Below are 57,173 nucleotides of genomic sequence, written 5' to 3'. Positions count from 1 at the left end.
GCCTGCGGATCGTCCATGCACGGCACCTTCCCTCCGTACGCGCGGGTAGGGTCGATGTTCGCATGCGGCATCCGTGCCGGACCACCGCGCCGATGCCCCGGTCCGCGGCACCCGGCGAGGGCGGGGGCACCGGTGCCCCGGGGTGCGCGGGCCGGGCGGGGTCAGGCCCGGCGCAGCGCGTCGAGGCGCCGCCGCGCCGGGGCCAGCGACCGGCCCCTGAGGGCTTCACGCCACGGGTTGTCCTTGACGAGCGCGCCGGCGTCGCGCACCGTCCAGCGCCGCGCGGTCAGCCCCGGGGTGTCGACGTCGTCCCAGGACAGCGGGGCGGCGACCGGGGCGCCCGGCAGCGGGCGGACCGCGTAGGGCGCGACGGCGGTCTGCCCGTAGGCGTTGCGCTGGACGTCCAGGTACAGCCGGTCGCCGCGGGCCGCCTTGCGTGCCTCCGTGGTGAGCGTGTCGGGGCTGCGCCCGGCGAGGACCTCGGCGACGGCGCGGGCGAAGGCGCGGGACTCCTCGAAGCCGGCCCGGCCGTCGAGCGGCACGATGACGTGCAGGCCCCGCGAGCCCGTCGTCATGACCGTGGACGGCAGGGCGAGTTCGTCCAGCAGTTCACGGAGCAGCTGGGCGGCGCCGCGGACCTCGGCGAAGTCGTCGCCCGCCGGGTCCAGGTCGAAGACCATCCGGTCCGGGTGCTCGGGGTCGTCCGCCTTGGACAGGAGCCGGTGCAGGGTCACGGTGGCCTGGTCGGCGAGGTAGACGAGGGTCGCGGTGTCGGAGCACAGCGGATAGCCGACTGTGCCGCCCTGCTGCTTGGGCAGCCGGGCGCGGGCGATCCACGCGGGGAAGTAGTCGGGCGTGTCCTTCTGCATGAACCCGGGTTCCTCCGTCCCGTCGGGGAACCGCTGCAGCGTCAGGGGGCGCCCGCGCAGGTGCGGCAGCATCCTGCGGGCCACCGTGCGGTAGTAGCCGGCCAGATCGGCCTTGGTGAGGCCGTCGGCCGGGAACAGCACCTTGTCGGGCCGGTTGATCCGCACCGCGTGGCCGCCCGCCCGGATGGCCGTGCCGTCCGTGGTCATCGCATCCGCCCTTCCTTCCGTACGCGCGTCGGCCGCCTCCTGAGGCGCCGGGCCGCCTGCTCGGGCGCGGGGCCGCCTGCTCGGGCGCGGGGCCGCATCCGCACCCTCCGGGGCGCACCCACCGGGGCGGCTCCTCACGCTCGGGCTCCGCCCACGGACCTCGCCTACCCGCTCCCGGCCGGCCCACCGGATGGCCCCGCCGCACGTCACCCGGGTGGGTCTGCTCGCCGGGCGGCCGCGGCGCGGCGTGCGGTAATCACGAAGAGGACCCCTTTCCCTGGCGTCAGTCGCCGCCCACCCCCAGGAGGCATCCATGCCGGATGCGAGCACCGCCGCAAGCGAGGATGCCCCGCCCCTGCCGGACGCGACCCCGGACGACGACCCGCCGATCCACATCCTCTGGATCAACGCCGGACTCAGCTGCGACGGCGACTCGGTCTCGCTGACCGCCGCCACCCAGCCGAGCATCGAGGAGATCGTGCTGCGCGGCCTGCCGGGCCTGCCGAAGATCGCCGTGCACTGGCCGCTGATCGACTTCGAGTGCGGCCCGGTGCAGGGCGCGGACGCTTTCATCGAGTGGTTCTTCAAGGCCGAGCGCGGCGAGATCGAACCGTTCGTGCTGGTCGTCGAGGGGTCGATCCCCAACGAGTCGATCAAGCCCGAGGGCTACTGGTGCGGATTCGGCGACGACCCGCTGACCGGGCAGCCGATCACCACCAGCGAGTGGATCGACCGGCTGGCGCCCAAGGCCCTGGCGGTGGTCGCCATCGGCACCTGCGCCACCTACGGCGGCATCCACGCCATGGAGGGCAACCCCACCGGGGCGATGGGCGTGCCCGACTACCTGGGCTGGGACTGGAAGTCCCAGGCCGGCATCCCGATCGTGTGCGTGCCGGGCTGCCCGATCCAGCCGGACAACTTCGCCGAGACGCTGACGTACCTGCTCTACCAGGCGGCCGGCTCGGCGCCGATGATCCCGCTGGACGACAAGCTCCGCCCCACCTGGCTCTTCGGCGCCACCGTCCACGAGGGCTGCGACCGCGCCGGGTACTACGAGCAGGGCCAGTTCGCCACCACCTACGACTCGCCCAAGTGCCTGGTGAAGCTGGGCTGCTGGGGACCGGTGGTGAAGTGCAACGTGCCCAAGCGCGGCTGGATGGACGGCATCGGCGGCTGCCCCAACGTCGGCGGCATCTGCATCGCCTGCACCATGCCCGGCTTCCCGGACAAGTTCATGCCGTTCATGGACGAGCCGCCCGGCGGCAAGGTCTCCAGCACCGCCAGCGGCATCTACGGCGCGGCGATCCGCCGGCTGCGCGGCATCACCATGAAGACCCTCGACCAGGAGCCCCAGTGGCGCCACCGCGGCAGCCATCTGACCACCGGCTACCGCCGCCCCTGGTGACCTCCGCGGTCGCCCGGCTCCCCGCCAGGTCCCCGTAATCCAGCACCCCCCCGCACCCCCCGCACCGAGCGACGACGAAGGGCCCGGAACAGACGATGGCAACGTCCACGACCGCAGGAGACCCCAGCGGTCTGACCGAGATGTCCTGGGATCCGATCACCCGGATCGTCGGCAGCCTCGGCATCCACACCAAGATCGACTTCAAGCAGAAGCGCGTGGCCGAGTGCTACAGCACCTCGTCGGTCTTCCGTGGCTACAGCGTCTTCATGCGCGGCAAGGACCCGCGCGACGCCCACTTCATCACCAGCCGGATCTGCGGCATCTGCGGCGACAACCACGCCACCTGCTCGGTGTACGCGCAGAACATGGCGTACGGCGTGAAGCCGCCGCACCTCGGCGAGTGGCTGATCAACCTCGGCGAGGCCGCGGAGTACATGTTCGACCACAACATCTTCCAGGAGAACCTGGTCGGGGTCGACTACTGCGAGAAGATGGTCCGGGAGACCAACCCCGGCGTGCTGGAGCTGGCCGAGCGCACCGAGGCGCCGCACGCGGGCGACCACGGCTTCCGCACCATCGCCGACATCATGCGCTCGCTCAACCCGCTGGAAGGCGAGTTCTACCGCGAGGCGCTGCAGGTCAGCCGCTACACGCGGGAGATGTTCTGCCTGATGGAGGGGCGCCATGTGCACCCCTCCACGCTCTACCCCGGCGGCACCGGCACCATCGCCTCGGTGCAGCTGCTCACCGACTACCTGAGCCGGCTGATGCGCTACGTGGAGTTCATGAAGCGCGTGGTGCCGCTGCACGACGACCTCTTCGACTTCTTCTACGAGGCGCTGCCCGGCTACGAGGAGGTCGGCAGGCGCCGCGTCCTGCTCGGCTGCTGGGGCGCGCTGAACGACCCCGCGCACTGCGACTTCACCTACGCGAACATGTCCGACTGGGGCCGGAAGATGTTCGTCACCCCCGGCGTCATCGTCGACGGCAAGCTGGTCACCAACGACCTGACCGAGATCAACCTCGGCATCCGCATCCTGCTGGGCAGCTCCTACTACCAGGACTGGCAGGGGCAGGAGCAGTTCGTCACGCACGACCCGCTCGGCAACCCGGTCGATCCGCGGCACCCGTGGAACCAGCACACCATCCCGGCGCCGCAGAAGCGGGACTTCGACGACAAGTACAGCTGGGTGATGTCGCCGCGCTGGTTCGACGGGAAGGACCACCTCGCGCTCGACACCGGCGGCGGCCCGATCGCCCGGCTGTGGTCGACCGCGCTGTCCGGGCTGGTCGACATCGGCTACATCAAGTCCACCGGGCACAGCGTGGTGATCAACCTGCCGCGGTCGCTGACCAAGCCCGAGACCACCTTCGAGTGGAAGATCCCCCGGTGGAGCAACGCCCTGGAGCGCAACCGGGCGCGCACCTACTTCCAGGCGTACGCCGCCGCCGCGGCCCTGCACTTCGCCGAGCAGGCGCTCGCCGAGGTCCGCGCCGGCCGCACCCAGACCTGGGAGAAGTTCGAGGTCCCCGACGAGAGCATCGGCTGCGGCTTCACCGAGGCCGTCCGCGGGGTGCTCTCGCACCACATGGTCATCCGCGACGGCAAGATCGCCAACTACCACCCGTACCCGCCCACTCCGTGGAACGCCAGCGTGCGCGACACCTACGGAACCCCGGGACCGTACGAGGACGCGGTGCAGAACACCCCGATCTTCGAGGAGAACCCGCCGGAGGACTTCAAGGGCATCGACATCATGCGGGCCGTCCGCAGCTTCGACCCGTGCCTGCCCTGCGGCGTGCACATGTACGTCGGCGGCGGCAGGACCGTCGAGAAGATGCACGTGCCGACCGGCCTCAGCGGGCTCGCCGGATGACCGCCCGCCAGGCGGAACGGGCGACGACACCGGAGGCCGCGGCCCAGCGGGTCGAGGCACTCCTCGACGCGCTGGCCGGCGCCGGCGGCCCCGCCGTCGCCGAGACCGGCGAGGAACTCGTCCGCGCCCTCATGGACTTCTACGGCGCGGGCCTGGCCCGCGTCGTGGCCCTGCTCTCCGGCCGCAGCGGCAACCCGCTCGGCGCCCTGCTGGACGACGAGACGGCCGCGGGACTGCTCGTCCTGCACGGCCTGCACCCCGACGACCTCCAGGTCCGGGTCGAGCGCGCGCTGCGCGCCGCCGACGCCGGCACGCTCGACGACGCCGGATTCGACCCCGCCACCGGGACGCTGCGGGTGCGCCGGCAGGCCGAGGGCGGAGGCTGCGGGTGCGGCGGCTCCAGCGGAGCGGTACGCGAGCGGGTCGAGGCCGCGCTGGCCTGCTTCGCCCCCGAGGTCACCGCGCTGGAGCTGGAGGAACAGCCGGCCGTCGCGGAACCGGTGCTGCTGCAGATCGGCGTCCGGCCGCCCGACGCCGCGCCGCGGGCGGGAGCCCGGTGACCGCCGCGGCATCGCCCGCGGTCGGGCGCGCCGGGCTGCGGCGCTTCCTCGACGACCGGCCGCCCGCCGTGGAGCGCTGCGAGCTGTGCTCGGTGCCGCTGGGCGGCGGCCACCGGCACCTGGTCGACATCGACCAGCGGGTGCTGGCCTGCGCCTGCATGGCCTGCGCGATGCTCTTCGACCGTGAGGGCACCGCGCGCGGCCGCTTCCGCACCATCCCCGACCGCTACCTGTCCGACCCGCGGTGGCAGGGCTCCGAGGTCGGCTGGCAGGCCCTCGGCGTGCCGGTCGGGGTCGCGTTCTTCTTCCGCAACTCCGCCCTGGACCGCGTCGTCGCCTTCTACCCGAGCCCGGCCGGAGCCACCGAGAGCGAGGTCGAACCGCAGGCGTGGGACGCCGCCTTCGGCGACTGCGCGCTGGCCGACGCCCTCGCCCCCGACGTCGAGGCCCTCCTGGTGCGCAGGACCGACCAGGCGTCCTCCTGCCACCTGATCCCGGTGGACGCCGCGTACGAACTCGTCGGCCGGCTGCGGCTGCACTGGCAGGGGTTCGACGGCGGCGACCGGGCGCGAGCCGAACTCGACGCCTTCTTCGACGAGTTGGAGCGCAAGGCCCGGCCTGTGCCGGACGGCGCGGACGGAGGCCGCCGGTGAGCGGCCTCGGCTTCAGCTGCCTCGGGGTGCGCGCGGACCCGTACGCGGCAGGGCCCACCCTGGTCTTCCGGCTCGGCGTCACCGCCGGCGAGGGCGAGCGGGTGCACGCGCTCGCACTGCGCTGCCAGATCCGTATCGAACCCGCCCGGCGCGGCTACGGCGACGCCGAGGCGGAGCGGCTCGACGGCCTGTTCGGGGAGCGCTCGCGCTGGAGCAGGAGCATGCAGCCGCTGCAGTTCGCGCACGCCTCCGTGGTCGTCCCCGGCTTCACCGGCGCCACCGAGGTCGACCTTCCGGTGCCGTGCACCTACGACATGGACATCGCCGCGAGCCGGTACTTCAGCGCGCTGGAGGACGGCGACGCGCCGCTGACCCTGCTGTTCTCCGGCACCGCCTTCCGCGGCCCGCGCGGATTCCAGGTCGAGCCCGTCCCCTGGGACCGCGAGGCGCCCTGCCGGCTGCCCGCCCGCGTCTGGCGGGAGATGCTCGACCAGCACTTCCCCGGCTGCGGATGGCTCAGGCTGCCGCGCACCACCATGGACGCGCTGCTCGCGTATCGCGCCCGGCGGGCGCTGCCGTCCTGGCAGGAGACCGTCGAGGCGCTGCTGAGCGCCGCCGACGCCCGCGCCGCCGACGGGGAGGCGCTGCCGGTCGCGGCGGGCGTCCCGGGGCCGGGGCCGGAGGTGACACCGTGACCGCCGCGCAGAGCACGGCGGGGCGCGGCGCCGTGTCCGGTGAGACGACCGGTGGCGCGCCTGACACCGCGGACCGGCTCTTCTGCACCGCCCGCGCGGTGGCCGACGCGATGCTCTTCGAGGGCTACGTGCTCTACCCCTACCGGGCGTCCGCCGCCAAGAACCGGATGCGCTGGCAGTTCGGCGTCCTCGTGCCGCCGTCCTGGGACGGCCACCGCGGCGAGCACAGCGCGCAGCGCACCGAGTGCCTGATGGAGCCCAGGTCCGGCGCGGCACTGCACGCCCGGCTGCGCTTCCTGCGCGCCCAGCGCCGCACCGTGCAGCGGCTGCGCGAGGACGGCGGCCACGAGGACGCCGAGGCGCTGGAGCTGCCCGACCGCGTGCTGGTGCCCTGGGACGAGGGCGTGGAGGAGCAGGCCGACCTCACCGCCACCATCGGGGACCTGACCCGCGAGGGCGGTGTGACGCTGCCGCTCCGGCTGGACGCCGGCGAGGACGTCGAGGACGTGCGGGACGCCTCCGGCGCCGTGGTCGGGCGGCTGGTGCGCCGCAGGGCGCGGGTCGAGGCGCGGATGCGGCTGACCGCCACCGAACTCCCCGGTCCCTTCCGGGTGCTGCGGCTGACGGCGGTCGTGGAGAACACCGGGCCGTGGACCGCGGCCGACGCGCCGGGCACCACCCGCGACGACGTCCTGCCGCACGCCCTGGTCTCCGCGCACCTGATGCTGGGGCTGACCGCGGGCTCCTTCGTGTCGATGACCGACCCGCCGCAGTGGGCGGCCGAGGCGGTGGCGCGGTGCCGCAACGACCACACCTGGCCCGTGCTGGCCGGCGCCGACGGCCGCTCCGACGCCGTGCTCTCCTCGCCGATCATCCTGGAGGACCACCCGCAGATCGCGCCGGAGAGCCCGGGAGCGCTCTACGACGCCACCGAGATCGACGAGATCCTCGCGCTGCGCACAGCCGCCCTCACCGACCAGGAGAAACGCGAGGCGCGCGGCACCGACGAGCGCGCCGGAGCGGTGATCGACCTGGCCGACTCCATGCCGCCCGAGGTGCTGGAGCGCCTGCACGGCGCGGTGCGCTCGCTGCGGGCGCTCACCGGGCACCGCCCCGGCGAGGGGCCGCCGACCTTCACCACGCCCGGACCCGCCACGCCGGTGTCCGTCGCGCCGGACGGGCCGGGGGCCGGCGAGGCCCCCGCGTGGCAGGACCCGGCGGACGCCCTGATGCGGCCGGACGCTCCCTGGTGGGACCCCGCCGCCGACCGCAGCGTCGACCCCGGGCGCGACCGGGTACCGGTCGGCGGCCGTACGGTGGGTGCGGGCGACCGTGTGACGCTGCGTCCGGGGCTGCGCAGGACCGACGCCCAGGACATGTTCCTGGACGGGCGCGCCGCGCTGGTCGAGGCGGTGCTGCACGACGTCGACGGCAGCGTCCACCTGGCGGTGACCGTCGAGGGCGACCCGGGCGCCGAACTCCAGCGCGCCCAGGGCCGGTTCCGCTACTTCCAGCCCGACGAGGTGGCGCTGCCCGAGGACGAGGCGTGAGCGCCGCGCCGGGCCGCACGCCGGGCGGCCGGGTCCTCGTCGCGGGCCTGGGCAACATCTTCCTCGGCGACGACGGCTTCGGCGTCGAGGCGGTCGCCCGGCTCGCTCGGCGCGACCTGCCCCCCGGCGTGGAGACCGCCGACATCGGCGTGCGCGGAGTGCACCTCGCCTACCAACTGCTCGACGGCTACGACACGGTGGTCCTGCTGGACGCCACCGCCCGTGGCGGCGCGCCCGGCACGGTCTACCTCATCGACGAGGCGGCCGCCGTGCCCGGTGACGGCGCGCAGGCCCTCATCGACGGCCACCGGATGACCCCGGACGCGGTGCTCGCGCTCCTCGACACCCTCAGCGCCGGGACCGGCGGCGAACGCCCCCGCCGGATCGCGGTCGTGGGCTGCGAGCCCGCCTGCCTCGACGAGGGCATCGGGCTCAGCGACCCCGTCGCCGCCTCCGTCGACGAGGCGGTGGACGCCGTGCTGCGGCTGCTGTCCGGCGGCGCCGACCACCGCCAGGACCCGGCGCCCGTACGGGTGCCGGCACCGGAAGGACAGCAGTACCGAGACAAGGAGACACGGCCATGACCAAGATCCTGCTGGGTGCGGCGGCGGGCTGCGTGGCGGCCGTCGTCGCCGTCAACCTGCCGGACATCAGGCGCTACTTGAAGATCCGCGCGATGTGAGCGAACGCGTGGCGCCGCGGTGGCGCCACGCGACCACCGCTGCTCCGGCCCGGCGCCGGGACCCTGACCCGCGCGCGGTCGGCCGGGACGCCCCCGCCTGCCGGCGACCTGCCGCCGCACGGGAGCCCAGGGGCGCCGCCCGGCTGCGCGTCCGCCGTCGGGCCGGCTGCCGACCGGGGGCGGGACCGCCGGCGTTCCACCGTGGAGTCGAGGGCGTCGGCCCGCCCAACCGGCCCGGCACGCAGAGAACTTGTCGCTCCGCGACCCGTCGCCCTGGGTCGCTTCGGACCGCTGACGGTCCGCCGTCGGGTCGAGGGCCGCGGGCCGCCCCGCCTGCCGGCGGCCTGCCGTCGCGCCGGCGCCGCCTGGTCGCGCCCGCCCGGCGTCGCGCCGGGCTGGCCTGCCCGCCCCGCTGGCGGCATCCGGTCTGATGTCGCCGACCGGGGGCGGGCCCGCCGGAGGTCCGCTGCCGGGTCGAGGGCGTCAGGCGGTCGAGGGCGTCGGGCGCGCCCAACTGGCCCCGCGTGGATGGACGGGTCGCTCGGCGGCCCATCGCGTTCCGCCGTCGGCACGAGGGCGTCGGGCTGCCCGCCCACGTCGGGGCCGACGGCGTGGTCAGGCCGTCGCGCCGGAACCGCCTGGTCGCGCCCGCCCGGCGTCGCGCCCGCCGTCGGACCGTGTCGCCCGGCGCGGGGGCGCGGCCGGCGCGGCCCGAGCCAGGGGTCGGGCCGGGGCGGCGACGCGTCGGCAGGGCCGCGCGCATCGCGGCATCGCCGCCATCCGGATGAGGGCGGTGGCGATGGGCGGCGTGGCGGCGGGTGCGGGGGCGTGGTCGCCCCTGTACTGGTCACGCCCGGCGGACCGCGGGGCGCCTGCCGGGGAGTGACGATGCATGAGATGTCGATCGCGCTGGCCGTGATCGGCCAGATCGAGGATGTGGCGCGCGCCGAGGGCCGGTCGGGAGTCGAGACGGTCACCCTGCAGGTCGGTGAACTCGCCGGCGTCGTGCCCGACGCACTGGGCTTCTGCTTCCGACTCGCCTGCGACGGCACGCTCCTCGCCGGGGCGCGGCTGGTCACGCGGCCGGTGCCGGGACGCGCGCGGTGCGAGCCGTGCGCGCGGGAGTGGCCCACCGGGATGCCGCCCGACCTGTGCTGTTCCGGCTGCGGCGCGGCCGCGGCAGGACTGCTCTCCGGGCGCGAACTCCAGATCGCCGCCGTGCGCTGGGCGCCGGGCGGGGTGCCCGCCGCCGCCCGGGAGCCGCAGCAGCGGACTCGTCCGACACCCACCGTCCCCGAGGAGTCCTGAGACCATGTGCCGTGCCACCGACCTGCGCACCGCCGTGCTCGCCAAGAACGACCGCGGCGCCCAGCGGCTGCGGGCCGAACTCGCGGCCCGCGGGACCGTGTTGGTGAACCTGATGTCCAGCCCCGGCAGCGGCAAGACCGCGCTGCTCGAAGCCGAACTCGTCGCGGCCCGCCGGGACGGCGTGCCGGTGGCGGCGCTCACCGCGGACCTGGCGACGGAGAACGACGCGACACGGTTGGCGCGTTCGGGCGCGCCGGTGCGGCAGGTGCTCACCGACGGGCTCTGCCATCTGGAGACCGGCATGCTGCGCGGCCACCTCGACGGCTGGCTGCCGCCCGACACCCGGCTGCTGTTCGTGGAGAACGTCGGCAACCTCGTCTGCCCCGCCTCCTACGACCTCGGGGAGACGCTGCGGGTGGTGCTGGCCTCCGTCACCGAGGGCGAGGACAAGCCGCTGAAGTACCCGACGGCCTTCGGGCTCGCGCACCTGGTGGTCGTCACCAAGCACGACCTCGCGGAGGCGGCGGAGTTCGACCAGGACGCCTTCCTCGCGGCCGTCCGGCAGGTCAACCCCGGCGTGGAGGTCGTCTTCACCTCCGCGCGCCGGGGCAGGGGCGTCGGCCTGCTGCTGGAGCGCGCCCTCGCCGTCGCCGCGGGCGCGCGGGTGCACCGCCCGGTGATGGGCACCCCCCTGCACGGCCACCACCACGGCGCTGACGGGCACCAGGACCACGACGGCCCGGACCACGTCCACGACGGCCGGGAGCCGGGCGCGACGCACTCCCACCCGCACGCCTCCGCGCACTGACGCCCGCCGCCCATGAGCGTCGAGCCGGGCCCGGTACGGACCACGCCTCTCGTACGGCGCCGTGTCACGGTCCGCGGTGTCGTGCAGGGCGTCGGGTTCCGGCCGTACGTCTACGGCCTGGCCCGCGCACTGCGGCTGTCGGGTGAGGTGACGAACACCGGCGAGGGCGTCGTCGCCGAGGTCGAGGGCGCGGTGGCGGACGTCGCGGCCTTCTGCGAGCGGATCGGCGCGCAGGTCCCGCCGCTGGCCGTCGTCCAGTCCGTGCGCCACGAACCGCTCGCGCCGCGCGGCGGCGAGGGGTTCACCATCGCGCCGTCGCGGCCCGGCGGCCCGCGCCGCACCCTCGTCGCCCCCGACACCGCCACCTGCGCGGACTGCCTGGCCGAGATGTGCGATCCGGCGGACCGGCGGTACCGGCACGCCTTCATCACCTGCACCCACTGCGGGCCGCGCTTCACCATCGTCACCGGCCTGCCGTACGACCGCGCCAACACCACCATGGCCGGCTTCCCGATGTGCGCGGCCTGCGCCCGCGAGTACGCCGACCCCGGCGACCGGCGCTTCCACGCCCAGCCGGTGGCGTGCCACGACTGCGGGCCGCGGCTGCGGCTGGACACACCGCGCGGCGAGGGGACCGCGGCCGACCCGGTGGCCGCGGCCCGGGCGCTGCTGGCCGCCGGGGCGATCGTCGCCGTGAAGGGCCTCGGCGGCTACCACCTGGCGTGCGACGCGGCGAACCCGGCCGCCGTCGAGGCGCTGCGCCGGCGCAAGGCGCGCGGCGACAAGCCGTTCGCCGTGATGGCGGCGGACCCGGCCGACGTCGAGCCGCTGGTGCACCTGGACGCCGCCGAGCGCGCGCTGCTCACCGGGCGCCGGCGGCCGATCGTGCTGCTGCGCCGCCGCCGTGGGACCCTCGGCGGCGCGCTGCCCGGCGCGGTCGCCCCCGGCGGCGCCGACCTCGGCGTGATGCTGCCGTACACCCCGCTGCACCACCTGCTGCTCGGGCTGCCCGGCGACCCGCGGGGGCCGCGGCTGCTGGTGATGACCAGCGGCAACCGCGGCGGCGAGCCGATCGTGACCGACGACCGGGAGGCGCGTGAGCGGCTCGCCGGGCTCGCCGACGCCTGGCTGGGCCACGACCGGCCGATCCACGTGCCCTGCGACGACTCGGTGGTGCGGATCTGCGCCGGCGAGGAGCTGCCGGTGCGGCGCTCCCGGGGCTACGCGCCGTTCCCGCTGCCGCTGCCCTGCCCGGTGCCCCCCGCGCTCGCGGTCGGCGCCGACTTGAAGAACACGTTCTGCCTGGGCGAGGACCGCACGGCCTGGCTGTCCGCGCACGTCGGCGACATGGACGACCTGGCCACCCTCACCGCTTTCACGCGCGCCGAGCGGCAGTTGGAGGCGATCACCGGGGTCGCGCCGCGGCTGCTGGCGGCCGACCTGCACCCCGGCTACCGGTCCGTCCGGTGGGCGCGGCAGCACGCGCGGGGACGCCCGCTGCGGCAGGTGCAGCACCACCACGCGCACGTCGCCGCCGTCATGGCCGAGCACGGACTGGACGGCACACGCCCGGTGATCGGTGTCGCCTTCGACGGCACCGGCTACGGCGACGACGGGGCGGTGTGGGGCGGCGAGTTCCTGGTCGCCGACTACGACGGCTACCGGCGCGCCGCGCACCTGGCGTATGTGCCGCTGCCCGGGGGTGACGCCGCGGTGCGCCGCCCCTACCGGATGGCGCTGGCCCACCTGTGGGCCGCGGGGCTGCCCTGGCTGCCGGAGCTGCCGCCCGCCGCCGCCTGCCCTGACGACGAACGCCTCGCCCTGGCACGCCAGTTGGAGCGCGGGCTGAACTGCGTCCCCACCTCCGGCATGGGCCGGCTCTTCGACGCGATGGCGTCGCTCGCCGGGGTGTGCCAGCAGGCCGGGTACGAGGCGCAGGCCGCCGTCGAACTGGAGGCCGCCGCGTGGCGGGCCGGCGAGCCGGACGGCGCGTACACGTTCCTGCTGCGCGCCGCGGACGAGGAGCCGGGCCCCGCGGCGCCCGGCGCGGCACCTCGCACCGCCCGCGGCGACGGCCCGCTGCTGCTCGACCCGGCCCCGGTGCTCTCCGCCGCCCTCGCCGACGTGCGCGCCGGCGCCGGCGCGGAGGCCGTCGCGGCGCGCTTCCACGCCGGCCTGGCCCTGGCGGTGCGCCGCACGTGCGCCGCGCTGCGCGAGCGCACCGGGCTCGGCACCGTGGCGCTCAGCGGCGGCGTGTTCGCCAACGCGGTGCTGACGTCCGCGTGTTGCGAGGGACTGCGCGCGGACGGGTTCACCGTGCTGCGGCACCGGATGGTCCCGCCGAACGACGGCGGGCTGGCCCTCGGGCAGCTCGTGATCGCGGCCCGCGCCGCCGCTGCCGGCTCCGGCCGGGCGGCCCGGACCGACACCTAGCAACAGCGAGGAGAGCGGCATGTGCCTGGCAGTGCCCGGCAGAGTCCTGGAGATCGAGGAACGCGACGGTACCCGCATGGCGACCGTCGACTTCGGCGGCGTGGTGAAGGAGGTGTGCCTGGAGTACCTGCCGGACCTGCGGGTCGGCGAGTACACCATCGTGCACGTCGGGTTCGCGCTGCAGCGGCTCGACGAGGAGTCGGCGATGCGGACGCTGGCCCTGTTCGAGGAACTCGGCCTGCTTCAGGAGGAGTTCGGCGACCCGTGGGAGACGGCGCAGCGGGAGGCGCAGCGATGAGATACCTGGAGGAGTTCCAGGACCCCCGGCTGGCCCGGCGGCTGCTGGACGAGATCCGTGCGATCGTCACCCGGCCCTGGACGCTGATGGAGGTGTGCGGCGGCCAGACCCACTCGATCATCCGGCACGGCATCGACCAGCTGCTGCCGCAGGAGATCGAGCTGATCCACGGCCCCGGCTGCCCGGTGTGCGTGACGCCCCTCGAAGTCATCGACAAGGCCCTGGAGATCGCCTCCCGGCCCGGCGTCGTCTTCTGCTCCTTCGGCGACATGCTGCGGGTCCCCGGCACCGGCCGCGACCTGTTCCGGGTCAGGGCCGAGGGCGGCGACGTGCGGGTGGTGTACTCACCGCTCGACGCACTGCGGATCGCCCGGCAGAACCCGGACAGGGAGGTCGTCTTCTTCGGCATCGGCTTCGAGACCACCGCGCCGCCCAACGCCATGACGGTCCATCAGGCCCGCAGACTGGGCATCCGCAACTTCAGCCTGCTGGTCTCCCATGTGCGGGTGCCTCCGGCCATCGAGGCGATCATGACGTCGCCGCAGGCACGGGTGCAGGCGTTCCTCGCCGCCGGTCACGTGTGCAGCGTGATGGGCACCGGCGAGTACCCCGAGCTGGCCGAGCGCTTCGGGGTGCCGATCGTCGTCACCGGCTTCGAGCCGCTCGACATCCTGGAGGGCGTACGGCGCGCCGTGCACCAGCTGGAGAACGGCCGGCACACCGTGGAGAACGCCTACGCCAGGGCGGTCCGCGACGAGGGCAACCCCGCCGCGCGCGCCATGCTCGCCGACGTCTTCGAGACCACCGACCGGGCCTGGCGGGGCATCGGCACCATCCCCGGCAGCGGCTGGCGACTGGCCGAGCGCTACCGGGAGTTCGACGCCGAGCACCGCTTCTCCGTCACCGGCATCACCACCTGCGAGCCCGCCGGGTGCCGCAGCGGCGAGGTGCTGCAGGGGCTGCTCAAGCCGCACCAGTGCGAGGCGTTCGGCACCCTCTGCACGCCCCGCAACCCGCTCGGCGCGACCATGGTCTCCAGCGAGGGCGCCTGCGCCGCGTACTACCTCTACCGCCGGCTCGGCGGCACTCCCACAACCGCGCCGACCGTGGAGGCGAGCCCCGTTGGCTGACACCACCGACCTGAGCATGCCCCGCGCGGGGACCCCCGAGGACCGTGCGCCGCACCATCGCGTGCCGCAGGACCACACCCCCGACGGCGGCTCCGCCGTGCAGGCGCCGGACTTCTCAGGCTGGACCTGCCCGGCGCCGCTGCGCGACCATCCGCACATCGTGATGGGCCACGGCGGCGGCGGCGCGCTCTCCGCGGAGCTGGTCGAGCACATCTTCGCGCCGGCCTTCGGCAGCCCCTCCGGGGTGCTCGCCGAGCTGGGGGACTCGGCCGTGGTCACGCTGGGCGGCGCCCGGCTGGCCTTCTCCACCGACTCCTACGTGGTGCGGCCGCTGTTCTTCCCCGGCGGTTCCATCGGGGACCTCGCGGTCAACGGCACCGTCAACGACCTTGCCATGAGCGGCGCCCGGGCCGCCTACCTGTCCTGCGGGTTCATCCTGGAGGAGGGAGTCGCGACGGACGGCGTCGCCAGGGTCGCGCAGGCCATGGGCGACGCGGCCCGCCGCGCCGGGGTCGAGGTGGCCACCGGCGACACCAAGGTGGTGGAGTCGGGCCACGGCGACGGCGTGTACATCAACACCGCGGGGATCGGCCTGGTGCCCGCGGGCGTCGACATCCGGCCGCAACGGGCCGTCCCCGGCGACGTGGTGATCGTCAGCGGGCCGGTCGGCGCGCACGGCGTCGCCATCATGAGCGTGCGCGAGGGCCTGGAGTTCGGCAGCGCGGTGGAGAGCGACAGCGCGCCGCTGGGCGGCCTGGTCGAGGCGATGCTCGCGCAGACCCGGGACGTGCACGTGCTGCGCGACCCGACCCGCGGCGGGCTGGCCGCGTCGCTGAACGAGATCGCCGCGGCCGCCGGTGTGGGCGTGGTGGTCCAGGAGCGCAGCGTGCCGGTGCTGCCGGAGGTCGCCAACGCCTGCGCGATCCTCGGCCTGGACCCCTGGTACGTGGCCAACGAGGGCAAGCTCGTCGCCTTCGTGCCCCGCGAGCACGCCGACGCGGTGCTGGCGGCGATGCGCGCGCACCCGTACGGCGCCGAGGCCGTGGTCATCGGGGAGTGCGTGGCCGACCACCCGGGGATGGTCGTGGCGAGGACCGGGCTCGGCGGCACCCGCGTGGTGGACCTGCCGATGGGTGAGCAGCTGCCCCGGATCTGCTGACCCCGCACCCGGCACCCCGCACGGGGCGCGCGGTGCCCGCGCGGAGCCCCCCGGGTGTGTCCCGGAGCGGGCCCCGCGCGGGCTCGGCGTCAGCGTGCCCTGCGGGCCACCGTGAAGTGGTCGATGCGCTTGCCGGTCTCGGCGATCGCGGACACCGTCAGCGTCGACTCCCGCCCGCTGCGCGCCGGTTCGACGTCCACCGAGATGAACGAGTAACCGGTGTAGCGCACCCGCGACCAGTTCACCGTGTCGGTGACCTTGCCGCCGCCCTTGGCGGAGTGCCAGGTGGTGACGGTGTCCACCGGGTTCTCGCTGCCCTCGAAGGTGTCGGGGGCGGGGAAGTTGTAGAGGCTGCGGCCGGCGCCGCCGGCCGTGACGTAGACGGTGCCGTCGGTCGCGGGCCGGGTGGTGCCGCCGATCTCGACCGGGTGCGAGACGGCGCCGCCGCGGATCGCGTCGGTGCGCTCGTAGACGTGGTTGTGGCCGTTGACGACCAGGTCCACCTGGTGCTTCTCGAACAGCGGCACCCACTCCGCCTGCACGCCGCCGTCGGAGGCGTGCGCGTTGGTGGTGGAGTAGGCGCAGTGGTGGAAGAAGACCACCAGGAAGTCGATGCCCCGCTGCTTGCGGTAGGCGCCCAGGGTGCGGTCCAGCCACGCGGTCTGCTTGCCGCCGGTGATCCCGTAGTTGGCCGGGATCTCGTAGGACACGTCGTTGGCGTCCAGCGCGATCACCGCGGTGTTGCCGTACACGAAGGAGTAGGCGCCCGGCTGGTTCTTCGGGTCGTGGCCGTTGGCCGGCAGCGACCAGCGGGCCTCCTGGCCGCCGTAGCCGTTCGGCGAGTACCAGGCCTCCATGTCGTGGTTGCCGGTGGTCACCATCCACGGGACGCGCGCCGACACCGACTCGGTCTGCGCCAGGAACGAGTCCCAGGTGCGGGCGTCGTAGTCGCCGGAGTCGCTCTGCTGGCCCGAGCCGTCGGGGTCGGCGTAGCAGATGTCGCCCGCGTGCAGGTGGAAGGCCGGGTTCTGGGCCAGGATCAGCGAGTCGTTGGCCAGGGCGTGGTAGCTGACGCCCTGGTCGCCGAAGGCGGTGAAGGTGAAGCGCTCCGGGCGGGCCGGAGCGGTGGTGAAGGAGCCCACGGTGGCGAACGCGCCGGGCTGGGCCGGGTCGAAGCCGTCGTGCCCGACACCGTAGTAGTAGGTGGTGCCGGGACGCAGTCCGCCGATCGCGGCGTGCAGGTAGAACTGGTCGACCGGCGGCAGCTTGCTGTTGAGCAGCTGCGGGGTGTGCAGGTCGCGCACCTCGGCCTCGATCTTGTGGCTGAGCGACCACGGCTGCAGGCCGATCCGCACGAACGGCCGGCGCACCGCCAGCGGCACCTGCCACGAGATGGTGAACTCGCAGCGCGGGTCAGAGCCGAACTGCAGGTGCCGGCCGAACGGCGCCACCAGCGCGCCGTCGATGTGGTGGCCGGTCGCCGGGCGCGACAGCAGCGTCGGGCTCGCGGAGTCCGCGCGCGCCACCCCGCCCATCAGGCCGGACGCGGCGACCGCGCCGGCGGCCACCCCGCCCATGACCATCCGGCGACGCGTCAGTTTGGTCCGCAGGTACTCGTGTTGCTCGGCCATGCTCATCTTCGCGGCCAGCCTGGCGTCGATGCCCATCTCAGGTGTGTCCATGGGGCGAAACCTCCCATTGGCTCCCGACGCGGCGGTGACAGCGGAGTGAACGCCGGACGTCGCACAGCCTGCGAGCCGCGGCGCCGGCCCGGTCCCGCGTGCACGAAATCTTGAGCAGATGCTTGAAGATGCGCAAAACCTGGCCCTACGATGCATGGGCAATCATCGATGGCTCGCTCGTCTGCGCAGTTCTCACCCCCTCGGCCCGGTCGGCCCGCGGCCGCCCGCAGACGACCACCGTTCCACCCGGCACCCGCGCAGCCCGCACCGCCGCACACCCGCACCGCCGTACGCCCGCGCCTGCGGGCATCCCGCACGTCCCCTTCTCAGCAGAGGAGTTCCCCGTGCCACGACCCCGCCTCGCCCGCCTCCGCCCCCGCGCCGCGGCCACCGCCGTCGCCGCCGCGCTGCTGTGCCTGCCGCTCGGCACCGCGGGCACCGCCCACGCCTCGCCGACGGCCACCTCGGGCGACGGCCGGGCGCTCGCCGTCACCCCGCCGATGGGGTGGAACGACTGGGCCCACTACCAGTGCGGCGTCACCGAGCAGATCGTCACCGCCAACGCCGACGCCCTCGTCTCCTCCGGTCTGGCCGCCAAGGGGTACGACACGGTCACCGTCGACGACTGCTGGATGACGAAGGCGCGGGACACGAGCGGCGCCCTGGTCGCCGACCCGGTGAAGTTCCCGCACGGCATGGCCTGGCTGGGCTCGTACCTGCACGCGCGCGGCCTGAAGTTCGGGATCTACGAGGACGCCGGCTCCTCGACCTGCGGCGGCTACCCGGGCAGCGGGCGGCCGCAGGGCGGCGGCGCCGACCACTTCGCCAAGGACGCCGCCTCCTACGCCGCCTGGGGCGTGGACTATCTCAAGCTCGACGGCTGCAACGTGTACACCGCCGCAGGCCAGACCCAGGAACAGGCCTACCGCCAGGCGTACGACGCGCAGGCGGCGGCGCTGCGCGCCTCCGGGCGCGACATCGTGTTCTCCGAGTCGGCGCCCGCCTATTTCCAGAGCGGCGAGTGGGGGAACCCCACCTGGTTCGACGTGCTGTCCTGGACCGGCTCCGACGGCCAGCTGTGGCGCGAGGGCTGGGACGTGGCCACGTACGACCCCGCGCAGCCGAACGCCAGTCGCTGGTCGAGCGTGCTGTCCAACTACGGCTACGACCGCTGGATCGGCCGCTACGCCTCACCGGGCAACTGGAACGACCCGGACTTCCTCATCGCCGGCGCCGGCGGCCTCACCGACGACGAGTCGCGCAGCCAGGTCGCCCTCTGGTCGATGCTGGCCGCCCCGATGATCCTCTCCTCCGACGTCGCCGCGCTGACCCCCGCCGCCGCCTCGGCGCTCGGCGACCGCGACCTGATCGCCGTCGACCAGGACGCCCTCGGCCGGCAGGCCGGCGTGGTGTCCGCCAACGGCAGCACCGACGTGCTGGCCCGCCCGCTGGCCGGCGGCGACCGCGCCGTCGCCGTCCTCAACCGCACCTCCGCGGCCCGCAGCATCACCACCGCGCTGGCCGACGTGGGGCTGCCCGGCTGCACGGTGACCGCGAGGGACCTGTGGAGCGGCTCGACGTCGTCGGTCAGCAGCGCCCTGACGGCGACCGTGCCCGCCCACGGCACCGCGATCTGGCGGCTCACCCCCGGCGCCGGCTGCGCCGCGGCGGTCCCCACCGGGCAGCTGACCGGCAACGGCGCCAAGTGCGCCGACGTCACCGGCAGCGGCGCCGCCGACGGCACGCAGGTGATCCTGTACTCCTGCACCGGCAACGCCAACCAGCGCTGGACGCTGCCCGCCGACCGCACCGTGCGCTCCCTCGGCAAGTGCCTCACCGCCTCCGGCACCGCCGCGGGAAGCGCGGCGGTGCTGTCCGCCTGCACCGGCGCGGCCGCCCAGCAGTGGACCGCGGCCGCCGACGGCACTCTCGTCAACGCCGCCTCCGCGCTGTGCCTCGACGTCTACGGCGGCGGTACCGCGGACTCCACGAAGCTCGACACGTGGACCTGCGGCCACCTCCAGGCGAACCAGGTGTGGTCGCTGCCGCGCTGACCCGGGCGCGCTCCGCCCCGCCCGGCAGCGGGTTTGCCGCTGCCGGGTCCGGGCAGGTGCAGCGCACGCCGGACGGCGCACGGACAGCGGAAGGCTAGTGCCATGGCCGAAGACCCGACGGCCGCAGAGACGGCTCCTCAGGCGGCCGGAGCCCACGCAGCACCCGGTGCGGAACCGACAGCCCCGGGAGAGGTCCACCGATGGTGGACGCTGACCGCGGTCTGCGTCGGCACCTTCATGCTGCTGCTCGACATCACCATCGTGAACGTCGCGCTGCCCGACATCCAAAGAGAGCTGCACAGCAGCTTCTCCGACCTCCAGTGGGTCGTCGACGCCTATGCGCTGACCCTCGCCGCGGCGCTGCTGACCTGCGGTTCCCTCGCCGACCTGTTCGGCCGGCGGCGGCTGTACCTGATCGGCGTCACGGTGTTCTCCGGCGCGTCGTTGCTGTGCGGCCTGGCTGACGGGACGCTCTTCCTGGAGCTGGCACGCGGCGCGCAGGGCATCGGCGGCGCCATCATGTTCTCCGTCTCCCTCGCCCTGCTCGCGGAGACCTTCCGGGGCAAGGACCGCGGCGTCGCCTTCGGGATCTGGGGCGCGATCACCGGGCTCGCCGTCGCGGTGGGACCGGTCGTCGGCGGCGCCCTGACCTCGGGGCTCTCATGGCGGTGGATCTTCTTCGTCAACCTGCCGATCGGGCTGGCCGCGCTGGTGATCACCGTGACGCGGGTGCGCGAGTCGCGCGACCCCCGGCCGCGCTCCCCGGACTGGTGGGGCTTCGTCACCTTCACCGCGTCGCTGTCGTTCCTGGTCTTCGCGCTGATCAAGTCCAGCGACCGCGGTTTCACCGACACCCTGGTGCTCGGCTGCTTCGCCGCCGCCGCGGTGCTGCTCGCGGCGTTCCTGGCGGTCGAGATCGTCGGCCGGGAGCCGATGTTCGACCTCGGACTGTTCTCCAAGCCGACGTTCTCCGGCGGCTCGATCGCCGCCTTCGGCATGTCGGCGTCGATCTTCGCGATGTTCCTGTACCTGACGCTCTACCTCCAGGACGTGCTGGGCTACTCCGCGCTGGCCACGGGCATGCGGCTGCTGACGGCCTCGGGGGCGATCTTCGTGTGCGCCGCGGTGGCCGGCCGGCTCTCCTCGCGGGTCCCGGTACGGCTGCTCATCGGGCCCGGCGGCATCATCGTCGGCGTCGGCCTGCTGCTGATGCGCGGCCTCGACGCCCAGTCCGACTGGACCCACCTGGTGCCGGGGCTCATCGTCAGCGGCGTCGGCGTAGGGCTGATCAACCCGCCGCTCGCCTCCACGGCGGTCGGCGTCGTACAGCCCCGGCAGGCGGGCATGGCGTCGGGCATCAACTCCACCTTCCGCCAGGTCGGCATCGCCACCGGCATCGCGCTGCTCGGATCGCTGTTCGCCTCGCAGGTGCGGTCGGTGGTGACCGCGCGGCTGGCCGGCGTCCCGCACATCGACGGCCGGACGCCGCAGATCAGCGCGGCGCTCACCGACGGCCAGCTCTCCAAGGCGCTGGCCGGCCTGCCCCCGGCCCAGCGGGAGCCGGTCGCGCTCGCCGCGCGGTCGGCGTTCACCACCGGGCTCAACCACATCCTGCTCATCGCGGCGATCATCGCCTTCAGCAGCGGCGTGCTCTCGCTGCTGCTGATCCGCACCCGCGACTTCGTGTCGCCGTCCGACTGAACCGGTCGGCCCGCCGGGTTCCGCGGCGGCCCGGCGCCCGGCGCTTGGCGGCGGCGTCCGGCTGCGGGAGGCGTGGGCGGTCCGGCCGGCGCCGGGCATCGCCTGCCGCGCAGGGCGTCCCACGGCGGCGCCGTGCTGGCCGCCTCGACGCGCTCGCCCCCCAGTCGGCGCGGACGACCGGCCCGCACCCGGAGCGGCCGGGAAGGCCGCCCGCTCCCCGTGCCGGGGCGCTCACCGCGCCAGGACACTCATCAGGTGCCGGACCGTGCCGGGCAGGACGGCGCGCAGGTCGGTGGTGTCGGCGAGCGGGAGGCGGCTGGGTGAGCCGTCGGGCGGGGTCGGCGCGCCGGCGGACGCCTCCCACTGGTTCTCCGCGACGACGCTCAGCGTCACCACCGCGCCACCCTCCAGCACGCTCAGCGACTGCTCCGCCCTGGACGTGGTGAGGAAGGCGAGGTCGCCGAGGCCGGGCACGGGCCTGATCACCGCGCCGACGCCGGCCAGCCGCAGGTAGTCGGACGCTCCCGGCGCCGGGTCGGCCGCCCGCACGTGCACGGTGTCCTCGAACTCCGCCCGCGGATCGGTCGTCCTGTGCAGGTCGACGGTGACCGAGACGGTGTACTCGGTCTGCCGGCCGCCGCCCAGCGCCGCCGTGCCGAACAGCGAGCACGCGGCGTGGTCCACGCTGGTGCCGCGCCGCGTGACGCCGGGGTCCACGGTCAGGCTCCGGGCGGCGAGCGCGTCGGTGAGCGGCTGGAGGTTCTGCCCGGTGCACAGACCGCTCGGCAGCCGGTAGCCGTGCAGGTCGGGGGCCGCGTCACGGCGGTATCCGGCACCGTGCAGCACCGCGGCGCCCACCGCGCAGGCCACCACCGCGCCGCCCAGCCCCCACAGCCACGGCTGCCGCCCCGGTACCCGGCGCTCCCGCGACGGAGCGTCGTCGCTGCTCAGCAGGTCGGGTCCGACCGGCTCCCGCGGATGCTCCATCTCCGGCTCGGTGATCACACCGGTTCCCCCCTCCGCCGCCCGGTCGTCGGGCAGGGCGCTGCCCATCATGACGCAGACCGCAGGAGGCCCGGCACCCCGCGGGCGACGGGCGAACCCGGGGCCAGCCGCATGGACGGGAGCGCCAGGCGGGGGAGCCGGAGCCGACGCCCCGCGCCGGCGCTGTGAAGCGCCAGCGCCGCGCCGCCGGCAGCGCCGCGGGGCGTGCGCCTGGTGGGGTCCGTCGTCGAAGGTCAGTGACAGGTACGAGCCGGCCAGGAGCGTGGTGTCCACGGCGGCCGCGACCGGCCGGTGGCCGCGTGCGCTGCACTCACGGCGGTCTCCCTTCGGGTCAGGCATGACCCTGCGGCGCGCCGCTCGGAAAGTTCCGGTCGGGCGGCCGGATCAGGCGTCGGAGTCCGGCTTGGTGCGGGCGTCCGCGTACGCCTGGCTCGGGGTCATCGGGATGCCGTTGATCGCGACCGTCCTGTAGCGGCTGACCTTCGCGCAGCTCTTGGACTGGTCGGCGGTCTGCGCGTGGGAGCCGCCGAGAGCCGTCTTGGTGTCGGCCGGCGGCGGCGTGCTCTTGCCGCCGGGGAAGGTGGTGCCGGACTGCCAGTCCGCGCCGATCACCAGGGTGAGCCCGGCGGTCGTGCCCTGCTTGAGGTGCGAGGAGGCGAGTCCGAGCGTGCGCGCCACGGTCTGCGCCTCGCCCTGTCGGCCGGGACCGTAGGTGAGCGTGGTGGTGGCCGCCGGCGCGGGGGCGTTGCCGCCCGCGGTGGCCGGGTTGAAGCCCTTGCCGGTCAGTTCCTCCACGATGGTCGACGCCCGGCCGGAGATGCCGGTGCCGTTCTGCACGTCCACGGTGATCTGCGCGGCGGGGACGGCGGTCGCGGTGGGAGCCGCGGTCGCCGCGGCCGCCGCCGACGTGGCGCCGGTGGCCGTGGTGAGCGACTGGTCGCCGGCGATCGTGGCGAAGAGCGTCTTCGCGCCGGCGCCGACGACGACCCGGTTGGCGTCAGCCGGATCGGCCGCGGTCTGCATGGTGGTGAAGGTGATCCGCTTGGAGGGCACCTTGTTGAGGTCGTCGGCCAGGCCGATCAGCTTCTTGACGCTGCCGAGGCCCGTGTCGACGGTCAGCGCCTTGGTGGCGGCGTCCGCCAGGTGGTAGACCGCGGTCGGGTTGGTCAGCGTGCCCGCGCTCTTGAACTTGCGGATCAGCGAGCTGAGGTAGATGTGCTGCGCGTAGGTGCGGCCGAGGTCGCTGCCGTCGCCGAAGCCGTGCCGCGAGCGCAGGAACTCCAGCGCCGCGACGCCCTTCAGGGTGTGCGTGCCCTGGGAGAGCTTGAGGTGCGAGTAGGTGTCGTACACGTTCGCGTCGACGCACACCGACACGCCGCCCACCGCGTCGGACATGTCCACGACGCCGGAGAAGTCGACCTGCACGAAGTGGTCGATGGGGATGTCGGTCAGCTTGTGGACGGTCGCCACCTGGCACGCCTGCCCGTACGCGAGGGCGCTGTTGATCATGCCGTGGTAGCCGGGGGTGGAGGCGCCGGTCTTGGGGTTGCTGCAGGAGGGCACGTCGGTCTCGGTGTCGCGCGGGATGCTCATCACCGTGGCGTTGGACCGGTCGGCGGAGATGTGCACCACCATCTCCACGTCCGCGTTCTGCCCGGTCTGGACGCCGGTCTTGGAGCAGCCGCCGCCGAGCTTGCAGTCGGCGGCGCTGGTGCGCCCGTCGCTGCCCATCACCAGCAGGTTGATGGGGGTCCTGCCGAAGGCGTCCGCCTTCTCCTGCCCCGCGCTGTTCTTGCCCGCGCCGTCGGTCAGCGACACGCTGGTGATGTTGCCGTTCAGGTGCTGGTAGAACCAGTAGCCGACGCCCGCGGTGGCCAGCACCAGTACGGCGGTGGCGATCGACGCGATCTTCAGGAACCTGCGTATGCCGGTGCTCTTCTTGGCCCTTCGGCTGCCGCGCCGCCGCGAGCCGCGCGCGGCCTGGGCGCGCGCCGCCGCGCGGCCGCCGGGAACGGGCGCGGCCGCGGAACCCGACGCCGACGCGTCGGGCGCGTCCGCGTCGTAGGGACCGGAACCGTGCGGGCCGGAGTGGCGGGGCGCGGCGTCCTGCCGGTCCTCGCGGTACGGACCACCCGGACCGCCCTGATACGGACCGCCCTCGTACCGCCCGCGGTCGTCGTGGGGACCGCCGCCCTGGGACGGGTCGCCGTACGGTGACCCGCCGTAGGAGCCGTCGCCGTACGGACCCGGGCCGCCCGTGCCGGTGCGCGGGCGCGGCGGCCGGGACGCCTGGTCCTGCGGGCCGCGCGGGACGGGGCCGCCCCAGGGGTCCGTCATCTCCCACTCCCTCGCTCGGGCAGCCCTCACGAGGCGTGCGGCCGGATGGAACAGTGCGGAGCGGCTGCTCCACCCTGGTGTCGGGGTTGCGCAATGCGGCAAGAGTAGGACATGGCCCTGTGGGCTCCCCACCTGCCGGGAGGAGCGCACACGGCCACCCGCACATCCCGGACGCAGGCCCGGCATGCGACGTCTACGTCCTGGTAGACGGAGGTGGGCCCCCGATGGTTCCGGCCGCGGCTCTCGTCACCTGTGCGCCACGTCACACCCTCGGCCGGAGGCGGGCGCCGCCGTTCGCCGGGCTGCCGGCCCCCTGGTGTGCGGGGGACGTCACACCGGCGGGATCAGGTGGGGCGCGCCGCGGCCCGCCGCGTCGTGCGCGGCCTCCAGCAGCCGGTCCGCGCCCGCCGCGCGCAGGGCGGCCAGCGCCAGCGGCCCGCGCACCGAGACGGTCAGCTCGACCCCGAGGTCGACGGCCTCGCGTTCGGCCTGCAGCAGCACCCGCACCGTGGCGTCGGTGACATGGGCGTGCAGCAGCACGATGCGCAGCGCACCGTCGCACATCGCCATCGCGTCGCCCAGCAGGTCCTGGACGCCTGTGCCGTTGTCCGCACAGATCCGCTCCGCGACGACCAGAGTCATCGATTCCGCGTAGTCGTACGGCGGCCGGTCCACGAGACACCTCACCTGGGCCTGGGGGAAAGCCTGTGAGCTGCATCCTGCCCAGGCCGATCCGCCGTCAGACTAACCACGGCCGTGCTTCCTCCGCCCGTGCGCCACGCCGGGCCCCGGCCAGGTCAGCCGGATCGCACCCTTGCCCCGGGCGGTGCGCGGGCGGAGGCTGGCGGGGGTCCGGGCTTCGGCCCAGGTGCCGGGGCTCCGGCGCGCACGCGCGGGACGGGCAGGGACGGTGTGGGGGAGGACGGCATGGCCTTCGAAGAGCCGGGGCGGCGGACGCGACGGCCCGAGGAGTCGGCACGGCCGGAGAAGTCCGGCGCGTGCGAACCGACCGGGAACGCATGGGAGTTCACCGACGACCGGGGCGTACGGGTGAGCGGCGGCAGCCGGCGGTCGCCGCGGATCGTGGCCTATGTACGGGCCGGCGCCGCGCTCGACGCGTACGGCCTCACGCCGGTGGCGGTCTACGGATCGGGCCACGACAGCGCCACGGTGCCCGATCCCGCCAAGGCGGGATCGCTGGGCCCGACGGTCGGATACCTCGGCGTGGGCGCGCGGTTGGACGCGGCGGGCCTGGCCGCGCTGGCGCCCGACCTGCTCGTCGACGTCACCTACGACGGCAGGACCCCGTACGCGGTGGGCGAGGAGCCGGCGACGGCGGCGGAGGTCCCGCTCGCGGTGCTCGGCGTCGGCGCGGGCACCACGCTGGAGGGCATCGTGGGCCGCTTCGCCGCACTCGCCGCGGCGCTCGGCGGCAGCGCCCGGGGCGCGGCCGGCGAGTGGGCCGCGGCGCGGCGCGAGCTGGGCGCGGCGGTGGCCGGGGCCGCCCGGCCGCCGCGGGTCCTGGTGCTCTCCGCGGCCGGCCCGGAGCAGGTCCACATCGCCCGTCCCGACGCCTGGCCCGAGCTGTGCCACCTGGCCGCGCTCGGCGTCGACCTGGTGCGCCCCCTTCCGGCGTCCGGAGTCAACTGGCTGACCACCGACTGGGAGCACGCCCTCACCCTCGGTGCCGGCGCGGATCTCGTCCTCGCCGACAGCAGGGCCCACGCCACCGCGCCCGCCGTGCTCGCGGCACTCCCGGCCTGGCAGCGGCTCACCGCCGCCGCGACGGTTCTCCCGTGGAATCCCGAACTGCCGCCCGCGCCGGGGGCCTGCGCGCACTTCCTGCGGGAGGTGGCCGCCGCGGTCGGCGTGCGTTGACTTCACGTGCCCGTACGGTCGCGTTCGGTGCTCCCGCGCCGGTGGTGCAGCGCCGCCGTGGGAACGGCGACCGGCGGGCGTAGCCTGAATGGGTCAGCGCCGTTTCACCCGGGAGGCCGCGATGTTCAACCTCATCGACGAGTTGTTCGTGCCGGGCCGCAAGCACACCGAGGACGAGCGCAACCGGCTGGCACTGACCCGCGAGGAGGAGGGCAGCAACGATCCCGCGCGCGGCCCGATAGACCTCGCCTCCGGCACGGTCACGATCCGCCCGCCGCGCCGCGACCAGGACGCCGCCCCCGGGGCGGCCGGCAGCGCGACGCCCGACGGACCGGCGGCCGCACCCGGCGCCGTCGGCCCCGGCGCGGAACCGACCGCCTCCGGCGGCACCGCGGCCTCCGTACCGCGCCCCGGCGCTCCGGCCTAGCGTCCGCCGTCCGGACCGCGCGCCGGGCGACGCGCCGCCGCGCAGCTCCGGGCCACAGGCCCCGGCTCCCTCACCGCCCTCGCCCGGCCTTCACCTCCTGCGGGTGAATGTCGGGCTCTCCGCATGTCCCGCGGACGAACCGGCGGTCCCCGCCGCGATCCTGGTCCGCGACGGGCGGCGGCCGACGGCCGGCCGTGTGCCGCGGCGGATCGGGGGCACCCGGTACCCGGCACGTCTCTGGCGCCGAAGGAGAGCACGACGATGACGGACGGCGACGCCCACGGGGCGAAGGACCTGCTGGTGGTCTTCGGCATCACCGGAGACCTGGCCCGCAAGATGACGCTGCGCGCGCTCTACCGGCTGGAGCGCAGGCAGCTGCTCGACTGCCGCGTCATCGGGGTGGCCAGCACCGAGATGAGCACCGCGCAGCTGGTGGAGCACGCGCGCACAGCCGTCGCGGACTCCGGCGAGACCCTGGACGACGCGGTCTTCCGGCGCTTCGCCGACCGGCTGACGTACGTGCACGGCGACGTCCTGGACGACGCCCTGTACGCGCGGATCGCCGATGAGGTCGGCCCCGGCGCCAAGCCCCTGTTCTACCTGGAGATGCCCCCCGCGCTGTTCGGGCCGATCGTGGAGCACCTGGGCGCGGCCGGCCTGCTGCGGGACGCCAGCGTGGCGGTGGAGAAGCCGTTCGGGCACGACCTGGCCTCGGCGCGGGAGCTGAACGCCCGGCTGCGCGCCCTGCTCGACGAGGACCAACTGCTGCGCGTGGACCACTTCCTGGGCAAGGAACCGGTCATCGAGCTGGAGTACCTGCGGTTCGCGAACCCCGCGCTGGCCGGACTGTGGGACCGCGGCAGCGTGTCCGCGGTGCAGATCACCATGGCCGAGGACTTCGGCGTCGAGGACCGCGGGAAGTTCTACGACGCGGTCGGCGCGCTGCGCGACGTGGTGCAGAACCACCTCCTCCAGGTGCTCGCCCTGGTCGCCATGGAACCGCCCGCCGGGGCGGACGCGGACAGCCTGCGCGACAAGAAGGCCGAGCTGCTCAAGGCGGTGCGGGCGGTCGACCCCGCGCAGTGCGTGCGCGGCCAGTACGACGGCTACCGGCAGATTCCGGGCGTGGCCCACGACTCGCAGACCGAGACCTTCGTCGCGCTGCGGCTGGAGATCGACAACTGGCGCTGGGCCGAGGTCCCGTTCTTCCTGCGGGCCGGCAAGAACATGCCGGTGCGGGCCACCGAGGTGCGGCTGATGCTGCGCCGCGCCCCGCGGCTGCCCTTCCTGCCCTCGCCCGCCCAGGCCGAGCGGAACCAGATCGTGCTGCGGATCGACCCGGACCCCGGACTGCGGCTGCAACTCGTCGCCCAGGACGGCGAGTCCTGGCGCCCGGTGCACCTCGACGCCTCCTTCGCCCGCGACCTCGGCGAGCCGCTGGAGCCGTACGAGCGGCTGCTGCACAGCGCCCTGGCCGGCGAGCACAGCCTGTTCACGCGAGAGGACAGCGTCGAGGAGTCCTGGCGCATCGTGCAGCCGCTCATCGACGCCCCGCCGCCGCTGCACTCCTACCAGCCCGGCTCGCTGGGGCCGGCCGAGGCGCAGCAGCTGCTGCACGGCCACCCCGGCTGGCACCAGCCGTGGACGGGCAGCGACGGCAAGCAGCCCGGCGGCCCGGCCGGCCCGGGGCGCTGACGGTCAGCGGGCGGCGGCCGCCGCGAGCAGGAACCAGCCGGCGTGCGGGATCCACTGCTCGGCCCACCGCCACGACTCGCCCTGCGGGGCGTCGCCGGGCAGGAAGGCGAGGTCCTCCTCGTCGCTCCAGCCCGAGGTGATCCCGTTGACGATGCCGCCGGGCAGGTTGGGGAAGTCCGAGGCGTAGTCGACGTTGTTGCGGCCACGGCCCTGGAGCATGGAGGCGTCGAAAGGGTTGCGGCCGGTGATCCACGCCAGCTGGTCGTCGGCGAAGCCCAGCAGGCGCTCCCGGTCGGCCGGGGCGACGCCGTCCGCGGCGGCGCAGAAGGAGGCGGCCGCGCTGAGCGAGGCGAGGGCGGCGTTCTCGCCCTGCCACCAGTAGCCGGTCTCGTTGGCGTGCGGGAAGAAGAACGCGTCGCGGTCCTCGCCGCCGGCCGGCCGCACCCGCTGCCGCGGATGGCCGAAGGGGTTGGGCACGGCCGCGGTGCGGGTCAGCGTGTCGAGCATCGCGCGGACCGCGCAGCTCATGGCCGCCGCGGCCTCCGGCGCGTCCGGCAGGACGGCGGCGAAGCGCAGCAGGGCGAGCACCGGCAGTCCCGGCTCCACCGCGTGGAAGAACGGGCGCCCTTCCGCGTCCGCGGTGAACCAGCCGGGCCGGCCGCCGCCGGGGCGGACGTACCGGGCCGTCAGCGACCGCGCCCGGCGCCGCGCCGCGGCCTCCACCCCAGCCTCCACCGGGGCGCCCGCCGCGACGAGTTCGCAGGCGGCGAGGAGCGCCGCGTAGTCGTCGACCACCGACTCGGCGCCGTCGTGCAGGTACTCCGCGTTGTGCGCCTCCAGGTGGGCGAAGCCGCCCAGGGCGGCGTCCAGATAGGCGTCCGCGGCGAAGTCGCCGTGGTCGCCGAGCCCGGCGGCGCGGGCCAGCGCGGCGATCGCCAGACCGCCGCCCTGGCGGTAGCCGGCCTGGTAGCGGTCGGTGCGCACGCACTCCGGCAGCGGCGCGGTGACCAGCCGCTCGTCGAGCCGCTTGGTGAGCGCGTCGAAGACGCCGGTGTAGAAGTAGCCCTCAGGGGCGCGGAAGCGGACCAGGAAGTCGGCGCCCCACAGCGCCTCGTCGCGCAGCCTGGCGCCCAGCGCGCGGAGCAGCGCCGGATGCCGGTCGGTGAGCGCGTCGCGGGCCGCCGCCATGGCCCACGCGCACAGCGGGATCTGCTGCGGGCTCATGGTGCGGGTGTACGTGAGGTGGCTGAGGAACTTGCTCGGGTCGCCGCTGGCGTCGAGCCAGCCGCCGCTCGCGTCGACGGTGCGCCCGCTCCTGTCGCCCCACAGCGCCGCGTGCCGGTCCTTGCGGTCGAGCTCGCCGCTGGACCGCATCGCCCGGAAGTACGCGAGGACGTCCGACATGGTCTGCCGCTGCAGCCGGTCCTCCGCGATCACGAACGGCTCGCTGGCGCAGCCGCGGCCACGGCCGTCCACCAGCCGCACGGTGTACGTCCCCGGCGGCAGGCCGCGGGGGAGCGGCACCCGCGCGAACGGGCCGGCCCGCCAGCCGGGTACGGAGCGCGCCGGCTCCGGCGCGAGCGGCCGCGGACCGCCGGGGCCGAGCAGCACGCACTCGCGCGGCGCGGCGCCGTCCGGCAGGACCGCGCCCACCGCCTTCGACGCGGAGAGGCCGTACCCCAGGTGGGCGGTGAGGATCGTCGGCGAGCCGTCCGTCGCGGGCACCTTGCGGACACCGCCCCTTCCGTCGTGCTCCGGTGGATGCCGTCAAGGTACGCAGTGGACCGGCCGTGGCCAAGTGTGGTCTGCCGGACGGCAGCCCAACTGGTATGCGGCGGTACACTGCTGGCGACCGCCGGAAGGACTGCCGTGGGCACCGAGGCCGTACTGGGCAGCGCACCGCGACGGGCCGGCGGCGCCGACCCGCTGTGGTCGCAGACCGCCGACATCATCGCCGGGCGCGTCGAGCGCGGCGAACTCGCCGCAGGAGCCAGGCTTCCCGCCGAACGGGAGCTGTGCGCGCGGCTGGACATCTCCCGGGTGACCCTGCGCAAGGCGCTGGCCCACCTGGTGAACCGCGGCGTGCTCACCTCCTCGCACGGCCGCGGCTGGTTCGTCACCGCGGCGCCCGCCGCGCCGGAGCGGGAGTGGCCGAACGACCTGGAGTCGTTCACGGCCACCGCCCGCCGCAAGCGGATGCGCCCCGGCGCGCTGGTGCTGGGTCACGAGGTGGTCCCCGCCTCCCTCGACGTGGCCGAGCGGCTGCTGGTCCCGGCCGGGACGCCGCTGCTGCGGCTGGAGCGTGTGCGCACGCTCAACGATGTGCGGATCGCCGTCGACCTGTCCCTGGTGCCGGTGGCCCTGGCGCCCGGCCTGGAGCAGGCGGACTTCGCGACCGCCTCGCTCTTCGAGGAGCTGCGGGAGCGCGGTGTGCAACCTGACCGGTCCGTGGTGACGATCGAGGCGCGCGCCGCCGACCGGGCGCTGGCCGCGGAGCTGGAGATGGCCGAAGGCACCCCCGTGCTCGTCCTCGACCAGACCGTCTACGGCCGCGACCAGCGCCCCGCGCTGCTCTCCACCCTCCGCTACAGCGGCGAGCGCTACCGGCTGCGCACCACCTTCCAGCCCCGCTGAGCCCGCGGCGGTCGCCGAGAAGCCAGCGGAAGACGCTCGAAAGTTTCGGAATGTGCTGCCCCCTCCGCTGATCGTGGATTTCGGCTACCACTCGGAGTTCTTCCCGATAGTGCGCCGCTGTGCGCCGTCGACCTGCATGTATGGGTACTGGTGTGACCGGACCATTGCCGAACGTTTCGGAATTCATGCCGAAACCGTTGACAGCGGTTGAGCCCAGATCAACACTGTTCGCCGTCGACAGGCGTCAACCGCCGTCGGCCCGGGGCGTCATGACGCCCCGGTTCTCCGGCCGCCGCGCGCACGGCGGCCGGCTCAACCCGGCCGCGGCGGCCACGCCGGCGCGCGGTCGCCGCCATCCCCCCGGCTCTCGAGCGCCTCGCCGGGTGATGTCACGCCGCACGGCTTCCCTGCCCCCCACTCCCAGGAGGAAGCACGCACATGAACGACGCACCCGCACAACCGGCGCGCCGCGGACGCGGCCGCTCGGCACTGTTCGGCCTCAGCCGGCTCCGGCTGCTCCTCAGCGGCGCATGCGCGATCGTGCTCGTCGCCGTCGCCGCGATGATCATTCCCGGCACCGCCAACGCCGACACGGTGATCACCTCAAGCCAGACCGGCACCAACAACGGCTACTACTACTCGTTCTGGACCGACGGCGGCGGTTCCGTCTCGATGAACCTGGGGTCCGGAGGGAACTACAGCACGTCCTGGAGCAACGTCGGGAACTTCGTCGCGGGCAAGGGCTGGAGCACCGGAGGCCGCAAGAGCGTGGCCTACTCGGGCAGCTTCAACCCGTCCGGCAACGCCTACCTCTCGCTCTACGGATGGACCACCAACCCGCTCGTCGAGTACTACGTCGTCGACAACTACGGCACGTACAAGCCCACCGGCACGTACAAGGGCACCGTCACCAGCGACGGCGGCACCTACGACATCTACGAGACGCAGCGTGTCAACGCCCCGTCGATCATCGGCACGGCGACCTTCAACCAGTACTGGAGCGTCCGGCAGTCCAAGCGGACCGGCGGGACGATCACCACCGGCAACCACTTCGACGCGTGGGCGAGCCACGGCATGAACCTCGGCGCGTACAACTACATGATCCTCGCCACCGAGGGCTACCAGAGCAGCGGCAACTCCAGCATCACGCTGGACGGTTCCGGCACCACCGGCGGCTCGACCACCGGCGGTTCCACCACGGGTGGCACGACGACCGGTGGCACCACGGGCGGTACCGGCGGCGGCACGTGCAACGCGGCGCTGTCGGCGGGTCAGCAGTGGAGTGACCGGTACAACCTGAACGTGGCGGTGTCCGGTTCGAGCAACTGGACGGTGACGATGAACGTGCCGTCGCCGGAGAAGATCATCGCGAGCTGGAACATCAGCGCGAGCTATCCGAGCGCGCAGGTGCTGACCGCCAAACCCAACGGCAGCGGGAACAACTGGGGGGTGACCCTCCAGACCAACGGCGCCTGGACCTGGCCCACCGTCTCCTGCACCGCCGGCTGACCGTCGCGATCCGACGCACGGACCGCACCCCCGTGACATCCCGGAGCAGCCGGGGCGAACCGTTCTCCGGTGACCCCCGGCCCCCCGATCCCCGCCGGCGCCCGCGAGCGCGGCGCCGGCACAAGGAGGACCCGACCCCCCATGCGACACACGCCATCTGTCTCCGTCCGCTCCCTGGCCACCGGGCTCGCCGTCGCGGCGCTCGCCCTGGCGGGGACGCTCTCCCTCGGCGTCGGCGCCCCACCGTCGCACGCCGCCACCTGCAACGGGTACGTCGGACTCACCTTCGACGACGGCCCGTCCAACGACCACACCCCGTCCCTGCTCAACGCCCTCAAGCAGAACGGGCTGCGGGCCACGGTCTTCAACGAGGGCCAGTACGCGGCCGCTTACCCCGCGCAGGTCCAGGCCGAGGTCAACGCCGGCATGTGGGTCGGCAACCACAGCTACACCCACCCGCACCTGATCCAGGAGAGCCAGGCGCAGATCGACTCCGAGGTCTCCAGGACGCAGCAGGCCATCGCCGGTGCGGGCGGCGGCACACCGAAGCTGTTCCGCCCGCCGTACGGCGAGACCGACTCCACGCTCCAGGGGGTCGAGGCCAAGTACGGCCTGACCCAGGTGATCTGGGACATCGACTCGCAGGACTGGAACGGCGCGAGCACCGACGCGATCGTCCAGGCCAACGCCCGGCTCACCAACGGCCAGATCATCCTCATGCACGAGTGGCCCGCGAACACGCTCGCCGCGATCCCGCGGATCGCGCAGGGACTGGCCGCCCGCGGCCTGTGCGCCGGCATGATCTCGCCGCAGACCGGTCGGGCGGTCGCGCCGACGGGCGGCGGCTCGACCACGGGAGGCACCACCACGGGTGGCACGACGACCGGTGGCACGACGACCGGTGGCACCACGGGCGGTACCGGCGGCGGCAGTTGCACCGCCACGCTCTCGGCGGGTCAGCAGTGGAGTGACCGGTACAACCTGAACGTGGCGGTGTCCGGTTCGAGCAACTGGACGGTGACGATGAACGTGCCGTCGCCGGAGAAGATCATCGCGAGCTGGAACATCAGCGCGAGCTATCCGAGCGCGCAGGTGCTGACCGCCAAACCCAACGGCAGCGGCAACAACTGGGGGGTGACCCTGCAGACCAACGGCGCCTGGACCTGGCCCACCGTCTCCTGCACCGCCGGCTGACCGAGGGCGACCGCTCCCGTGGCGCGGCGGCCTCCCGGCTGCCGCGCCGCAGGAGTGCCGGGATCATGGGAGGGGCGGGCCACCGGCCGTACGGTGGAGGTGCGGCGCGTGCCGCGCGCCGTGCGCCGGCCTCACAGTCCGGCGCGCTGTGTCGTCGGAAGGGTGAGAGCGCACACGAGCGAGGGAGCCGGCGTTACCATGAGCAGCGAGTCGAGCACCGAGTCGAGCACCGAGTCCGAGGGGAACCCGTCACCCGATCCCGGCCTGAGCGCGGTCGTGAGCGAGCGGCGGCAGCTGATCAGTCTCGCGTACCGGCTCCTCGGTTCGCTGGCCGACGCCGAGGACGTCGTCCAGGAGACGTACGCCCGCTGGTACGCCATGACCCCGGAGCAGCGCGACGACGTCCGGAACACCGGCGCGTGGCTGACCACCGTCGCCAGCCGGATCTGCCTGGACCTGCTCGGCTCGGCCCGGGTCAGGCGGGAGAGCTACGTGGGCGAGTGGGTGCCGGAGCCGGTGCCCGGCGACACCGCCTGGATCGACGGATCGTCGCAGGCCACGACGGCGGACCCGGCGGACCGGGTCACCCTCGACGAGTCGCTCAGCATGGCCTTCCTCGTGGTGCTCGACTCGATGACCCCGGCCGAGCGGGTGGCGTTCATCCTGCACGACGTCTTCCGCTACTCCTTCGCCGAGGTGGCCGAGATCGTCGGCCGGACGCCGGCGGCCTGCCGCCAGCTGGCCTCCTCGGCCCGCCGCCGGATGAGCGCCACGCAGGGCCCGCCGACGCCCACCGCCCAGCGCGCCGAGGTCGTCAGGGACTTCAAGGAGGCGTGGGAGGCCAAGGACGTCGCCGCTCTCATCGGCCTTCTCGACCCCGACGCGAGGGTGGTCAGCGACGGCGGCGGCCTCGTCCCCGCCGCCCGGCAGCCCGTCGAGGGCGGCGAGCGGATCGCGCACTTCCTGGTCGACCTCATCGCGCGGGGGAGCGGCCTGGTGTTCCTGGAGCGTACGGTCAACGGCCAGCCCGGACTGGTGCTCCAGTACGAGGGCGCCACCAGCACGGTGATGGCCTTCGACATCGCGGCCGACCTGGTCACGCACATCTGGGCGGTGCGCAACCCCGAGAAGCTCCGGCCGTGGAGCGCGCCGTGACCCGCGCCGCGCCGCCCGCCGAGGCCGCGCCGCCCGCCGAGGCCGCGCCGCCCGTCGAGAACCCCGCCGCGAGGACACCGCAGCGCAACCGGGTCACCCCGATGGGGGACATCGAGGCGATCGCGCTGCGCGGCGCGTGGACGGGCAACCGCGGCATCCTCCACTCCGGCCGGCAGATCGTCCGCTTCCACGCGAGCGACCTGTGGATCACCTGCGCCCTGCGGTTCCGCGGCCGCCACCACGACGACCAGTGGCGGCCCGGCCACTACACCTTCCTGTACTTCCATGACGAGGCGGTCTCCTTCGCCGCCGGACACCGCCCCTGCGCGGAGTGCCGGCGCGCCGACTACACGGCCTACCGCGCCGCGTGGGCCGAGAGCCTGCGGATGCCGGAGCCGTCGGCTCGGGAGATGAACCGGCGGCTGCACGGCGAGCGGATCGTGCCCGGCACGCACCGCAGAAGGACCCACCCGATGCCCTGGGCCGACCTGCCCGACGGGACGTTCGTGCTGCCGCCCGGCGGCGTGCCCGCGGTCGTCCTCGGCGACCGGCTGACCGCGTGGACGACGGAAGGCTACGGAACGCGCAGCCGCAGACCGCGGCAGGGCGCGGCGCAGGTCGTCACGCCGCCCTCGACGGTGGCGGCGCTGCGGGCCGGATACCCCGTGCAGATCGACGGGTCGGCGCGCGGCTGAACGCCGCCCGCCCGCGGACCCGACCGCGGCCGGTCAGCCGGCGGCCGCCGCCCGGTAAGGGCGGAAGAACGCGCGCAGCTCCTGCGCGTACAGCTCGGGCTCCTCGAACGGCGCGAAGTGCCCGCCGCGCGCGGGCTCGGTGAACCGTACGGCGTTCGCGGTGCGTTCGGCCCAGGCGCGCGGCGGGCGGACGAGATCGCCCGGGAAGACCGAGAACCCGGACGGCGTCTCGACCCGGCGGGCGAGCTGCGCGGGCGCGATCGCCGCGTTCGCCCGGTACATGCGCATCGACGAGCCGATCGTCCCGGTGAACCAGTACAGCGAGACGAGCGTCAGGATCTCGTCCCTGGTGAAGCTGCGCTCGACGTCACCGCCGCAGTCGCTCCACGCCCGCAGCTTCTCCACGATCCAGGCGGCCAGCCCGGCCGGCGAGTCGGTCAGCCCGAAGGCCGCCGTCTGCGGCTTGGTGCGGTGCATGGCCGCGTACCCGCCCTCGGTGGCGCCCCAGGCCGCCGCGCCGTCGATCCAGGCGCGTTCCTCGGGCGCGAGGACGGCCGGGTCGCCGGCGAAGAAGGGCACACCCGCGTCGGTGCGGTGCACGGCCACCACCCGGTCGGGGTGGTCGAGCGCCAGATAGCGGCTGACGTGGCTGCCGATGTCACCGCCGGCCGCACCGAACCGCGGGTAGCCCAGCACCGTCATCAGCCGCGCCCACAGCCCGGCCACCGCGATGGAGTCGAGCGGCTGACCGGCCGGGCGGTCGGAGTACCCGTAGCCCGGCATGTCCGGCACCACGACGTCGAACGCGTCCGCCGGATCGGCGCCGTGCGCCGCGGGATCGGTCAGCAGCGGGACGACCTTCGTGTAGCGCCAGAAGGAGTCGGGCCAGCCGTGGCTGAGGACCAGTGGCAGCACCGGCCCGGACGGCGCGACGGCCCTGACGTGCACGAGATGGATGCCGAGGCCGTCGAGCGGGACCCGGAAGCGGGGGAGCCGGCCGAGCGCCGCCTCCTGCGCCGGCCAGTCGAAGCCGTCCGCCCAGTAGGCGACGAGTTCGCGGAGGTAGCCCAGGTCGGTGCCGAGCGACCAGCCGGCGTCCTCCGGCGCGTCCGGCCAGCGTGTCGCGCGCAGCCGGGACCGCAGGTCCGCGAGCGCCGCCGGGCCGGTCCGCGAGGTGAACGGCTCGGGGACGGGCTGGACGTCTCCGGGTTGGGCGTCTCCGGGTTGGGCGTTCGGCATGCGTCGATCCTAAGCACCACGTGCGGTCGGGCCGGGATCGCTACGCTGGGCGGGTGGAGTTGACCCCTGCCGAGGAACTGCTGCTCGTGTGCAGCAGCACGACCAACGGGCGGCTGTCGGCCCGCGAGCCGTGCACCATCGCGGTGGCGGGCGCGGTGCTGGTGGAGCTGGCGCTGCACGGCCGCGTCGTGGTGCGTGAGCGCCGCCTCATCGCCGTGGACGGTGGGGACGACGGCCGGCTCGGCGGCCAGGTGGGGCCGCGGGCCGAGGAGTGGTGGAAGCGCGTCCGGGCGCATGACCGCACCCGGCAGCCCCGCTACTGGGTCCGCGCCGCGGTGACCGACAAGGTGTACGCCAAGGTGCGGTCCGGGCTCGGCGACCGCGGCCTCCTACGGTCGGAGCGGCGCCGCGCACTCGGGCTGTTCCCGTACACCCGCTGGACGGTGACGGACCCGGCGGCCGTCCTCGGGATACGCGAGCGCATGGCGCGCGCGGTGAGCGGCGGCGGCGCCGACGAGCGCACCGTCGCGCTGGTCCTGCTCGCCGACGCGGGCCAACTGTCCCGCGCGCTCCTGCCGCGGGCGGACCGCCGCAGCCGCAAGGAGACGCTCAAGAAGCTCTCCCAGGGCCCGTGGACGGGCGAGGAGACGGGAGAGGCGGTCCGCGCGGTCGCCAAGGCCGTGGGCGCGGTCGTCTCCGCCGCCCAGGCGGCGCACGCCGCGCAGGCATCCGGCTGACGGGGCGTCCGGCGCACACGTGATCCGCGCGGGACGGACCCGGCCCGGCGGCGCACCGCGGAACGCCGTGTCCGACAGCCGACAGCATCCTTGATCGGGTTCGCCGAGGGTGGGAGGCGGCCCGCAGCGCGTACGACCCCGTGGTCGGCGGCGGGCCCCTTCGGCTCCGATCGCGTGAAAGGCGACGACATGCATGTGGTTCCCGGCCTCAAGGTGCTCTACTTCGGGACTCCCGTGGTGCTGATCAGCTCCCGCAACGACGACGGCACCGCCAACCTCGCCCCGATGTCCTCCGCATGGTGGCTCAACCAGTCCTGCGTGCTCGGCCTCGGCAGCAGCAGCCAGACGACGGCGAACCTGCTGCGGGAGGGCGAGTGCGTGCTCAACCTGCCGTCGTCGTCGATGGCCGGCGCCGTCGACCGGCTCGCGCTCACCACGCGAAGGCCCGTCATCCCGGAGTACAAGCTCCGGCAGGGATACCGCTACGAGGAGGAGAAGTTCGCGCTCGCCGGGCTGACCGAGCAGGCGTCGGAGGTCGTCGCGCCGCCGCGCGTCGCCGAGTGCCCGGTGCAGATGGAGTGCAGGGTGGTCGCCCACCACCCCGTCGGCGGCGCCGACGGGCGCGCGACCGCCTTCGAGGTCGAGGTGGTGCGCGCGCACGTCGAGGAGCGACTGGTCATCCCCGGCACGCACTACGTGGACCCGGTCGGCTGGGACCCGCTGATCATGAAGTTCTGCGAGTTCTTCGGCGGCGGCGCCCACGTGCACCCGTCGCGGCTCGCCGAAGGGTGGCGGATGCCGCATCCCCCGCTGCCCGCCGCCGTCTGACGCGTGGCCGGCCCGCGGCGTCCCCGCCCGCCGGAGACCGACGGCCCCGGGCCGGCGGGTGGCAGCCCGGGACCGGCCCGCGGCTCAGCCGGCCTCGGGCCGGAGCGGCGCGCAGTCCGCTGCGGTGCGCCCGGAGTGCTCGGCGAGGAAGGCCAGCACGTCGCACACGGAGGCGGCGAGCACCTCGTCGTGTCCGGCGCCCGGATACGTGCGCTCCTCGACCGCGGGCGAGCCGAGGGCCTCCAGCCGCCGGGTCACCTCGGCGGTCCAGTCCACCGGCACGTCCTGGTCGTCCTCGCCCTGGACGACCAGGACCGGCTGGCGGATCGCCGCGCGGTCCGGGTCGCCGTACGCGCCCATCTCCGCTCCCAGCCGGTCGGCCGCCTCGCCGGTCAGCGGCAGCTCCTCGTCGGTCGACACGCCGTCCAGCGCCGTGTACCCGGCCTGCTGGCAGACCGCCAGCACCCGCTCCGCGATCCGGTAGGCGGACGGCCCGAGCAGGGCGGGCAGGCGGACCGAGGGGTCGGTGGCAGCCAGACCGGCCAGCGAGTAGAGGGCGAAGGACAGGTCGGAGGACACATGGGAGGCGGCGACGCCCGGCAGCATCTCCTCCAGATGGCTGGCCGGCGCCATCGCGACGGCGCCGGCCAGCCGCAGTCCGGGAGCGCGCCGTGCCGCGCGGGCCGCGAAGAGCGCGGCCTGCCCGCCCTGGGAGTGGCCCATGGCGAACCAGGTCGTGGAGAGGCCCGGCACCAGACGGCGGGCCGCGGTGACGATGTCGACGACGGCGTTCCCCTCGTCGGCGCCGACCAGGTAGGTGTGCGTGCCGGGCGTGCCGAGGCCCGGGTAGTCCGAGGCGGTCACCGCGTATCCGGCCCGCAGCAGGGCGGTGAGCTGCTGGGCGTAGACGTCGAACCCGAGGTTCGGCGACTGCGAGGGGGCGCACATGTCGGCGACGCCGGTGGTGCCGTGCCCCCAGGAGACCACAGGGCGGCCGCCGCTCGGCGCCGGGCCGGCCGGCACGAGGACGGTGCCGCTGACGGGGACGTCGGCGCCGTGGGCGTCGAGGGAGTGGTAGAGGACCGTCCAGCGCCGGGCGTCGGCGAAGCGGTGGTCGGGACCGAGATCGGTGGCGGCGATCAGGGTGCCCGGCGCGGCCGCCGGCAGGGGGCGCGGCACCTGGTAGGCGTGGCCGGTGACGACGACGGCGGGGACCGCGATCAGCCCCGGCCCCTCCGGCGGGCCCGCACTGCCGGACGGTTCAGCGGCGCACGCGACCGCGCCGGCGGCGAGGACGGCGGCGGCGACCCCGGCGGCGAGCGGCCGCCGCGCCCGGACGCGCCGGGCCGGAGCCCGCCGTCCGGCGGCCCCCGGGGCGTGGTGGCCGGCGCTGCTCTGGCTGTCCTTGGCGTCCGGGGCTCGGCGGAGGACTCTCACGGTGGGCGGTCCTTCACGTCGTCCGGCGGTCGGCACGGCCCACCGTGCCGCCGCCCGGCGCGCGGTGCAACGCGCAGCACCGCGGCGCGGCGGAAGTCCCGCTCAAGGGAGTAGCGGAAGACCGGAACGAGGGAGTGCCGGCGGCGCCCGAGGGCCCCGGCGCCCTCGGCCCTTGGGCGGCGCGGCGCGCGACGCACGGGGGCCGACTTAATTCAGAGAGTCGCATTGTTGCCACTCCGGATCGGCGACCTGAGACTGGACGCATGAGCGAGCCGAAGCGGAGCCTGCGGAACGCCGCCCCGGGCGCTCCGGGCGTGCACCGCTCGCGTGCCGCCGCAGGTCCGGCGGGCGCCCGCGCGCCGCGCTCGCGCTGTTGTCGCTGACCCGCGCGACCCGCCGCCGCCCTTCCCCCGGCTGAGTCCCCGACCGCCGGACCCCTCTCCGGCGGTCCCCCCGCCGGACCCTCTCCACCGTGCCCCTCTCCGCCGCGCCCGGCGCCTCTCGTGCGCGCCCGGCCGCACCCTCCCGACACGCAGCGATCGGACGCGCCATGAGCCCCGAATTCCTCTGGTACATCCCCAACACGGTCACGCCCGGTCACCGCGGCGACGACACGACGGCGGGCTGGGGGTCGATCGAGTTCTCGACCGAGCTGGCCCGCGCCGCGGAGGACCACGGCTGGGGCGGCGCACTGCTCGGCACCGGCTGGGGGCGCCCCGACACCTTCACGGTCGCCACGGCGCTGGCGGCGCGCACCACGACGTTCAAACCGCTGATCGCGATCCGCCCCGGCTACTGGGAGCCGGCGAACTTCGCCGGCGCGGCCGCCACGCTCGACCAGCTCAGCCGCGGTCGCGTACTCGTCAACATCGTGAGCGGCCTGGACAACCCGGCCGCGTACGGCGACACCACCGTCGACCCCGCTCAACGGTACGGGCGCACCCAGGAGTTCCTGCACCTCGTACGCCGTCTGTGGACCGAGGAGGAGGTCACCTTCGCGGGGCGGCACTACCAGGTCACCGGGTCCACGGTCGCGCCGCGGCCGTACCGCACCGGTGAACGGGCCCACCCCACGCTCTACTTCGGCGGCGCCTCGGAAGCCGCCGAGCGGGTGTCCGCGGCCGAGGCCGACGTGCAGCTCTTCTGGGGCGAGCCGCTGGACGGGATCGCCGAACGCGTCGACCGGCTCAGGACGCTGAGCGCGCGGGTGGGGCGCCGGCACCGGCCGCTGGAGTTCGGGCTGCGCATCACGACCGTGGTGCGCGACACCACCGAGGAGGCGTGGCGCGCCGCGCAGGAGAAGGTCGCGAAGATGGCCGCCGACGCCGGCGGGACCGCCTGGACCGGAAACCGCAGGACGGCCGTCGGGCAGCAGCGGCTCCTCGACCTCGCCGCGCGCGGCGAGGTGCTCGACAGCTGCCTCTACACCACCCCCGGCAGGTTCGGCGGCGGCGGCGCGGGCACGACCTGGCTCGTCGGCTCCCCGGACGACGTGGCCGCGGCCCTGATCCGCTACCGCGCGCTCGGCGTCACCCACTTCGTGCTGTCCGACACCCCCTACCGCGACGAGATCGGCCGGATCGGCGACCGGCTGCTCCCGCTGCTGCGCGAGCCGGCCGGCCGCCGGCCGGACCGCCCCTCGGATGCGGAGCGCCCGGCCACGGGTCACAGTGGGAAGGAGGGCCATTTCGCGACGGCGGGCGACGCCCTGCCGTACCGCCCCCGCCTGGGATGACGCCCGGCACCGATCGGCACAGCGCGTACGGTACGGCCCGGTGCGCGGGCGCGGCACGGCCGGCGGCCCGGCTGCCGCGGCGATCGCGGACCCGGAGTGGTCCTCGTCCGATCCACGACGCACACCGGAGGACGGAATCGCTCATGGGAACCTTCACGACCGCTGACGGCACCGAGATCTTCTACAAGGACTGGGGGAGCGGCCGACCCGTCGTGTTCAGCCACGGCTGGCCGCTGAACGCCGACGCCTGGGACGACCAGGTGAATCTGGTCGCGCAGAACGGGTATCGCGCGGTGGCGCACGACCGGCGGGGCGGCGGGCGCTCCGCCCAGACCTGGCAGGGCAACGACCTCGACACGTACGCGGACGACCTCGGGCAGTTGCTGGAGGAGCTGGACCTGCGGGACGTGGTGCTCGTCGGCCACTCCACCGGCGGCGGCGAGGTCGCGCGGTGCGCGGCCGGGCGCGGCGCCTCACGGGTCTCGAAGCTGCTGCTGCTCAGCGCGATCCCGCCGCTGATGCTCAAGACGGCGAACAACCCCGAGGGTCTGCCCATCGAGGTGTTCGACGAGATCCGCCAGGGCGTGCTCACCGACAGGTCGCAGTTCTACCAGGACCTCAGCGCGGCCTTCTACGGCGCCAACCGGGACGGCAACCAGGTCTCGGAGGGGGTCAGGGACATGTTCTGGCTGTGGAGCATGACGGTCGGCATCAAGGGCGCGTACGACTGCGTCAAGGCGTTCTCCGAGACCGACCTGACCGAGGACCTCCAGCGGATCAGCGTCCCCACGCTGATCATCCACGGCGACGACGACCAGATCGTGCCGATCGTGGCAGCCGGCGAGAAGTCCGTGAAGCTCGTCAAGGACTCCGAGTTGAAGGTCTACCCGGGCGCGCCGCACGGCCTGATGTCGGTCGCGCCCTACAAGGAGCGGTTCCACCAGGACCTGCTGGCGTTCCTCGCGAGCTGACCTGCCGGGTCGGCCCGGTGAGCTGACCTCGCGGACCCCTCACCCGGCCGCACGGCCGCCGGCGGCGCGGCCGAAACAGCTACGGTGCGCCAAGTGACCGCGCGTATCCGGTCGCGGCCCTGGGCAGGAACCAGGCCCAGGGCCGGAGTCACGCTCTCCGGCTTCCAGGATCGGGCCGGTGCGCCCGCGACACGGTGGGGAGCGTGAAGGTGCTGCAAGCGCCTGCGTTGGAGCTGCGGTCCGTGCGGCGGGCCTACGGGTCGGGGCCGTCCGCGACGGTCGCTCTCGACGATGTCCGACTGACGGTGCCGCCCGGCCGCTTCGTCAGCCTCATCGGGCCCAGCGGCTGCGGGAAGTCGACGCTGCTGCGGCTCGTCGCCGGCCTGGAGCGGCCCGACCGCGGTGACGTCCGGGTGCACGGCGTCACACCGGCCAAGGCCTGCGCGGCGAAGATGATCGGCCTGGTGCCGCAGACCCCGGCCCTGCTGCCGTGGATGTCCGTGCTGCGGAACGTCACGCTGCCGCAGAAGATCAACCCCGGCGCCGGCCGGCGCCGCAAGGAGATCGCCGCCTCCATCGGGCGCGACAGCGCAGGGACCGCCCCCGACATGCGCGAACTCCTCGCCGAGGCGAGACTCGGCGACGTCGTGCACAAGCTTCCGGCCGAGCTGTCCGGCGGGATGCGGCAGCGCGTGGCGATCGTGCGCGCCTTCGGCCTGCGGCCCGACGTGCTCGTCATGGACGAGCCCTTCTCGGCGCTCGACGAGTTCACCCGCGAGAGCCTCCAGGACCAACTGCTCCGGTTGTGGGACGAGTTGCGGACGACAGTGCTGTTCGTCACCCACTCCGTGTCCGAGGCGGTCCGGCTCTCCGACACCGTGGTCGTGATGGCGCCTAATCCCGGCCGGATCGTGGAGAGCATCGACGTCGACCTGCCCCGCCCCCGCGGCGAACGGCTCTTCGCGGAGCGCCGGTTCCACGCGTACGAGGACCTCGTCAGAGACCGGCTGCGGCGCGCCTGGCACGGCGACGCCGCGTCGGCGGGGGGTTCGAGGGCATGACCGTGGCCGACGAACGGACCCCGGTGACGCCCGGGGCGGAGCCGCCCACGGAACCCCCGCGCTTCGGCCCGCGCCGTCCGGGGTCGCGGTGGGCCTGGGTCCGCCCCTCGGTGTGGCTGCCGCTGACGGTGATGCTCGCGGTCCTCTCCGCGCTCTGGCAGTACGGCGCGAGGAGGCTGCCCTATCTGCTGCCGTCGCTGCCCGACGTCGGCAGATCGCTCGGCGCGAACCCCGGCTACTACGTCCACAACGCCCTCGTCACGCTGGGCGAGGCGACCGCGGGGCTCGCCATGGGGTTCGTCGCCGCCTTCCTCCTCGCGGTGCTGACCAGCGAACTCCCGCTCGTCCACCGGGCGGTGATGCCGATCGCGGTGGTGCTCAACGTCACCCCGCTGGTCGCGATCGCACCGGCGCTGGTGGTGGCCTTCGGGTTCGGCCCGCTGCCCAAGCTGATCATCACCGGCCTGATCTGCTTCTTCCCGATTCTCATCAACACCGCGGCCGGCCTGCGGTCGGTGCCGCTGCCCGTACTCCAGGTGTACCGGACGATGGACGCGGGCCGCGTCGAACTGCTCTGGCACCTGCGCATCCCCCACGCGCTGCCGTTCCTCTTCGCCGCGCTGCGCATCGTGCTCCCGCTGTCGATCATCGGCGCGGTGGTGGCGGAGATGTCGGCGGCCGGGTCGACCCGCGGGCTCGGCACGGCGATCAGCGTCGCCTCGTCGATGAACCAACTGCCGGTCGTCTACGCGTCGATCGCCGTCCTCGCGTTCATGGGCGTGCTGCTCCTGCTCGCCGTCAGCCTCGTGGAGCGGCGTGCCCTGCACTGGCACGACGGCCGCCAGGACTGAACGCCACCGAGCGGGCGCCGCGCCCGCGATCCAGGGTGTCGTCCTCGTCCGCGTCCTTCTCCTCGTCCTTGTCTCGTTACTCGTTACTCGTTACTCGATCCCTGTCCTCGTCCGCGCCGCAGTCGCGCGTCGCCACCTCGGGAGTCACCCATGCAGCACCGCCTGATCAGGTCCGCGGCCGCGGGCCTCGCCGCCGTCGTGCTGAGCGTCGGCCTCGCCGGATGCGGCTCCGGGTCGGGGTCCGGCGGCAACGGGTCCCCGGGCACGAAGGGTTCCGCGATCTCCGCCAAGGGCTGCGCCGAGAACAAGGCCGCCGGCAAGATCACGTATCTGTCCGGCTACCAGTACCAGTCGTCGGCGTCGATCCTCGAATACGTCGCCGCCGCCAAGCTCGGCTACTTCGACGACCTGTGCCTCGACGTCGATCTCAAGCCGGGCACCGGTGACACGGCGCAGAACACCAAGCTGCTGGCCAGCGGGCAGGCGAAGGTGTCCGCCGTCGCCGAACAGGACCTCATCCAGGCCCGCGCCAACGGCATCGACATCGTGGGCGTCTCCTCGTACTCCGACGCGGGCCTCGACATCCTGATGACCAACAAGGACATCACCCGGCTCCCCCAGCTCGACGGCAAGGTGGTCGGCCACAAGGGGTACGTGCCCGCCGCCGTCGAGGCGATGCTCGTCAAGGCCGGCGTCACCTGGGGCTCGCTCAAGCTCGTGAAGGAGGGCTACGACCCCTCGGTGCTGCCGCGCAGGCAGGGCGGCCTCGAAGCGCTCACCGGATTCGTCTCCAACGAGCCCAACCAGCTCCGCGCGGCCGGCAAGGACGTCACCGTCTGGAAGCCCGTCGACTACGGCATCCCCAGCTCGCTGGGCGCGATGGCCGTCAACCCGGCGTTCGCCAAGGCGCATCCGCGCGCGGTCGAGGACGTCCTGCGGGCGGCGCTGCACGCGTACGCCTACTGCTCGTCCGGCGAGAAGCACATCGAGGAGTGCGTCGGCTACGCGGCGCGGCTGTCCGGCCCGACGTACGACAAGAAGCTCAACGCGAGCATCTGGAAGACCGAGACCCAGGTGGTCAGGGACAACCCGACGCCCGGCCTGCCGCTCGGCGCCGTCGACCCCGCCAACGTCGGGCGGATCGTCGACATGCTGCACCAGTTCAGGATCGTGCCGGCCGGCGTGAGCGCCGACGAGGCCAGGAGGTGGTTCGACACGTCGTTCGTCAGCGGCCTCTACGCCGACGGCAAGCTCGTCTGGCCCGCCCCGTAACCGGCCTGCCGCAGCGGTTCGGGCATCGAACGGAAAGGTGCTCCACGTGCCCGCGAAAGAGTACGGAGTCTTCCTCCCGATCGGGAACGGCGGATGGATGCTGTCCACGACCGCGCCGCACCCCGAGGCGAGCTACCGATGGAACAGGCGCGCCGCCGTGCACGCGGAGAGCATCGGGCTCGACTTCATCATGTCGATGGCCAAGTGGCGCGGCTTCGGCGGCACCACCGACCACTGGGGGCGCTCCCTGGAGTCGATGACGATGATGGCGGCGCTCGCCGAGGCCACCACCCGGGTCAGGATCTGGGCCACCCTGCACGCGAACGTCCACCACCCCGCCGTCGCGGCGAAGATGCTCGCCACCCTCCAGGACGTCTCCGGCGGCCGGGCCGGCCTGAACATCGTCAACGGCTCCTACGCCGGGGAGTTCGAGCAGTTCGGCCTCTGGGACCCGGAACTGAGCCACGAGGACCGCTACCGGATGACGGAGCTGTGGACGGAGGCGGTGTGCCGGCTGTGGACCGAGCCCTCGGTCACCATGCACACCCCCTACTTCGACCTCGTCGACTGCGAGTCCCGCCCGCACCCGGCGGTCCCGCCGACCCTCATCAGCGCCGGCAAGTCCGAGGACGCGCGCCGCTTCCAGGCCCGGTACGCCGACGGCGCCTTCCTGGCCGCCGAGAGCCTGGAGGAGATGAAGGCGCTCTCGGCGGACGTCCATGCCCGGTCGAAGGCGAACGGCCGGGTCTGCAGGACCTACTCGATGCTCACCGTCGTGCAGGACGAGACCGACGCACTGGCGGCGGCGAAGGTCAGGCGGTGGAGCGCCGGACTCGACCGGGAGGCGCTGGCCCGTATGCGCGGGAGCTGGGGCGTGCCCGAGGACCAGGCCCGCGCGTGGGCCGAAGGCGCGCAGGGCGAGGCGGCGTTCCAGACCGCGTACGTCGCCGGTTCGGCGCGGACGGTGATCGACCACATCGGGTACATCGTGCACGAGGCGGATCTGGACGGCCTGATGCTGATCTTCCCGTCGTACGACGAGGACATGCTGCTGTTCGGGGAGACCGTGCTGCCGGCCCTGCGCGCTCGCGACGCGCGGAGCTGACCGCGGCCGGGGTCAGCCCGCCCGCGGGGAGGGGTCAGCCGGGCTGCCCGGTCCGCCCGCCGTCGAGCGGGGCCGTCGACGGGTCCAGGACGTACAGGCCGGGGAGGTTGACCACCACGGCCTCCTGGGTGCTGCGGGCGATCACCACCACGGCCTCCTCGTCGGGGTCGGGGTTCTCCTCGCGGTGCGGCACGAACGGCGGCACGAAGACGTAGTCGCCGGGCGAGGTGCGCAGCCGCACCTCCTGCGGACCGCCGGCGCCGCTCCCGTCCGCCGAGCCGGCGTCCGCCTCGGCCAGGAACACGAACTCCGGGTGGCCGCTGACCACGTAGATGGCGGTCTCGGACGCCCCGTGGTGGTGGTCGGCGGACGCGGTGGACGGCGAGACGTGCGTCCGGCCCATCCACATCCGCTCCGATCCGACCCGGGCGCCGCTGATCGCGGCGAACCGCCGCATCCCGCCGGTCTGCGCGGTGTCCCCGTCCAGGTCGTCGGCGCGGATGTGGTGCACGCGCACGCGGGCCGCGCCGTGCGGATCGGGGGACCCCTGAGGGTGCCCGGTCAGGTCCGGGTGGAAGCCGTCGTGGTCGGCGGAGCCGTGGGACGGGGCCGGCGGTGCGGTCATCGGGGACGTCCTGGGGGTCGGGCGCGGACCGGCCGAGGGGACCGGCGGGGGGCCGGCCGGGGGCGACGACCGGAGGACCGGCGGAGGCCGGCCGCTGCCAGGACCGTAGGAGGCGCGCGGAAAGGATGTCAAGAGGTGTCCATTGGGTGTCACCTGCCCTTACCTCGCCACGACCGGTTCCCCTGCGGGCCGTCGCGCGGTGATAATAGTGCGCATGCATATATCGGCGAAGGCGGACTATGCCGTTCGGGCGCTGCTCGAACTCGCCCGTGACCAGGGCCGCCCGCTCACCTGCGAGTCGATCGCCTCCTCGCAGGAGATCCCGTTCCGGTTCCTCAAATCCGTGGTGGGCGACCTGCGGCGGGCCGGTCTGGTGCGCAGCCAGCGCGGCTGCGAGGGCGGTTACTGGCTGGGCCGTGAGCCCGCCGAGATCAACCTGCTGGAGATCGCGGTCGCCGTCGACGGCGAGTTGATGACGCTGCGCGGGGACCCGCTGCTCGGACTCGACTACCCGGGGCCGGCCGCGGGGCTTCCCGACGTGTGGCGCTCCGTCGAGGAGGGCGCCCGCCGCATCCTGGCCGGGACCACCCTCGCCTCGCTGCTCGCCGAGCGGGCCCCGGTGTGACCGCCGAGGCGGCGGCCGAGGCCGGGACCGACGTCGAAGTCGTCGAGTACACCGACCCGTTGTGCCCCTGGGCCTGGGGATCGGAGCCCGCCTTCCGGTGGTTGCGCGCGGTGCTCGGCGGCCGGGGAACCTGGCGGCGGGTGTACGCGATCCTCTTCGACACCGGCGACGACCCGGCCCCCGACCCGGCCGCGGAGGCTGCCTGGTACGGGCGGTACATCGCCGAGGTGTGCGGTCACACCGGCGCCCCGCACGCGGAGCGGCTGGACCGGGTGGCGCTCACCAGCTGGCCCGCCTCGCTGGCCGCACGGGCCGCCGAGACCCAGGGCGCCGAGGTGGCCGAGCGGGTGCTGCGCCGGCTGCGCGAGTCCGAGTTCGTGCTCGGCGCGCCGGCCGACACCGCGGCGCGGGTACAGGCGTGCCTGCGCGGCGTTCACGGCCTCGACGTGCAACGGCTGCGCGCCGACGCGGAGTCGGCGGCCGTGGCGGCCTCCGTGCACGCCGACCGCGCGGAGGCCCGCGACCCGCTGCCCGAGGTGCTGGGGCTCGACGGCCCGCCGCCGCACCCGGGCGGCGCCAAGGAACTCGACGGCGGGCAGCGCCGCTACGCCCTGCCGACGCTGCTGCTGCGCGGACCCGGCGGCTGCCGCGTGGTGCCGGGCTGGCGCCCGCCGCAGGTCTACGCCGAGGCGCTGCGGCAGGTCTGCCCCGGCCCCTGGGAGGTGCCGCAGCGGCTGTCCGCCGACCGCGCGCTGGAGATCCACCGGAGCCTGAGCGTACGGGAGTTGTCGCTGCTCACCGCCGACGGCCCGCCGCCCTCGCGGGCGTTGCGCGTGGAGACCGCCGGAGGCCCGCTGTGGCTGCATCCGGAGGAGGCCGCGGGGCACCCCGCCCTGCTCAGCGGGCGTCCGGGAGATGAGACACCTTTTGGTGTCCATTGACAGTGAGTGGGGTTCACCCCCACGATGAGCGCATGCTGAAGACGCACCCCGCCGTGGTGTGCCGCTACGTGGACTTCCGGCGCACCTCCAGCGCTCTCTGTCGCTGACCCGCCGCACCGGCCCGTACGCCGGCCCGTTCCGCACGCCGGAACCTCCTCCCGTACTCCCGCGCCGCCCGCGTCCCGTCCCCCTCGCCGCACCGGGGCGGCCGCCTCGCCGGTCGGCCGGTCCCGCGCCGTCCTGACCCCCGCACTCGCGCCTTCGGCATGTCCTGGCGCGCCGCCTTGCGCCGCCCGTGCTCCTCCCCGGCTCCCCGGCAGGAGAACTCCGGTGCGCTCCACAGAAGGTGACACCACGTGAAGAACTCCGCAGCCATGCCCGCGCTCGCCAGACGCTCCCTCCTCGGCGTCGGACTCGGCGCAGGGGCCGCCGCAGTCCTGTCCGCCTGCGGCGGCGCCTCGACCGCGGGCTCCTCCGCCGCGGGCGGCGGCACCCTCAAGTGGGGCTGGGCCCTGCCGACGTCCTGGGACCCGGTCTTCTCCTCCGCCGGCTGGGACGTCCACGGCCTGTCGCTCGTCTACTCGGCGCTGACCAGGCTCGACGCCGGCGGCGCCGCGGTGCCCGCACTGGCCAGCGCCTGGAGCTACGACGCGAAGGGCACCGAGGTCACCTTCACCCTGCGCCCCGGGCTGACCTTCAGCGACGGCAGCCCGCTGGACGCCACCGCCGTCAAGAAGAGCCTGGACCGGGGCCGCACCGACCCCAGGTCCCTGGTGGCGCCGCAGCTCGCGCACGTCGTGGAGGTGACCGCGACCGGCGCGACCACGGTGGTGCTCAAGCTCTCCCAGGCCGACTACCAGATCCCCAACCTGCTGGCGGGCAAGACCGGGATGATCGTCAGTCCGAAGGCGTTCGGGACGAACGCGGCGGCGCTCGCCACCCAGCCGGTCGGTGCGGGCCCGTTCGTGCTGACCTCCTACACCCAGAACGAGCGGGCGGTGCTGCGGCGCAACCCCTCGTACTGGGACGCCGCCGCCATCAAGCTCCAGGGCTTCGAGGTCTATCCGCTGCCCGACCCGTCCACGGTGGTCGCCTCGCTCCAGTCCGGCCAGTACAACGTGGCGCAGATACCCGGCAGTCAGGTCGCCGCGGCCAAGGCGGCCGGCCTGCAGGTGCAGGTGATCCCGTCGATGGTGGTCGCGGTGCTGGACGTCAACGCCGCCAAGGCGCCGTTCGACGACCCGGACGTGGCGCTCGCGCTGCAGTACGCGGTGGACCGCCAAGCCCTCGTGAAGACACAGCAGTTCGGCTACGGCGAGGTCAGCAGCCAGCCCTTCCCGCCCGGCTACGTCGGCCACGACCCGGCCTCCGACAACCTGTACCGGTACGACCCGGCCAAGGCCAAGTCCCTGCTCGCCAGGGCCGGCCACCCCGACGGCGTCGAGCTGACCCTCACCACCTCGGTGGCCGCCGGCCTGCCCGAGCAGTTGCAGGCGCAGCTGAAGGAGGCCGGTTTCCACACCAGGATCAGCGTCATCCCGCAGGCGCAGGCGACCCAGATCGTCTACGTGCAGCACTCGCAGGCGCTGTTCACCGACCAGTTCGCCGGCCGCGACTCCGCCGCGCAGGCGTTCCAGGTGCTGTTCGGCCTCCAGGGCCTGATGAACCCCGGCCGCAAGGCGCCGGCCGACCTCCAGGCCGCGGTCGCCAAGGTGTCGGCCACGCCGCTGGACTCACCCGACTACCCAAAGGTGCTGCAGGCGGCCACCGGGCTCGCCGTGCGGACCATGCCCAACGTCTTCCTGTACACCGTGCCGCGCATCCTGGCCCGCAGCCGCGGGGTGTCCGCGCTGCCGGCCGACGTCGTGGTGCAGCGGTTCGAGGGCGTGACCGTCGCATGACCACCGCCACCGAGGCGCCGCCGGCCGCCGCCGCGGGAGGCGCTCCCCGCCCCCGCGCCCTCCTGGCACGGGCCGGGCGCGCGCCCGTGCCGCTGGCCCGTGGACTGCTCGGGACCGCCACCGTGTTCGTGATCTCCTCCCTGCTCACCTTCGGGCTCGGCGCGCTCTCGGACGCCAACCCGGGTGCGGCGGTGCTCGGCGACGCCGCCAACCCGGCCGAGATCGCCCGCATCAACCACCAGTTCGGACTCGACCGCCCGCTGCCGGTGCAGTACGTGACCTGGCTGTGGCACGGCCTCCACGGCGACCTGGGCCGCTCCTGGTTCACCACCGTGCCGGTCGCGCACAGCATCGGCCAGGCGCTGCCCGTCGACCTGTCCGTGGCCGGACTCGCGCTGCTGATCGCCGTGCTGCTCGGCGGCGCGGGCGGGATCGCCGCGGCGCTCAGCAACGGCGGCCGCGCCGACCGGGCGGTGACCGCCGTCTGCGCGGTGCTGGGCACGCTGCCCGCGTTCGTGATCGCCATCGCCCTGATCACCGTGGTGTCGGTCAAGCTCGGCGCGCTGCCCTCGGGCGGTTACGTCCCGCTCAGCCAGAACCCCGGCCAGTGGCTGCGGTTCGCCCTGCTCCCGGCGTTCGCGCTCAGCCTGGACGTCGCCGCCGGCATCGCCCGGCAACTGCGCACCTCGCTGGTCGGCGCGCTGCGCGAGAACTACGTGACCGGCGCGGCGATGCGCGGACTGTCCGCCCGGCGGGTGCTGTTCGGGCACGTGCTGCGCAACGCGGCCGGCCCGGCGCTCACCGTGCTCGGCATGAGCGTGCCGATGCTGATCGGCGGCGCGGTCGTCACCGAGCGCATCTTCAACCTGCCCGGCATCGCCCAACTCGCCCTGCAAGCGGCCCAGGAGCACGACGTGCCGGTCATCCAGAGCACCCTGCTGGTCACCGTCACCGTGGTGCTGGCGGCGAACCTCGCGGTCAACGCCGCGCTGGCCGCGCTCAATCCGGCCGCCCGGCGCCGGCGGTCGGCCTCGCGGGACGGGAGGGCGGCGGCATGAGGACCTTCCGCCTGACCTGGCGGCTGCCGATCGCCCGCGCCGCGCTCACCGTGCTCGCGGCCGTCGCCGTACTGGCCCTCTTCGGCCACCAGTTGGCGCCCCAGGACCCGCTCGCCCAGGACTCCGCCCACATCCTGCGAGGGCCCGGCGGCGCGCACCTGCTGGGCACCGACTACCTCGGACGCGACGTGCTCAGCCGGCTGCTGGCCGGGACCGGGCTCACCGTCGCCGGCGCCCTGGAGGCGGTCGGCGCGGCCATGGCGCTCGGCATCGTCCCCGGGCTGGCGTCGTTGTGGCTGGGACGGTTCTTCGAATGGTCCGCGCTGCGGGCCGTGGACGCTTTGATGACCATGCCGTTCACGCTCTTCGCGATCGCGGCGGTCGGCGTCCTCGGCAACGGCCTGCACCAGGCGATGCTGGCCCTGGGCGTCCTGCTCTCGCCGCTGTTCTTCCGGGTGACGCGCGCCGCGGCCCTGGGCCTGCGGCAGGCCCCGTACGTGGAGGCCGCCGAGCTGATGGGCGCCTCCCGCAGCCGCGTGCTGCGCACCCACATCTGGAGCAAGGTGCTGCCCACCGTGGCGGTCACCACCGCCCAGGCGCTGGCGACCAGCCTGCTCACCGTCGCGTCGCTGACCTTCCTCGGCCTGGGCGTCCAGCCGCCCGCCCCGACCTGGGGCGGCATGCTCGCGACCGACCTGGGCTATCTCGGACAGCAGCCGTGGGCGCCGGTGCTGCCGGGCGCGCTGATCATGCTCACCGTCGGCGCGCTGCACCTGCTCGCCGACGCGGTACGCGACAGCGGCGGAGCGTCAGCGGGGTTCGCCGGCGCGCCCGAGGGAGGGACCGCGGCGGCGGCCGCGGCCACAGGCACCACCGTGCGGCCCGCGGCCGCCGCCGATGCGGGCGCCGCTGATCCGGCCACTGCTGAACCGACCGCCGTGCAGGACCGTGAGGGGAGGACGAATGCCCGCATCTCCGCGTGACACCGACGGCGCCCCGGGCCGGGGCGACCTGACCGCCGCCCCGCCCTCGGCGGCCCGCGAGGACGTGCTCGCCGTCGACGGCCTGCACATCACCGTCAGCGGCGGCCGCACCGAGGCGGTACGCGACGTCTCGTTCACCGTACGGGCCGGCGAGTCCGTCGGACTGGTCGGCGAGTCGGGCAGCGGCAAGACGCTGACCTGCCGTTCCGTACTGGGCGTGCTGCCACCCGGGTGCTCCGTCTCGGCCGGCGCCGCCACGCTGGCCGGCACCGACCTGACCGCGCTGGACCGCCGCGGCTGGGAGCGGCTGCGCGGGGTCCGGCTCGGCGCGGTGTTCCAGGACCCGGCGTCCTACCTCAACCCCTCCCTGACCGTGGGCCGCCAACTCGCCGAACCGCTGCGGGTACGCAAGGGCCTGTCGCGCGCGGACGCGCACCGCAGGGCGGTCGAACTCCTGGGCGCGGTCGGGCTGCACGAGCCCGCCGAGGTCTACCACCGCTACCCCTTCGAACTGTCCGGCGGCATGCTGCAGCGCGTCCTCATCGCCACCGCCATCGCCGGCGACCCCGACCTGCTGGTCGCCGACGAGGCCACCACAGCCCTGGACACCGTCGTGCAGGCCGAGGTGCTGGACGTGCTCGCCCGGCTGCGCGCGGAACGCGGACTCGCGCTGCTGCTGGTCAGCCACGACCTCGCCGTGGTCGCCGAGGTCTGCGACCGCGTCCTGGTGTTCTACGCCGGCGAGATCGTGGAGGACGGCCCGACCGAGCAGGTGCTCGCCGCGCCCGCCCACCCCTACACCGAGGCGCTGCTGCGGGTCGCGTCCATCGGCGACTGGCAGCGCCGCGAACTCGCGGTGATCCCGGGACGTCCGCCCGAGGCCGGCGCGGCACCGCCCGGCTGCCGTTTCGCCCCCCGGTGCGCGCACGCCGCCGCCGCCTGCACCGCGACGCCCACCCTCGCCCTCACCGACGCCGGCCCCGGTCGCAGGACACGCTGCGTCCGCGCCGCCGAACTGGACCTGACCGGCGCCGCACCCCAGGAGGTGACCGCATGACCGACCTGCTGCGGGTCGAGGAACTGGCCGTCGCCTTCGGACGGCGCGCGGGGCGCGGCGGGGCGCGCGTGCTGGACGGCGTGTCGCTGCATGCTCGCGCCGGCGAGATCCTGGGCGTGATCGGGGAGACCGGGTCGGGGAAGACCACGCTGGCACGCGCCGTCGTGGGGCTGTCCCCGGTCGTCGGGGGCCGTATCACGGTGGACGGCGCCGACGTCACCGGGCTGCGCGGGCGGGCGCTGCGCGACTTCCGCCGATCCGGCCGGGTCCAGTACCTCTTCCAGGACCCGCTGCGCTCGCTCGACCCCGACCTGACCGTGGGGGAGTCGGTGGCCGAGCCGCTGGCGGTCACCGGCACCGGGAGCCGCGCGGAGCGGGCCGCGCGGGTGGCCGAGGCGCTGCACCGGGTGGGTCTGGACGAGGGGCTCGCCGACCGGCTGCCGGGGCGGCTGTCCGGCGGCCAGCGGCAGCGGGTGGCCATCGCCCGCGCCGTGGTCACCCGGCCGCGGCTGCTGCTGGCCGACGAGCCGGTCAGCGCACTGGACGCGTCCAACCGCAACCACGTGCTGCGGCTCTTCGACCGGCTTCGCCACGAGCTCGACGTCGCCGTGGTGGTGATCTCGCACGACCTCAGCTCGCTGGCGGGCATCGCCGACCGGATCGCCGTCCTCTACCGCGGCCGCCTGGTGGAGCAGGGGCCGACCGCCGACGTGCTCGCCCGGCCCCTGCACCCGTACACCGCGCTGCTCACCGCCTCGGCGCCCAGCGTCCGGCGCGAGAACGCCGTCGTGGCCGGCCGGCTGCGCCGCGTCGCCGCCCCGCCGCCGTGGGCCGCCGCCGGCGGCTGCGTCTTCGCCGCGCGCTGCCCGTTCGCCGACGAGCACTGCCGTGAGGCGCCGGCGCGGCAGGACCGGCTCGCGGACGGCGCCGCCGCCCGCGAGGTGGCCTGCCACCACGCCGGGACCTGGCAGCGGCAGCTCTCCGTTCCCGCTCCTCCTCCTGCCCCCGTACGCACGCCCGCCGCCACCCGCTGACCTGAGCCCGCCCGCCGATCGGACCGCGGAGCTTCCGCACGCCCTCCCGGCACCGGCGGCCGGAACGCACCGGTACGCACCGCCCGCCCACCCACGCCCCTGGAGCGCCCCCATGTCCATCGAGTTCATCGGCATCGCCGCCACGCAGCCCGTCAGCGAGACCGGCGGCGGCCCCGCCGCCCCCTCGGTCAGCTCGCAGAGCGAGGCGCACGCCGCCCAGGGCGCCGTGATCCAGCCCGCGTACCTGCGTGAACTGGCGCTGGCGCACGAGCGGTCCGGCTTCGACCGGGTGCTGGTCGCGCACTCCTCGGCGAGCCCGGACGGCTTCACCGTCGCCGACCAGGTGCTCAGCCACACCACGCGGCTCGGCGTGCTGCTCGCGCACCGTCCCGGCTTCGTCTCGCCCACCCTGGCGGCGCGCAAGTTCGCCACGCTGGACGCCTTCCACCCCGGCCGGGTCGCCCTGCACGTCATCACCGGCGGCGACGACGCCGACCAGGCCAGGGACGGCGACCTCAGTGACAAGCCGACCCGCTACCGCCGCACCGACGAGTTCCTCGACGTGGTGCGCCGCACCTGGACCGCCACCGAGCCCTTCGACTACGAGGGGGACTTCTACCAGGTGCGCGGCGGCCGATCCGCGGTGCTGCCGGCCCGCCCGATCCCGGTCTACTTCGGCGGCGCGTCCGACGACGCGGTCCGGGCCGGCGCCAAGCACGCCGACGTCTACGCCTTCTGGGGCGAGCCGCTGGCGGGCATCGCCGACCGGATCCGCCAGGTGAGGGCGGCGGCCGCGGTCCACGGCCGCACCCCGAACTTCAGCGTCAGCCTGCGGCCCGTCCCCGCGGCCACCGAGACCGAGGCATGGCGGCGGGCCGAGGACATCCTGCGGCTCACCAAGGAGCGTGCGGGCGCGCTGCGCAAGGCGTTCAACCTCGACCACTCCACCCAGGAGGGCTCCCGGCGGCTGCTGGACGTCGCCGCGCGGGGCGACGTCCACGACAAGCGGCTGTGGACCGCGGTCGCCAAGGCGACCGGCGCGGCCGGCAACTCCACCGCCCTGGTCGGCTCCTACGAGCAGGTCGCCGAATCGCTGCTGGACTACACCCGGTTGGGCGTCGGCACGCTGCTGATCCGCGGCTTCAGCCCGCTGGAGGACGCGCGCGACTACGGCGCCCTGGTGGACCTGGTCCGCGCGGAGACCGAGGCCCGCGGCTTCACCGGCAACCGTGTGCCGCCCGTCGCCCCCGCGCAGGCCGGCAGCCGGGACCTGCTGGGAGCGGTCGGCGCATGACCGCGGCCGCACGCACGGCGGGCCGGGCCGCGACCCCCGCGGCCGGCCCGACCACCTCCGACCGGGGCGCCTCCGGCGTACGCCCCGGCGGCCGTACGCCGCGGCCGCCGTCAGCGGGCCTCGCCGGCCCCGGGAGCGGCCGGGCCCGTACGACCCCCGCGCACCCCGGGCGACCCGTCGCCGCCGACTCCGACACGGAAGCCGCACCATGAGCCGACCGCTGCCGCGCATCGCCCCGCCCGACCCGGACCGGCTGCCCGAGGTCGGCGCGGCGCTGGCCGCCCGCGCCGGGGAGAACGACCGGGAAGCCGCCTTCCCGTACGACGGCGTGGCCGCGGCGCACCAGGCCGGGCTGCTCACCGCGACGGTGGCGGAACGGTACGGCGGTCCCGGTGGCGGCCTCGCCGAGACCGTGCGGATCCTCCAGGTGCTCGGCGCGGGCGACCCGGCGGTCGCGCTGGTCACCGCGATGACCCTGTTCGCGCACGCCGCGCAGGCCCGTGACGGCTCATGGCCGGAACGCGCCTACGAACGGCTCGCCGCCGACTCCGCCGAACGCCCGGTGCTGGTCAACGCGCTGCGGGTGGAGCCCGAACTGGGCACCCCGATCCGCGGGGGGCTGCCCGCCACCGTGGCCAGGCGCCGCGGCGGTCACTGGGAGCTGTCCGGGCACAAGATCTTCTGCACCGGCGCGGAGGCGCTCGGCTGGATGCTGGTGTGGGCCCGCACCGAGGACGAGGCCGCCCGGGTCGGCTCCTTCCTGGTGCGCGGCGGCAGCGAGGGCCTGCGGATCGCCCGCACCTGGGACCACCTGGGACT

At 74.6% G+C, this 57,173-nt stretch carries 51 protein-coding genes (2 of these 51 running past the window's edge); 41 read left to right on the top strand and 10 right to left on the bottom strand.

Going from position 1 to position 57,173, the window contains the following annotated elements:
* Both V2S66_RS18330 and ligD read right to left on the bottom strand, forming a co-directional pair.
* Positions 1-17, bottom strand: the 5' end (the start) of a protein-coding gene (locus V2S66_RS18330) for a SpoIIE family protein phosphatase (protein ID WP_330796746.1). 1,738 nt of this gene lie to the left of the window's left edge; the window shows 17 of its 1,755 coding nt (coding positions 1-17); the start codon lies at positions 15-17; its stop codon lies beyond the left edge, outside the window.
* A gap of 144 nt (positions 18-161) precedes the next feature.
* Complete coding sequence (ligD, locus tag V2S66_RS18325) at positions 162-1,076, bottom strand: non-homologous end-joining DNA ligase (protein ID WP_330796744.1); 915 nt, start codon at positions 1,074-1,076, stop codon at positions 162-164.
* Positions 1,077-1,389: 313 nt separating this feature from the next.
* On the opposite strand from ligD, the gene V2S66_RS18320 reads away from it, so the two are divergent.
* From V2S66_RS18320 to hypE, 14 genes are all read left to right on the top strand, one after another.
* Complete coding sequence (locus V2S66_RS18320) at positions 1,390-2,481, top strand: NADH-quinone oxidoreductase subunit B family protein (RefSeq protein WP_330796742.1); 1,092 nt, start codon at positions 1,390-1,392, stop codon at positions 2,479-2,481.
* Between the two features lie 95 nt (positions 2,482-2,576).
* Positions 2,577-4,358 (top strand): nickel-dependent hydrogenase large subunit, encoded by a 1,782-nt coding sequence (locus tag V2S66_RS18315; RefSeq protein WP_330796740.1) that lies wholly within the window; start codon positions 2,577-2,579, stop codon positions 4,356-4,358.
* The gene (locus V2S66_RS18310) at positions 4,355-4,918 is read left to right on the top strand and encodes a hypothetical protein (protein WP_330796738.1); all 564 of its coding nucleotides are present in this window, start codon (positions 4,355-4,357) and stop codon (positions 4,916-4,918) included. The genes V2S66_RS18315 and V2S66_RS18310 overlap by 4 nt, the downstream gene beginning before the upstream one ends.
* Positions 4,915-5,571, top strand: coding sequence for a DUF5947 family protein (locus tag V2S66_RS18305; protein ID WP_330796737.1), 657 nt, complete (start codon positions 4,915-4,917; stop codon positions 5,569-5,571). The genes V2S66_RS18310 and V2S66_RS18305 overlap by 4 nt, the downstream gene beginning before the upstream one ends.
* Positions 5,568-6,266 carry a DUF6084 family protein gene (locus V2S66_RS18300; protein WP_330796736.1) on the top strand — a complete coding sequence of 233 codons (699 nt, stop codon included), beginning with the start codon at positions 5,568-5,570 and terminating at the stop codon, positions 6,264-6,266. Before V2S66_RS18305 ends, V2S66_RS18300 begins: the two co-directional genes overlap by 4 nt.
* Positions 6,263-7,816, top strand: coding sequence for a hypothetical protein (locus tag V2S66_RS18295; protein ID WP_413966422.1), 1,554 nt, complete (start codon positions 6,263-6,265; stop codon positions 7,814-7,816). Before V2S66_RS18300 ends, V2S66_RS18295 begins: the two co-directional genes overlap by 4 nt.
* Entirely contained in the window at positions 7,813-8,400 is a 588-nt protein-coding gene (locus V2S66_RS18290) for a hydrogenase maturation protease (protein ID WP_330796735.1), read from the top strand. Before V2S66_RS18295 ends, V2S66_RS18290 begins: the two co-directional genes overlap by 4 nt.
* The gene (locus tag V2S66_RS34540; RefSeq protein WP_413966421.1) at positions 8,397-8,498 is read left to right on the top strand and encodes a DUF6893 family small protein; all 102 of its coding nucleotides are present in this window, start codon (positions 8,397-8,399) and stop codon (positions 8,496-8,498) included. Before V2S66_RS18290 ends, V2S66_RS34540 begins: the two co-directional genes overlap by 4 nt.
* 888 nt (positions 8,499-9,386) lie before the next feature.
* The gene (locus tag V2S66_RS18285; protein WP_330796733.1) at positions 9,387-9,806 is read left to right on the top strand and encodes a hydrogenase maturation nickel metallochaperone HypA/HybF; all 420 of its coding nucleotides are present in this window, start codon (positions 9,387-9,389) and stop codon (positions 9,804-9,806) included.
* A 4-nt stretch (positions 9,807-9,810) separates the two neighbouring features.
* Complete coding sequence (hypB, locus tag V2S66_RS18280) at positions 9,811-10,614, top strand: hydrogenase nickel incorporation protein HypB (RefSeq protein ID WP_330796731.1); 804 nt, start codon at positions 9,811-9,813, stop codon at positions 10,612-10,614.
* Positions 10,615-10,626: 12 nt separating this feature from the next.
* Positions 10,627-13,047, top strand: a complete 2,421-nt coding sequence (gene hypF, locus V2S66_RS18275; RefSeq protein WP_330796730.1) for a carbamoyltransferase HypF — start codon at positions 10,627-10,629, stop codon at positions 13,045-13,047.
* Positions 13,048-13,066: 19 nt separating this feature from the next.
* Positions 13,067-13,345: a HypC/HybG/HupF family hydrogenase formation chaperone gene (locus tag V2S66_RS18270; RefSeq protein WP_330796728.1), complete on the top strand. Its 279-nt coding sequence runs from the start codon at positions 13,067-13,069 to the stop codon at positions 13,343-13,345.
* Positions 13,342-14,475 (top strand): hydrogenase formation protein HypD, encoded by a 1,134-nt coding sequence (hypD, locus tag V2S66_RS18265; RefSeq protein WP_330796726.1) that lies wholly within the window; start codon positions 13,342-13,344, stop codon positions 14,473-14,475. Before V2S66_RS18270 ends, hypD begins: the two co-directional genes overlap by 4 nt.
* Before the next feature lie 163 nt (positions 14,476-14,638).
* Positions 14,639-15,634, top strand: a complete 996-nt coding sequence (gene hypE / locus V2S66_RS18260) for a hydrogenase expression/formation protein HypE (protein WP_330796793.1) — start codon at positions 14,639-14,641, stop codon at positions 15,632-15,634.
* Between the two features lie 89 nt (positions 15,635-15,723).
* Here the strand turns inward: hypE and V2S66_RS18255 are convergent, their stop codons facing one another.
* Positions 15,724-17,316, bottom strand: a complete 1,593-nt coding sequence (locus V2S66_RS18255) for a purple acid phosphatase family protein (RefSeq protein ID WP_330796725.1) — start codon at positions 17,314-17,316, stop codon at positions 15,724-15,726.
* Between the two features lie 344 nt (positions 17,317-17,660).
* On the opposite strand from V2S66_RS18255, the gene V2S66_RS18250 reads away from it, so the two are divergent.
* Both V2S66_RS18250 and V2S66_RS18245 read left to right on the top strand, forming a co-directional pair.
* Positions 17,661-19,370: a ricin-type beta-trefoil lectin domain protein gene (locus tag V2S66_RS18250; RefSeq protein ID WP_330796724.1), complete on the top strand. Its 1,710-nt coding sequence runs from the start codon at positions 17,661-17,663 to the stop codon at positions 19,368-19,370.
* A 102-nt stretch (positions 19,371-19,472) separates the two neighbouring features.
* The gene (locus V2S66_RS18245; RefSeq protein WP_330796722.1) at positions 19,473-21,071 is read left to right on the top strand and encodes an MFS transporter; all 1,599 of its coding nucleotides are present in this window, start codon (positions 19,473-19,475) and stop codon (positions 21,069-21,071) included.
* Between the two features lie 231 nt (positions 21,072-21,302).
* Here the strand turns inward: V2S66_RS18245 and V2S66_RS18240 are convergent, their stop codons facing one another.
* From V2S66_RS18240 to V2S66_RS18230, 3 genes are all read right to left on the bottom strand, one after another.
* Positions 21,303-22,127, bottom strand: a complete 825-nt coding sequence (locus V2S66_RS18240) for a hypothetical protein (protein WP_330796720.1) — start codon at positions 22,125-22,127, stop codon at positions 21,303-21,305.
* A gap of 333 nt (positions 22,128-22,460) precedes the next feature.
* The gene (locus V2S66_RS18235) at positions 22,461-24,413 is read right to left on the bottom strand and encodes an LCP family protein (protein WP_461949946.1); all 1,953 of its coding nucleotides are present in this window, start codon (positions 24,411-24,413) and stop codon (positions 22,461-22,463) included.
* A 330-nt stretch (positions 24,414-24,743) separates the two neighbouring features.
* Complete coding sequence (locus tag V2S66_RS18230; protein ID WP_330796718.1) at positions 24,744-25,055, bottom strand: hypothetical protein; 312 nt, start codon at positions 25,053-25,055, stop codon at positions 24,744-24,746.
* A 285-nt stretch (positions 25,056-25,340) separates the two neighbouring features.
* Here V2S66_RS18230 and V2S66_RS18225 point away from each other — a divergent pair, with 285 nt between their 5' ends.
* From V2S66_RS18225 to V2S66_RS18215, 3 genes are all read left to right on the top strand, one after another.
* On the top strand, positions 25,341-26,291 hold the full coding sequence (locus tag V2S66_RS18225) for an ABC transporter substrate-binding protein (RefSeq protein ID WP_330796716.1): 951 nt from the start codon (positions 25,341-25,343) through the stop codon (positions 26,289-26,291).
* 88 nt (positions 26,292-26,379) lie between these two features.
* The gene (locus tag V2S66_RS18220; RefSeq protein ID WP_330796714.1) at positions 26,380-26,718 is read left to right on the top strand and encodes a DUF6191 domain-containing protein; all 339 of its coding nucleotides are present in this window, start codon (positions 26,380-26,382) and stop codon (positions 26,716-26,718) included.
* Between the two features lie 261 nt (positions 26,719-26,979).
* Positions 26,980-28,413 carry a glucose-6-phosphate dehydrogenase gene (locus V2S66_RS18215; RefSeq protein ID WP_330796713.1) on the top strand — a complete coding sequence of 478 codons (1,434 nt, stop codon included), beginning with the start codon at positions 26,980-26,982 and terminating at the stop codon, positions 28,411-28,413.
* Positions 28,414-28,416: 3 nt separating this feature from the next.
* Here the strand turns inward: V2S66_RS18215 and V2S66_RS18210 are convergent, their stop codons facing one another.
* Positions 28,417-30,138 carry a glycoside hydrolase family 9 protein gene (locus V2S66_RS18210; protein ID WP_330796710.1) on the bottom strand — a complete coding sequence of 574 codons (1,722 nt, stop codon included), beginning with the start codon at positions 30,136-30,138 and terminating at the stop codon, positions 28,417-28,419.
* A gap of 144 nt (positions 30,139-30,282) precedes the next feature.
* Between V2S66_RS18210 and V2S66_RS18205 the strand changes: the two genes are divergently transcribed.
* From V2S66_RS18205 to V2S66_RS18185, 5 genes are all read left to right on the top strand, one after another.
* Positions 30,283-31,047, top strand: a complete 765-nt coding sequence (locus tag V2S66_RS18205; protein WP_330796708.1) for a GntR family transcriptional regulator — start codon at positions 30,283-30,285, stop codon at positions 31,045-31,047.
* Positions 31,048-31,485: 438 nt separating this feature from the next.
* Entirely contained in the window at positions 31,486-32,556 is a 1,071-nt protein-coding gene (locus tag V2S66_RS18200) for a glycoside hydrolase family 11 protein (RefSeq protein ID WP_330796706.1), read from the top strand.
* A 141-nt stretch (positions 32,557-32,697) separates the two neighbouring features.
* Positions 32,698-33,750, top strand: a complete 1,053-nt coding sequence (locus V2S66_RS18195) for a polysaccharide deacetylase family protein (protein WP_330796705.1) — start codon at positions 32,698-32,700, stop codon at positions 33,748-33,750.
* 198 nt (positions 33,751-33,948) lie between these two features.
* The gene (sigJ, locus tag V2S66_RS18190; RefSeq protein ID WP_330796704.1) at positions 33,949-34,905 is read left to right on the top strand and encodes an RNA polymerase sigma factor SigJ; all 957 of its coding nucleotides are present in this window, start codon (positions 33,949-33,951) and stop codon (positions 34,903-34,905) included.
* Positions 34,890-35,600, top strand: a complete 711-nt coding sequence (locus V2S66_RS18185; RefSeq protein ID WP_330796702.1) for a hypothetical protein — start codon at positions 34,890-34,892, stop codon at positions 35,598-35,600. The genes sigJ and V2S66_RS18185 overlap by 16 nt, the downstream gene beginning before the upstream one ends.
* A 33-nt stretch (positions 35,601-35,633) precedes the next feature.
* On the opposite strand, the gene V2S66_RS18180 is transcribed toward V2S66_RS18185, so the two are convergent.
* Positions 35,634-36,839, bottom strand: a complete 1,206-nt coding sequence (locus V2S66_RS18180) for an epoxide hydrolase family protein (protein ID WP_330796701.1) — start codon at positions 36,837-36,839, stop codon at positions 35,634-35,636.
* 53 nt (positions 36,840-36,892) lie between these two features.
* Between V2S66_RS18180 and V2S66_RS18175 the strand changes: the two genes are divergently transcribed.
* Complete coding sequence (locus V2S66_RS18175) at positions 36,893-37,576, top strand: GOLPH3/VPS74 family protein (protein WP_330796699.1); 684 nt, start codon at positions 36,893-36,895, stop codon at positions 37,574-37,576.
* A gap of 189 nt (positions 37,577-37,765) precedes the next feature.
* A complete protein-coding gene (locus V2S66_RS18170) occupies positions 37,766-38,404 on the top strand; it encodes a flavin reductase family protein (protein ID WP_330796697.1) in 639 nt (212 codons plus the stop codon).
* An 84-nt stretch (positions 38,405-38,488) separates the two neighbouring features.
* On the opposite strand, the gene V2S66_RS18165 is transcribed toward V2S66_RS18170, so the two are convergent.
* Positions 38,489-39,841 (bottom strand): alpha/beta hydrolase family protein, encoded by a 1,353-nt coding sequence (locus V2S66_RS18165; protein ID WP_330796695.1) that lies wholly within the window; start codon positions 39,839-39,841, stop codon positions 38,489-38,491.
* A gap of 550 nt (positions 39,842-40,391) precedes the next feature.
* Between V2S66_RS18165 and V2S66_RS18160 the strand changes: the two genes are divergently transcribed.
* From V2S66_RS18160 to V2S66_RS18135, 6 genes are all read left to right on the top strand, one after another.
* On the top strand, positions 40,392-41,576 hold the full coding sequence (locus tag V2S66_RS18160) for an LLM class flavin-dependent oxidoreductase (protein ID WP_330796694.1): 1,185 nt from the start codon (positions 40,392-40,394) through the stop codon (positions 41,574-41,576).
* A gap of 143 nt (positions 41,577-41,719) precedes the next feature.
* Positions 41,720-42,547: an alpha/beta fold hydrolase gene (locus tag V2S66_RS18155; protein ID WP_330796692.1), complete on the top strand. Its 828-nt coding sequence runs from the start codon at positions 41,720-41,722 to the stop codon at positions 42,545-42,547.
* A 203-nt stretch (positions 42,548-42,750) separates the two neighbouring features.
* Positions 42,751-43,608 (top strand): ABC transporter ATP-binding protein, encoded by an 858-nt coding sequence (locus V2S66_RS18150; RefSeq protein ID WP_330796690.1) that lies wholly within the window; start codon positions 42,751-42,753, stop codon positions 43,606-43,608.
* Positions 43,605-44,459, top strand: coding sequence for an ABC transporter permease (locus V2S66_RS18145; RefSeq protein ID WP_330796688.1), 855 nt, complete (start codon positions 43,605-43,607; stop codon positions 44,457-44,459). Before V2S66_RS18150 ends, V2S66_RS18145 begins: the two co-directional genes overlap by 4 nt.
* Positions 44,460-44,609: 150 nt before the next feature.
* Positions 44,610-45,731: an ABC transporter substrate-binding protein gene (locus tag V2S66_RS18140; RefSeq protein WP_330796687.1), complete on the top strand. Its 1,122-nt coding sequence runs from the start codon at positions 44,610-44,612 to the stop codon at positions 45,729-45,731.
* Between the two features lie 46 nt (positions 45,732-45,777).
* Entirely contained in the window at positions 45,778-46,836 is a 1,059-nt protein-coding gene (locus tag V2S66_RS18135; protein ID WP_330796686.1) for an LLM class flavin-dependent oxidoreductase, read from the top strand.
* A gap of 34 nt (positions 46,837-46,870) precedes the next feature.
* Here V2S66_RS18135 and V2S66_RS18130 read toward each other — a convergent pair whose 3' ends face one another.
* Complete coding sequence (locus tag V2S66_RS18130) at positions 46,871-47,461, bottom strand: cupin (RefSeq protein WP_330796684.1); 591 nt, start codon at positions 47,459-47,461, stop codon at positions 46,871-46,873.
* A 214-nt stretch (positions 47,462-47,675) separates the two neighbouring features.
* Here V2S66_RS18130 and V2S66_RS18125 point away from each other — a divergent pair, with 214 nt between their 5' ends.
* The 9 genes from V2S66_RS18125 to V2S66_RS18085 form a co-directional block, all read left to right on the top strand.
* Positions 47,676-48,086, top strand: coding sequence for an RrF2 family transcriptional regulator (locus V2S66_RS18125; RefSeq protein ID WP_330796682.1), 411 nt, complete (start codon positions 47,676-47,678; stop codon positions 48,084-48,086).
* Positions 48,083-49,027 carry a DsbA family oxidoreductase gene (locus V2S66_RS18120; RefSeq protein WP_330796681.1) on the top strand — a complete coding sequence of 315 codons (945 nt, stop codon included), beginning with the start codon at positions 48,083-48,085 and terminating at the stop codon, positions 49,025-49,027. The genes V2S66_RS18125 and V2S66_RS18120 overlap by 4 nt, the downstream gene beginning before the upstream one ends.
* A 356-nt stretch (positions 49,028-49,383) precedes the next feature.
* Positions 49,384-50,928 carry an ABC transporter substrate-binding protein gene (locus V2S66_RS18115; protein ID WP_330796680.1) on the top strand — a complete coding sequence of 515 codons (1,545 nt, stop codon included), beginning with the start codon at positions 49,384-49,386 and terminating at the stop codon, positions 50,926-50,928.
* Entirely contained in the window at positions 50,925-51,986 is a 1,062-nt protein-coding gene (locus V2S66_RS18110) for an ABC transporter permease (RefSeq protein ID WP_330796679.1), read from the top strand. Before V2S66_RS18115 ends, V2S66_RS18110 begins: the two co-directional genes overlap by 4 nt.
* Positions 51,983-52,969, top strand: coding sequence for an ABC transporter permease (locus V2S66_RS18105; RefSeq protein ID WP_330796678.1), 987 nt, complete (start codon positions 51,983-51,985; stop codon positions 52,967-52,969). The genes V2S66_RS18110 and V2S66_RS18105 overlap by 4 nt, the downstream gene beginning before the upstream one ends.
* Positions 52,950-54,026 (top strand): ABC transporter ATP-binding protein, encoded by a 1,077-nt coding sequence (locus V2S66_RS18100; protein WP_413966420.1) that lies wholly within the window; start codon positions 52,950-52,952, stop codon positions 54,024-54,026. Before V2S66_RS18105 ends, V2S66_RS18100 begins: the two co-directional genes overlap by 20 nt.
* Positions 54,023-55,060, top strand: a complete 1,038-nt coding sequence (locus V2S66_RS18095) for an ABC transporter ATP-binding protein (RefSeq protein ID WP_330796676.1) — start codon at positions 54,023-54,025, stop codon at positions 55,058-55,060. Before V2S66_RS18100 ends, V2S66_RS18095 begins: the two co-directional genes overlap by 4 nt.
* A 112-nt stretch (positions 55,061-55,172) precedes the next feature.
* Entirely contained in the window at positions 55,173-56,354 is a 1,182-nt protein-coding gene (locus V2S66_RS18090; RefSeq protein ID WP_330796674.1) for an LLM class flavin-dependent oxidoreductase, read from the top strand.
* A 208-nt stretch (positions 56,355-56,562) separates the two neighbouring features.
* Positions 56,563-57,173 carry the 5' portion of an acyl-CoA dehydrogenase family protein gene (locus V2S66_RS18085; protein WP_330796672.1) on the top strand. It continues 568 nt past the right edge of the window, so the window shows 611 of its 1,179 coding nt (coding positions 1-611); its start codon is at positions 56,563-56,565; the stop codon falls past the right edge of the window.

This window comes from Actinacidiphila polyblastidii, from assembly GCF_036353415.1.
Lineage (GTDB): Bacteria > Actinomycetota > Actinomycetes > Streptomycetales > Streptomycetaceae > Actinacidiphila > Actinacidiphila polyblastidii.
The sequence above is the reverse complement of the archived record's forward strand: the minus strand, read 5'-3'. Positions and strand labels throughout refer to the sequence as shown.

Coding starts and splice junctions, on each gene's coding strand:
- V2S66_RS18140 (WP_330796687.1), top strand. CDS start 44,610: ATGCAGCACCGCCTGATCAGGTCCGCGGCCGCGGGCCTCGCCGCCGTC.
- V2S66_RS18220 (WP_330796714.1), top strand. CDS start 26,380: ATGGGTCAGCGCCGTTTCACCCGGGAGGCCGCGATGTTCAACCTCATC.
- V2S66_RS18315 (WP_330796740.1), top strand. CDS start 2,577: ATGGCAACGTCCACGACCGCAGGAGACCCCAGCGGTCTGACCGAGATG.
- V2S66_RS18110 (WP_330796679.1), top strand. CDS start 50,925: ATGACCACCGCCACCGAGGCGCCGCCGGCCGCCGCCGCGGGAGGCGCT.
- ligD (WP_330796744.1), bottom strand. CDS start 1,076: ATGACCACGGACGGCACGGCCATCCGGGCGGGCGGCCACGCGGTGCGG.
- V2S66_RS18130 (WP_330796684.1), bottom strand. CDS start 47,461: ATGACCGCACCGCCGGCCCCGTCCCACGGCTCCGCCGACCACGACGGC.
- V2S66_RS18225 (WP_330796716.1), top strand. CDS start 25,341: ATGGCCTTCGAAGAGCCGGGGCGGCGGACGCGACGGCCCGAGGAGTCG.
- hypE (WP_330796793.1), top strand. CDS start 14,639: ATGGGCCACGGCGGCGGCGGCGCGCTCTCCGCGGAGCTGGTCGAGCAC.
- V2S66_RS18180 (WP_330796701.1), bottom strand. CDS start 36,839: ATGCCGAACGCCCAACCCGGAGACGCCCAACCCGGAGACGTCCAGCCC.
- V2S66_RS18155 (WP_330796692.1), top strand. CDS start 41,720: ATGGGAACCTTCACGACCGCTGACGGCACCGAGATCTTCTACAAGGAC.
- V2S66_RS18235 (WP_461949946.1), bottom strand. CDS start 24,413: ATGACGGACCCCTGGGGCGGCCCCGTCCCGCGCGGCCCGCAGGACCAG.
- V2S66_RS18270 (WP_330796728.1), top strand. CDS start 13,067: ATGTGCCTGGCAGTGCCCGGCAGAGTCCTGGAGATCGAGGAACGCGAC.
- V2S66_RS18100 (WP_413966420.1), top strand. CDS start 52,950: ATGCCCGCATCTCCGCGTGACACCGACGGCGCCCCGGGCCGGGGCGAC.
- hypD (WP_330796726.1), top strand. CDS start 13,342: ATGAGATACCTGGAGGAGTTCCAGGACCCCCGGCTGGCCCGGCGGCTG.
- V2S66_RS18160 (WP_330796694.1), top strand. CDS start 40,392: ATGAGCCCCGAATTCCTCTGGTACATCCCCAACACGGTCACGCCCGGT.
- V2S66_RS18200 (WP_330796706.1), top strand. CDS start 31,486: ATGAACGACGCACCCGCACAACCGGCGCGCCGCGGACGCGGCCGCTCG.
- V2S66_RS18095 (WP_330796676.1), top strand. CDS start 54,023: ATGACCGACCTGCTGCGGGTCGAGGAACTGGCCGTCGCCTTCGGACGG.
- V2S66_RS18145 (WP_330796688.1), top strand. CDS start 43,605: ATGACCGTGGCCGACGAACGGACCCCGGTGACGCCCGGGGCGGAGCCG.
- V2S66_RS18320 (WP_330796742.1), top strand. CDS start 1,390: ATGCCGGATGCGAGCACCGCCGCAAGCGAGGATGCCCCGCCCCTGCCG.
- V2S66_RS18285 (WP_330796733.1), top strand. CDS start 9,387: ATGCATGAGATGTCGATCGCGCTGGCCGTGATCGGCCAGATCGAGGAT.
- V2S66_RS18245 (WP_330796722.1), top strand. CDS start 19,473: ATGGCCGAAGACCCGACGGCCGCAGAGACGGCTCCTCAGGCGGCCGGA.
- V2S66_RS18310 (WP_330796738.1), top strand. CDS start 4,355: ATGACCGCCCGCCAGGCGGAACGGGCGACGACACCGGAGGCCGCGGCC.
- V2S66_RS18230 (WP_330796718.1), bottom strand. CDS start 25,055: ATGACTCTGGTCGTCGCGGAGCGGATCTGTGCGGACAACGGCACAGGC.
- hypF (WP_330796730.1), top strand. CDS start 10,627: ATGAGCGTCGAGCCGGGCCCGGTACGGACCACGCCTCTCGTACGGCGC.
- V2S66_RS18170 (WP_330796697.1), top strand. CDS start 37,766: ATGCATGTGGTTCCCGGCCTCAAGGTGCTCTACTTCGGGACTCCCGTG.
- V2S66_RS18195 (WP_330796705.1), top strand. CDS start 32,698: ATGCGACACACGCCATCTGTCTCCGTCCGCTCCCTGGCCACCGGGCTC.
- sigJ (WP_330796704.1), top strand. CDS start 33,949: ATGAGCAGCGAGTCGAGCACCGAGTCGAGCACCGAGTCCGAGGGGAAC.
- V2S66_RS18255 (WP_330796725.1), bottom strand. CDS start 17,316: ATGGACACACCTGAGATGGGCATCGACGCCAGGCTGGCCGCGAAGATG.
- V2S66_RS18215 (WP_330796713.1), top strand. CDS start 26,980: ATGACGGACGGCGACGCCCACGGGGCGAAGGACCTGCTGGTGGTCTTC.
- V2S66_RS18105 (WP_330796678.1), top strand. CDS start 51,983: ATGAGGACCTTCCGCCTGACCTGGCGGCTGCCGATCGCCCGCGCCGCG.
- hypB (WP_330796731.1), top strand. CDS start 9,811: ATGTGCCGTGCCACCGACCTGCGCACCGCCGTGCTCGCCAAGAACGAC.
- V2S66_RS34540 (WP_413966421.1), top strand. CDS start 8,397: ATGACCAAGATCCTGCTGGGTGCGGCGGCGGGCTGCGTGGCGGCCGTC.
- V2S66_RS18090 (WP_330796674.1), top strand. CDS start 55,173: ATGTCCATCGAGTTCATCGGCATCGCCGCCACGCAGCCCGTCAGCGAG.
- V2S66_RS18240 (WP_330796720.1), bottom strand. CDS start 22,127: ATGATGGGCAGCGCCCTGCCCGACGACCGGGCGGCGGAGGGGGGAACC.
- V2S66_RS18125 (WP_330796682.1), top strand. CDS start 47,676: ATGCATATATCGGCGAAGGCGGACTATGCCGTTCGGGCGCTGCTCGAA.